Below are 41341 nucleotides of genomic sequence, written 5' to 3'. Positions count from 1 at the left end.
ATCACAAAATTGAGAAATTACCTCTTGTAGATAATCAAGGAGTACTAAAAGGTTTAATTACGATAAAAGATATTGAAAAGGTCATTGAGTTTCCTAATTCAGCAAAAGATAAACAAGGGCGTTTATTGGTAGGGGCTGCTGTCGGGGTGACAGCTGATACAATGCTTCGTGTGGAAGCATTAGTGAAGGCAAGTGTTGATGTCATTGTTGTTGATACTGCTCACGGTCATTCAATCGGGGTGTTAGATACAGTTAAGAAGATTCGTCAAACTTATCCAGAATTAGATATCATTGCTGGAAATGTTGCCACAGCTGAAGCGACAAAGGACCTAATTGAAGCAGGTGCAAATGTAGTTAAAGTAGGAATAGGACCAGGTTCTATTTGTACAACTCGTGTAGTAGCTGGAGTTGGTGTACCACAAATTACTGCAATTTATGATTGTGCCACTGAAGCTAGAAAACACGATGTTGCGATTATTGCAGATGGTGGAATAAAATATTCAGGAGATATTGTTAAAGCTTTGGCTTCTGGTGGACATGTGGTTATGTTAGGTAGTCTACTTGCAGGTGTAACTGAAAGTCCAGGGGAGACAGAGATATTCCAAGGCCGTCGATTTAAAGTTTATCGTGGTATGGGGTCTGTTGGAGCGATGGAAAAAGGTAGTAAAGATCGTTATTTCCAAGAAGATAATAAGAAGTTTGTTCCCGAGGGTATAGAAGGTCGTTTACCATACAAAGGTCCTTTAGCAGATACAGTATATCAGCTTATCGGTGGTATACGATCAGGTATGGGGTATTGTGGTGCACAAAATTTAAAAGCACTTCGAGAAAAATCTCAATTTATTCGGATGACTGGAGCAGGTTTAAGAGAAAGCCATCCGCATGATGTACAAATTACAAAAGAGTCCCCTAACTATTCAACGAGTTAACAAGGTTAGCAGTTGATAAATAAAGGCTTGTTACTTTTCGTACTAAAAACGAAACACTACACAACTAGAATTCGTGGCATCTTTTCTTCTGTACTACAACGACTAATCATGTTAAACCACCTTATTGGTTCTAATTGGCTAACAATAGCAACAAAGTTTACGAAAAGAGCCTAAATAAGTGATAAATGATCGTCAACCAAGGACAAAAAAACTATATAAAACGGCGCTTGCACGACATTCTAAGACATAAGGAATTGACGATAGAATCGGTTATAAGCATGTTCATTTGCTGACCGATTTAGCATAAAAAATAAAAATTGATGCGATGAGAAGTGAATCAGGCTTTTAATAATTATGTTTTAAGATTGTCAGGAGATAGTGTGTATAACACTATCTATTTTTTTTTAGTAGAATATGATACAATAACGTCTATGTAATGTTAATGATGGAGGGTTTTTTAGTGAAAAACAGATATCAAAAAGGCTTAATTATAAGTCTTTTATCAATGATAATATTAATGACTTTTACGAATACATCTCAACTTGCGTATGCTCAAGAAGATCCACTAAATATCGAAGCTGATGCAGCGATAGTTGTAGAAGCGTCAACAGGTAAGATTTTATATCAAAAAAATATTGATACAATATTAGGTATTGCAAGTATGACTAAAATGATGACTGAATACTTGCTACTAGAAGCTATTGATCAAAAAAAGGTGACATGGGATCAAGAATATCCCGTATCAGATTATGTCTATAAAATATCACAAGATACAGGTTTGTCGAATGTTCCTCTTGTACAAGATGGAAAATATACAGTAAAAGAACTTTACGAAGCGATGGCCATTTATTCTGCTAATGGCGCAACCATTGCTTTAGCTGAAGTGATTGCAGGTTCAGAAACAGAATTTGTCAAGATGATGAATGCTAAGGCGAAAGAGCTTGGCTTGAAGGATTACAAGTTTGTAAATTCTACGGGACTTAATAATAATAGTCTTTATGATATGCACCCTGAAGGTACAAGTAAAAGCGACGAAAATTTAATGTCTGCTAGAACAACAGCTACACTAGCTTACAAGTTATTTAATGATTTCCCGGAGATTATTAATACTGCAAGTATTTCTAAAAAAGTGTTTAGAGAAGAAGGCGATTATCCTATTCAGATGGCTAACTGGAATTGGATGCTTCCAGGATTACTCTATGAATACGAAGGAGTAGACGGAATAAAAACAGGATTTACTGATTTAGCCGGCTATTGTTTCACAAGTACTGCAGAAAGAGATGGCATGCGTTATATTACCGTTGTAATGAACGCAAAATCGAACGGGAAATCTATTCCAGAAGCTCGATTTATTGAAACAGAAAAGCTGTTAGATTATGCGTTTGCTAATTTTAAAATACAAGAGCTTTACCCTGAAGGTTATCAAATTAAAAAAGAATCTACTGTTCCTGTTGTGAAAGGTAAAGAAAAAGAGATTGAAGTATATACAGCAAATCCAATCAAGACAGTAATTAAAAATGGCGAAGCTGAACAATTCGAGCCTGTATTTAATATTAGTGAAGAAGTATTAACAGAAGACGGTGCGCTAACTGCTCCTATTAAAAAAGATGATGTAGTAGGGACGATGACTGTTTCATACGAAGGTGACAATGGTTATGGTTTTTTAACCTCAGAAGGTGAAAAAACTATGCAAACAGATATCATCACGAAAACAGCTGTAGAAAAAGCAAACTGGTTTGTTTTAATGACTAGAGGAATTGGTGGATTTTTCTCAGATGTATGGACAAGTGTATCTGAAACAGTAAAAGGTTGGTTCTAACCACATTCATAACTTGTATAAAATGATGATTGGCTCCCTTGATGGGAGCCTTCTTTAAAAGGATGAAGGGTGTAGTATATTGAATTTGAAAATAGCTTTTGAACGTCAGCTAACGACCGAAGTTAAAAGCACATTCAAATGAAATCATTCCAATGCACGCTGTGGATGAATATGGTATTTACGCTTTTCTTGATAAAAATGAAAATTTACTATTAGGATTTTCTAGTTTTTTAATGTAAAATAATACACAATGGATTAATAATGGTTCAAGGAGGACAACATTAATGGTTAATACAGGTACTGATCGCGTAAAACGTGGTATGGCAGAGATGCAAAAAGGTGGCGTTATCATGGATGTGGTAAACGCTGAACAAGCGAAGATAGCTGAAGAAGCTGGAGCTGTGGCAGTTATGGCTTTGGAGAGAGTTCCTGCTGATATAAGAGCTGCTGGTGGAGTTGCAAGAATGGCAGACCCAACAATTGTAGAAGAGGTAATGAATGCTGTTTCGATTCCAGTTATGGCGAAGGCGCGTATCGGCCACATTGTTGAAGCACGTGTACTTGAATCTTTAGGTGTAGACTATATTGATGAAAGTGAAGTTCTTACACCTGCAGATGAAGAGTATCATTTAAATAAAAGAGAATATACTGTGCCTTTTGTATGTGGATGCCGTGATTTAGGAGAAGCGACTCGACGTATTGCCGAAGGTGCATCAATGCTTCGTACAAAAGGAGAACCTGGTACAGGGAACATCGTTGAAGCTGTACGTCATATGCGTAAAGTAAATGCTCAAATTAGAAAAGTTTCTAGTATGAGTGAAGATGAATTAATGACAGAAGCAAAAAATTTAGGAGCCCCTTTTGAGCTTCTTTTACAAATAAAAAATGAAGGTAGATTACCGGTCGTTAATTTTGCTGCTGGTGGAATTGCAACACCTGCGGATGCAGCGTTAATGATGCAATTAGGTTCTGATGGAGTATTTGTTGGTTCGGGTATATTTAAATCAGAAAATCCCGCTAAGTTTGCACGTGCAATTGTAGAAGCAACAACACATTTCCAAGACTATGAGTTAATTGCTAGTCTTTCTAAAGGTTTAGGTACAGCGATGAAAGGTATTGAAATTTCATCAATTTTACCAGAGCATCGTATGCAAGAACGTGGATGGTAATTAAGGAGTAGTAGATATGGTGAAAATAGGTGTTTTAGGCCTTCAAGGAGCAGTGCGTGAGCATGTTTGGGCTATAGAAGCTGCAGGTGCAGAAGCCGTTGTGATAAAAAGGGTTGAGCAATTAAATGAAGTTGAGGGGTTAGTTTTGCCTGGGGGCGAGAGTACAACGATGCGTCGTTTGATTGATAAATATAGTTTTATGGAACCACTAAGAGAATTCGCTTCGGCAGGTAAACCTATGTTTGGGACATGTGCCGGTTTAATTTTGCTAGCTAATGATATTGTTGGCTACAAGGAAGCACACGTTGGGGTTATGGATATAACTGTAGAAAGAAACTCGTTTGGTCGCCAAAGAGAAAGCTTTGAAGCAAAGCTTTCAATATCTCACGTAGCGGATGATTTTATTGCTGTATTTATCCGCGCTCCTCATATCGTCTCAGTAGGAGAGGATGTTGAGGTATTAGCAAAGCATAAAAACAGAATTGTAGCAGCTAGGCAGGACCAGTTTCTAGGATGTTCCTTTCACCCTGAATTAACAGAGGATTATCGGTTAATGAGTTATTTTGTTAGTATGGTTGAAGAAGCGAAAGAAAAAAATTATGTATAAAACAGTTGCAAGTTCAAAATACTTATAGTAAATTATGTATACCAATCTAAAAATGAAGAAGCAACGACAGGAAATAGTAACAAGAATCTTTTTCTGAAAGAGAGTCGGTGGTTGGTGCGAACCGATGTGGAAGACTTGTGAATCCATCCTCGAGCAAAAATACTGAACAAACCTATTAAGGGTAGTAAGTATTTTCGGTAAAGTACCGTTATTTATTTGAAGTGAAAGATAATGTTGTCATTGTCTTTAACTAGGGTGGCAACGCGGGTTAACTCTCGTCCCTTCTTATAGGGATGGGAGTTTTTTGTTTGTTTAGGCCCTTTTTGTAAGCTTTGTCGCTATTGTTACTGAATGAAAACAGCTAGTTTCTCTTTGACAATTATCATTGCTTTAAAGAAAAACAGATACTACCAACACTAGTTGCCTGTTGAATTTATTTTTAGTAAGTAAAAAACAAGGGATCTTGATACGAAAACAGCTTTTACTTTAAAGGAGGGGTAACAATGTTAGATTTAAAAGTATTAAGAGGTAATTTTGAAGAAGTTAAAGAAAAACTAACATTTCGAGGAGAAGATTTAACCGATTTAGGACGCTTTGAGGAGCTTGATCAAAAGCGTCGTGAATTAATCGTAAAAACTGAGGAATTAAAAAGTAAAAGAAATGAAGCTTCTCAACAAGTCGCAATGCTTAAGCGTGAGAAAAAAGATGCAGATCATCTAATAACTGAAATGAGACAAGTCGGAGAGCATATAAAAGAGCTTGATGTTGAACTCCGTAAGGTTGAGGAGACTTTACAACAATTATTATTATCAATACCCAATATACCACATGAGAGTGTCCCTGTTGGTGAAACTGAGGATGATAATGTAGAGGTACGTCAATGGGGGCAAGTTCCTCAATTTACTTATGAGCCAAAACCCCATTGGGAGATAGCTGACGATCTAAATATTTTAGACTTTGAACGTGCTAGTAAAGTAACTGGTAGCCGGTTTGTATTTTATAAAGGTTTAGGGGCAAGGCTAGAGAGAGCTTTAATGAATTTTATGTTAGACCTACATGTTGAAGAACATGGATATGAGGAGTTATTGACGCCATATTTAGTGAATCGCGCTAGTATGACAGGAACAGGTCAGCTTCCTAAATTTGAAGAGGATGCTTTTTTAATTGATAGTGAAGACTATTTCTTAATTCCTACTGCGGAAGTACCCGTTACTAATTTATATAGAGATGAAATATTGTCTGGTGAACAACTCCCTATTAATTATGCAGCGTATAGTTCATGCTTCCGTTCTGAGGCTGGCTCAGCTGGTAGAGATACAAGAGGACTTATTCGACAGCATCAATTTAACAAGGTAGAGCTTGTGAAATTTGTTAAACCAGAGCATTCATATGAGGAATTAGAAAAAATAACCAGTCATGCTGAAAAAGTGCTACAATTACTTGGATTACCATACCGTGTGATGAGTATGTGTACAGCAGACCTTGGCTTTACAGCTGCGAAAAAGTATGATATTGAAGTATGGTTGCCGAGCTATGGAACGTTCCGTGAAATTTCATCTTGTAGTAATTTCGAGGCATTTCAAGCACGTCGTGCAAACATTAGATTCCGTCGTGATAAAAAAGGAAAACCAGAGCATGTTCATACGTTAAATGGGTCTGGATTAGCAATTGGACGTACAGTTTCTGCGATACTAGAGAATTATCAACAACAAGATGGAACAGTCATTATCCCAGAGGTATTACGTCCATATATGAGAAATAAAGATGTAATTGGCTAGTAATAACAATGGGAAAAGTAATTTATTGTAGAGAAGAAACGCTACATTTATTATAAGGTAGCAAATTGTTTATTACTCAAACTATGGTAAGTAGAATAAATGGAGGGGAGTGAAAACTCTCCTCAAAAAAGTTGTTAATTTATGTTGACAGGCTAGTCTATCATATGGTATATTAATTCTTGTCGATACGGAGGAATACCCAAGTCCGGCTGAAGGGATCGGTCTTGAAAACCGACAGGGGTGTCAAAGCCCGCGGGGGTTCGAATCCCTCTTCCTCCGCCATAATTTTGATTACAATTATCAAGCGCATAATATAATTGGAGATCTGTTGAATTCGTTACACGCGTAACGAATTTTTTAGTATAATTTTTGAATTGTGATCGTCATTACGGTTACGCCCCACATAATTCATACGATAATTGCATATAGCATATAAAAAACGAGCAATGGTTTTATTGCTCGTTTTTTATATGCTATTTAGTTAACACTCTTGAATGTTTTATAAACGTTGATATTCGTTCAATAACAGGCTCAATTGACTGCTTGTTTGAAATGATATCATAATCATTGATGTTAATGCGTAAAACTGGACACGCATTAAAATTGTTTATCCAGTTTTCATATCGTTCGTGCATTTCTTTCCAATACTCAATAGGCGTTTGTTGTTCCATTGGTCGACCACGCTCTTGTATCCGAGAAATAATATCATCTAAGCTTCCTTCAAGGTAGATTAACAAGTCAGGATGCGGGAAATAAGGTGTCATCACCATTGCTTCAAAAAGATTTGTATATGTTTCGTAGTCTACAGCAGACATTGTTCCTTTTTCGTAATGCATATTTGCAAAAATACCTGTATCTTCATAAATAGAACGGTCTTGTATAAATCCTCCACCGTATTCAAATATTTTCTTCTGTTCTTTAAAACGTTCTGCTAAAAAATAAATCTGCAAGTGAAAGCTCCACTTATTAAAATCACTATAAAATTTATCTAAATAAGGGTTTGAATCCACCTTTTCAAAGGATGTACGGAATTGTAAAGCATTAGCTAACGAATTTGTCATCGTTGATTTACCTACACCCACTGTACCAGCTATTGTAATAACAGCATCATTTGGTATTTCATATTTTTCTCGCAAATTCATTGAATTCTGCTCCTTTTAGTAAAGTCTGTTGTAGTATGTTTAGAATCATTTCTAAATCATTTTGATTTTGGACAAAGTCGAGTTGATCACCATTAAAGCGGAGAACTGGGATTGTAGGATTCTCACGTTCAAATTGTTCCATAGCTTGTTCGTAATCACTACATAATTGTTCTAAATAGCTAGGCTCAATATTTTTTTCAATGTCTCTACCACGCATGTTAATTCTATTAAGTAATGTATCTAAACTTGCATGTAGGTAAATAACTACATTTGGAGTAGGTAAATCCGCAGTTAAGATATTGTATACCTGTATATATTTAGTAAGTTGGTGATCTTTTAGCGTGCGTTCAGCAAAGATTAAGTTCTTAAAAATATGATAATCAGATACTACTGCTTTATTTTGTCTTATATATTTTTTTTCAATGTCTTCAAGTTGTTTGTACCGATTACAAAGAAAGAACATTTCCAATTGAAAACTCCACTCGTCAATATCTTCATAAAATTTTCCTAAAAAAGGATTCTCATCAACGATTTCTTTTAATAAATGGATATTAAAATGATTTTCAATTGCTTTTGCGAGTGAAGTTTTTCCGACACCGATTGGGCCCTCTACTGTTATAAAAGGTGTTTGTTTCATTATGTTGTCCCCCTCTTAAAAGGTAAAGAAAATCCTGCTTTGAATTCGAGTTATATTCATGTACGAGGTTTGAAATATTAAGCTTCTATCTATAGGGAGAAGAATAAATGCATATGCATTTTGTATAACAACCAAACGTACGATCAAAAAAACTGACAAATTGTATTTTATCACAGTGAATCATTTCACGGTGTGACAATCTGAAAGAAATTGTTGGGAAATAAAAATTAATACATTAGCTTTTGGATATTATCATTGGTAAATTATATATGAAAGGAACGAAAGAGACTACTGTATAATGTAACATATATTTATAATAGTTAATTAAGGCTCTTTTCGTAAACTATGTTGTTTTACTAAAATGGACAGTAAGAAGTGTTTTCAAGGAGCTCAATAAATGTAAAAGTAGAAAAGAGGCTACCAACGCTAAATGTATACGTGATTATATCTTAGAACGAAAAGCAACAATTATTGCGAAAAAAGCCCTAATTATAGCGGGAGTTCTCTTAAATTACTAATTGTAAGATGACTAATCTACATCACTTGTAAAATGATTTGTGTTAGTTATTTGGATTTTTTTTCTATGAGTCAGTCCCTAGATATTAAGTACAGCGCCAATCCTCTCAATTCAATTCGTTTCATAGATAACGCTCAAAGGCAAAAGGTGCATTCGAGTGAATAAATGTACCACTTTTCAGGAAGGTCCGTAGCCTTTGCCCACTATATAACAAGGAGATAAAAAATGAATACAGACGAATATTACATGCGCCTTGCTCTTAATGAAGCAAAGAAAGCTGAACAAATAAATGAGGTTCCTATTGGTGCTGTAATTGTAAAAGATAATGAAATTATTGCTTCCGCATTTAATTTACGTGAAAGAGAACAAAGATCGTTAGCCCATGCTGAATTACTTGCAATTGATGAAGCATGTAAAAGTATAGGATCTTGGAGATTAGAAAATACGACGTTATATGTTACGCTAGAACCATGTCCGATGTGTGCTGGAGCCATTGTATTGTCAAGAATTCAGAGGGTTGTTTACGGTGCCAAAGATCCAAAGGGAGGTTGTGCTGGAACAATTATGAATCTTTTAGACGAGAAAAGGTTCAATCATCAAGTAGAAGTTGAAAGTGGAATCTTGGAGAAAGAGTGTGGTTCTATCTTAACAACTTTTTTTAATAATATACGGAAAAGGAATAAAGAGAAAAATGAAAAAAAGTTAACAAAAAAATAATTTTCATATAATTTACAGTTTGTAATTCATTGCAATTTTTCGCTAAAGGCTTTATACTATTAATTGCGTTGGTAACAATGCATATAATATTTGGTTTCAATTTTGCCGTGCTAAGCGGGGAGGTAGCGGTGCCCTATACTCGCAATCCGCTCTAGCGAGGCCGAATCCCTTCTTGCGGTTAGTCCATTTTAGGGTCTGACTTAAGTAAGTGGTGTTGACGTCTGGGTCCCACGCAATGGGAATCCGTGAACCCTGTCAGGTCCGGAAGGAAGCAGCAGTAAGCGGAAGCTCTCATGTGCCGTGGGGTTGCCTAGACCGAGCTAACTGCTTAAGTAACGCCTAGGATGACTAATCAACGGAAGGTGCACGGCAGTTATTATACAAATAAAACTCACTCTTTAAGAGTGAGTTTTTTGTATAATTGAATAAAAAGATTTATCTTTCACTTTGAAAATGATTAATTAAGTAAGGTATAATGAATAAGATAAAAATGTGAAGGGGGCGTGTTTTTGAGTTACCAAGCTTTATATCGTGTTTGGAGACCACAACAATTTCATGATGTAGTTGGTCAGGACCACGTTACGAAAACACTTCAAAATGCACTGCTCCAGCAAAAGTTTTCACATGCATATCTTTTTTCTGGCCCTCGAGGTACCGGGAAAACAACTATTGCAAAAATTATAGCTAAAGCAGTAAATTGTCAAAAAGCACCTATTGCAGATCCATGTAATGAATGCAGTAGTTGTCGCGGCATATCAGATGGATCAATTTCTGATGTTATTGAAATTGATGCTGCATCTAATAACGGAGTAGATGAAATTAGAGATATAAGAGATAAGGTGAAGTATGTACCTAGTGCAGTTAGATACAAAGTGTACATTATTGATGAAGTGCATATGTTATCTATAGGTGCATTCAATGCATTATTGAAAACTTTGGAAGAACCGCCAGAGCACGTTATTTTTATTTTAGCTACAACAGAACCTCACAAAATACCTTTAACTATTATTTCGAGGTGTCAAAGGTTTGATTTAAAAAGAATATCACCACAATCAATTACCTTAAGGTTGAAAACTATTCTTCAACATCAGCAGGTGATTGTGAAAGATGATGCGTTACACGCAATAGCAAGAGTAGCTGAAGGTGGAATGCGGGATGCATTAAGTTTGTTAGATCAAGCATTATCTTTTAGCGGGGAAGAAGTTCAACTGAATGATGTGCTAACAGTTACAGGAGCTGTTTCACAGTCTTTTATTGCGGATATCGTTGCTGCCTTAAAAGATAGAGATGTTTCTAAAGGGCTTAAATCGCTAGATTCGTTAATGAATCAAGGTAAAGATCCAATGAGGTTTGTTGAAGATGTAATCATGTACTTTCGTGATATGCTACTATATAAAACAGCCCCTAACCTAGAAAATGTTCTTGAACGACTAACAATTGATGAGCAATTTAAGCAACTGGCTGACGATTTTAGATCTTCTGAAATTTACACAATGATTGATCGATTGAATAAAAGCCAACAAGACATGAAATGGACAAATCACCCTCGGATATTTTTAGAGGTAACGATTGTAAAGCTCTGCCAACTTGAAGAGCCTAAGACGATAAAGCAATTGCCGGAAATTGATTCATTAATGTTAAAAATAGAACAGCTAGAATCAGAGCTAAATCAACTAAAAGTTAGTTCTCAACATAATCAAGCACAACAAACAGATTCATCACAAGAAAAGCGATCGCAAAAGGGAACAAGAAAAAGTGGCTACAAAACACCGACTGGTCGCATTCAGGAAATTTTGAATAATGCTACTAAACAAGACCTCCAACTAATTAAAAGTCGTTGGGGCGATATGTTAGACTTGTTAAGAAAACAAAACAAAGTTTCTCATGCAGCTCTACTAAATGATAGTGAACCTGTCGCTGCCTCAAATGATGCCTTTGTGTTAAAATTCAAATACGAGATACATTGTAAAATGGTCGCGGAAAATAATAATAATATTCGTGATAATGTTGATGGTATATTAATTGAGATGGTCGGGAAGCGTTTTGAATTGGTCGGTGTTCCAGAAGAAAAATGGTCAGAAATCAGAGAAGAGTATATTCGTGGTCAAAGAGATGAAGAAGATAATGAAAATGAAGAGGACTTACTTGTTACAGAGGCTAAAAAACTAGTTGGTGATCATCTCATTGAGATGAAAGAATAGATAGAATTATATAAGGAGGAATACAATAATGCGTGGAATGGGAAATATGCAAAAAATGATGAAACAAATGCAAAAAATGCAAAAGGATATGCAAAAAGCTCAAGAAGAACTAGGTGAAAAGTCGATTGAAGGAACAGCTGGTGGAGGGATGGTAACAGTTACCGTCAATGGCCACAAAGAAGTCATCGATGTTGTAATTAAAGAAGAGGTTGTAGACCCTGAAGACATTGAAATGCTTCAAGATCTTGTACTTGCTGCTACAAATGAAGCGTTGAAAAAAGTAGAAGAGATGACTAATGATACGATGGGACAATTCACTAAGGGATTGAACTTACCAGGTGGAATGTTCTAGAGAATAATTTTCCGATTATTAAACGGTGAAAATTACCTTTTAATAATCGGATTTACTGCTTGTTGGGATAAATAGGACGCTAACATTGATCGAAATTGTCTAGCTACAATCCCGTTAACAAATTAACAGAACCACACCTTCTTGACAGCTCGTCATATGGTTATTGTATATAAACAGGCGCATTGCGCTTTTTCTTATCTGGGAGGTTATCCTATGCATTATCCTGAACCAATATCAAAACTAATCGATAGTTTTATGAAGCTGCCAGGGATAGGTCCAAAAACGGCCGTTCGTCTGGCTTTTTTTGTGTTAAATATGAAAGAAGATGTTGTGCTTGACTTTGCTAAAGCTTTAGTCAACGCCAAAAGAAATTTAACGTATTGCTCTAAATGTGGCCATATTACTGACCAAGATCCATGTTATATATGTGAAGATGAGCGCCGCGATCGGAGTGTTATTTGTGTACTTCAGGACCCAAAAGATGTAATTGCAATGGAAAAAATGAAAGAATACAATGGATTGTATCATGTTTTACATGGTGCTATATCGCCAATGGACGGTATTGGACCGGAAGATATAAAGATTCCTGAGCTGTTAAAGAGACTACAAGATGATGAGATACAAGAAATAATATTGGCAACTAATCCTAATATAGAAGGTGAAGCTACCGCCATGTATATATCTAGGTTGCTAAAGCCAGCCAATATAAAAATGACTAGAATTGCCCACGGTCTCCCTGTTGGTGGAGATTTAGAATATGCGGATGAAGTAACTCTTTCTAAAGCATTAGAGGGTAGAAGAGAGCTCTAACTATTATAATCCAAGCTAAGTGAAGACTACTTGATGAGGTGTTTAAGTATGTTTTTTCTAAGAAAAGGTAAGTTACGTAAGCAATACGATAAATCCCTTATTAAGACAATTGAAGAAGTGAAAGAAGATTGGGAACATCATAAGAAGGTTGTTGAAAGAAGTGTTGAGCCATCAAGAGAGCTTCTTAATGATCTTAAGATTATAGAGTCTACCTATTTTTTCCTTCTACGAGAAGCGAAAAATCGACAAGTATCAATGGCTAAATTCACATAAGTGTTTTGTTGTAACGCTCATATAGTAAAAATAGATGCTGTTTTTACTATTTAAGAACATATGACGTAGCGTTACGTTTTTAACACGTTTTTGAAAGACGATTGGTGCCACGTACTCTTGTTTTTTATGTATTTGATCTATGTCCAAAAACAAATAAAACCAAATATACATTACAAGTTAAGTGTATTTTCCTATCATATAGATGATTTTAAAGTTCTTTTTCCTATGCTTGTTCAATATATTGTAGTAAAAACAATAGAGGAGAGGTATAGGAATGGAACCTATTCTTGTAATATCAATTTTTATATTTATTATCGTGCTATTATTATTAGTAGGTGCTCCGATAAAACCGTTACGTATGATTGGGCAAGGGTTTATTAAACTATTAATTGGTGCTTTGTTTTTATTTTTCTTAAATGCTTTTGGGGCTAGTTTAGGATTACATATACCGATAAACTTTATTACATCGGCTATATCGGGCTTTTTAGGTATTCCAGGATTAACAGCTCTAATTATTATCCAGCTATTTGTATTACCGAGTGTATAACAATAGATGGTTGTTTATTTTTTTTGTAAAAACCAATTGACACTATTATTTAATATATGATATATTATTGCTTGTCGCTGCTTCAGACAACACATTGAATTAAAAAAAGTGTTGACACAAACTGACTGAAGTGATATGATAATTAAGTCGTTTTAATAAAGTTCTTTGAAAACTAAACAAAACAAAAGCGTCAACGTTAATTTTTTTGAACAAATGAGCAATCAAACTTTATTGGAGAGTTTGATCCTGGCTCAGGACGAACGCTGGCGGCGTGCCTAATACATGCAAGTCGAGCGAACCAAAGGGAGCTTGCTCCCGGAGGTTAGCGGCGGACGGGTGAGTAACACGTGGGCAACCTACCTGTAAGATTGGGATAACTTCGGGAAACCGGAGCTAATACCGAATAACAATAAGAACCACATGGTTCTTATTTGAAAGATGGCTTCGGCTATCACTTACGGATGGGCCCGCGGCGCATTAGCTAGTTGGTGAGGTAACGGCTCACCAAGGCGACGATGCGTAGCCGACCTGAGAGGGTGATCGGCCACACTGGGACTGAGACACGGCCCAGACTCCTACGGGAGGCAGCAGTAGGGAATCTTCCGCAATGGACGAAAGTCTGACGGAGCAACGCCGCGTGAGTGAAGAAGGTTTTCGGATCGTAAAACTCTGTTGTTAGGGAAGAACAAGTATCGTTCGAATAGGGCGGTACCTTGACGGTACCTAACCAGAAAGCCACGGCTAACTACGTGCCAGCAGCCGCGGTAATACGTAGGTGGCAAGCGTTGTCCGGAATTATTGGGCGTAAAGCGCGCGCAGGCGGTTCCTTAAGTCTGATGTGAAAGCCCACGGCTCAACCGTGGAGGGTCATTGGAAACTGGGGAACTTGAGTGCAGAAGAGGAGAGTGGAATTCCACGTGTAGCGGTGAAATGCGTAGAGATGTGGAGGAACACCAGTGGCGAAGGCGACTCTCTGGTCTGTAACTGACGCTGAGGTGCGAAAGCGTGGGGAGCGAACAGGATTAGATACCCTGGTAGTCCACGCCGTAAACGATGAGTGCTAAGTGTTAGAGGGTTTCCGCCCTTTAGTGCTGCAGCTAACGCATTAAGCACTCCGCCTGGGGAGTACGACCGCAAGGTTGAAACTCAAAGGAATTGACGGGGGCCCGCACAAGCGGTGGAGCATGTGGTTTAATTCGAAGCAACGCGAAGAACCTTACCAGGTCTTGACATCCTCTGCCAACCCTAGAGATAGGGCGTTCCCCTTCGGGGGACAGAGTGACAGGTGGTGCATGGTTGTCGTCAGCTCGTGTCGTGAGATGTTGGGTTAAGTCCCGCAACGAGCGCAACCCTTGATCTTAGTTGCCAGCATTAAGTTGGGCACTCTAAGGTGACTGCCGGTGACAAACCGGAGGAAGGTGGGGATGACGTCAAATCATCATGCCCCTTATGACCTGGGCTACACACGTGCTACAATGGATGGTACAAAGGGCAGCAAAACCGCGAGGTTAAGCGAATCCCATAAAACCATTCTCAGTTCGGATTGCAGGCTGCAACTCGCCTGCATGAAGCCGGAATCGCTAGTAATCGCGGATCAGCATGCCGCGGTGAATACGTTCCCGGGCCTTGTACACACCGCCCGTCACACCACGAGAGTTTGTAACACCCGAAGTCGGTGGGGTAACCGTAAGGAGCCAGCCGCCTAAGGTGGGACAGATGATTGGGGTGAAGTCGTAACAAGGTAGCCGTATCGGAAGGTGCGGCTGGATCACCTCCTTTCTAAGGAAATATGTGAAGCTAGACTTCATATAAAAAGACGCTTTTTGTTTTGTTTAGTTTTGAGAGATCTTTTGAATAACAACAAAGAATGATAGAAAACATAAGTACATAATAGTACTAAGATGTAGAAATCGATAAATTGGTGTATTGTTCTTTAGAATCTCCATAATCTATAAGAGGGCCTATAGCTCAGCTGGTTAGAGCGCACGCCTGATAAGCGTGAGGTCGATGGTTCGAGTCCATTTAGGCCCACCATTTTTATAAAAGCATATTCAAACTTAGGGGCCTTAGCTCAGCTGGGAGAGCGCCTGCCTTGCACGCAGGAGGTCAGCGGTTCGATCCCGCTAGGCTCCACCAAAACGATCATGTTCCTTGAAAACTAGATAATAACGACACATTCATTGAAGAAAGTGAAAATCTTTTTTCATTATTTGATGACGGTTTGACCGTTGGTCAAATAGATAAACGAATGATAAAACGCAGTAATCTGCCGCTTATCATTAATTTAAGGTTAAGTTAGAAAGGGCGCACGGTGAATGCCTTGGCACTAGGAGCCGATGAAGGACGGGACTAACACCGAAATGCTTCGGGGAGCTGTAAGTAAGCATCGATCCGGAGATATCCGAATGGGGAAACCCACTGTTCGTAATGGAGCAGTATCAATATCTGAATACATAGGGTATTGAAGGCAGACCCGGGGAACTGAAACATCTAAGTACCCGGAGGAAGAGAAAGCAAAAGCGATTTCCTGAGTAGCGGCGAGCGAAACGGAATAAGCCCAAACCAAGAGGCTTGCCTCTTGGGGTTGTAGGACACTCTATACGGAGTTACAAAGGAACGGAGTAGACGAAGCGATCTGGAAAGGTCCGTCGAAGAAGGTAACAACCCTGTAGTTGAAACTTCGTTCCCTCCAGAGTGGATCCTGAGTACGGCGGGACACGTGAAATCCCGTCGGAAGCTGGGAGGACCATCTCCCAAGGCTAAATACTCCCTAGTGACCGATAGTGAACCAGTACCGTGAGGGAAAGGTGAAAAGCACCCCGGAAGGGGAGTGAAAGAGATCCTGAAACCGTGTGCCTACAAGTAGTCAGAGCCCGTTAATGGGTGATGGCGTGCCTTTTGTAGAATGAACCGGCGAGTTACGATCCCGTGCAAGGTTAAGTTGAAGAGACGGAGCCGCAGCGAAAGCGAGTCTGAATAGGGCGAAATAGTACGTGGTCGTAGACCCGAAACCAAGTGATCTACCCATGTCCAGGGTGAAGTTCAGGTAACACTGAATGGAGGCCCGAACCCACGCACGTTGAAAAGTGCGGGGATGAGGTGTGGGTAGGGGTGAAATGCCAATCGAACTTGGAGATAGCTGGTTCTCTCCGAAATAGCTTTAGGGCTAGCCTCAAGTGAAGAGTCTTGGAGGTAGAGCACTGATTGGACTAGGGGCCCCCAACGGGTTACCGAATTCAGTCAAACTCCGAATGCCAAAGACTTATACTTGGGAGTCAGACTGCGAGTGATAAGATCCGTAGTCGAAAGGGAAACAGCCCAGACCACCAGCTAAGGTCCCAAAGTATACGTTAAGTGGAAAAGGATGTGGAGTTGCATAGACAACCAGGATGTTGGCTTAGAAGCAGCCACCATTTAAAGAGTGCGTAATAGCTCACTGGTCGAGTGACTCTGCGCCGAAAATGTACCGGGGCTAAACGTATCACCGAAGCTGTGGACTGTCCTTACGGACAGTGGTAGGAGAGCGTTCTAAGTGCAGCGAAGCTAGACCGAGAGGACTGGTGGAGCGCTTAGAAGTGAGAATGCCGGTATGAGTAGCGAAAGAGGGGTGAGAATCCCCTCCACCGAATGCCTAAGGTTTCCTGAGGAAGGCTCGTCCGCTCAGGGTAAGTCGGGACCTAAGCCGAGGCCGAAAGGCGTAGGCGATGGACAACAGGTTGAGATTCCTGTACCACCTCCTCACCATTTGAGCAATGGGGGGACGCAGAAGGATAGGGTAAGCGCACTGTTGGATATGTGCGTCCAAGCAGTTAGGCTGACAAGTAGGTAAATCCGCTTGTCATAAAGGCTGAGCTGTGATGGCGAGGGAAATATAGTACCGAAGTTCCTGATTCCACACTGCCAAGAAAAGCCTCTAGCGAGGTGAGAGGTGCCCGTACCGCAAACCGACACAGGTAGGCGAGGAGAGAATCCTAAGGTGAGCGAGAGAACTCTCGTTAAGGAACTCGGCAAAATGACCCCGTAACTTCGGGAGAAGGGGTGCTTTTTAGGGTGAATAGCCCTGAGAAGCCGCAGTGAAAAGGCCCAGGCGACTGTTTAGCAAAAACACAGGTCTCTGCGAAGCCGCAAGGCGAAGTATAGGGGCTGACACCTGCCCGGTGCTGGAAGGTTAAGAGGAGGGGTTATCCGTAAGGAGAAGCTCTGAATCGAAGCCCCAGTAAACGGCGGCCGTAACTATAACGGTCCTAAGGTAGCGAAATTCCTTGTCGGGTAAGTTCCGACCCGCACGAAAGGTGTAACGATCTGGGCACTGTCTCAACGAGAGACTCGGTGAAATTATAGTACCTGTGAAGATGCAGGTTACCCGCGACAGGACGGAAAGACCCCGTGGAGCTTTACTGTAGCCTGATATTGAATTTTGGTACAGCTTGTACAGGATAGGTAGGAGCCGTAGAAACCGGAGCGCTAGCTTCGGTGGAGGCGTCGGTGGGATACTACCCTGGCTGTATTGAAATTCTAACCTACGGAGCTAATCGCTTCGGGAGACAGTGTCAGGTGGGCAGTTTGACTGGGGCGGTCGCCTCCTAAAAAGTAACGGAGGCGCCCAAAGGTTCCCTCAGAATGGTTGGAAATCATTCGAAGAGTGCAAAGGCATAAGGGAGCTTGACTGCGAGACCTACAAGTCGAGCAGGGACGAAAGTCGGGCTTAGTGATCCGGTGGTTCCGCATGGAAGGGCCATCGCTCAACGGATAAAAGCTACCCCGGGGATAACAGGCTTATCTCCCCCAAGAGTCCACATCGACGGGGAGGTTTGGCACCTCGATGTCGGCTCATCGCATCCTGGGGCTGTAGTCGGTCCCAAGGGTTGGGCTGTTCGCCCATTAAAGCGGTACGCGAGCTGGGTTCAGAACGTCGTGAGACAGTTCGGTCCCTATCCGTCGTGGGCGTAGGAAATTTGAGAGGAGCTGTCCTTAGTACGAGAGGACCGGGATGGACACACCGCTGGTGTACCAGTTGTCCTGCCAAGGGCATAGCTGGGTAGCTATGTGTGGAAGGGATAAGTGCTGAAAGCATCTAAGCATGAAGCCCCCCTCAAGATGAGATTTCCCATAGCGTAAGCTAGTAAGATCCCTCGAAGATGACGAGGTTGATAGGTCTGAGGTGGAAGCGTGGTGACACGTGGAGCTGACAGATACTAATAGATCGAGGACTTAACCAAGTTAGAAATGCAGAGCAAGCTTTGTTCAATGAATGTCTATTATCTAGTTTTGAAGGAATATCAACTTATTCCTACATATTATGTCTGGTGGCGATAGCGAAGAGGTCACACCCGTTCCCATACCGAACACGAAAGTTAAGCTCTTCAGCGCCGATGGTAGTTGGGGGTTTCCCCCTGTGAGAGTAGGACGTTGCCAGGCAATTAAAAAACACAGAGAATTCTCTGTGTTTTTTTGTCTGCTTTTTTTGCAATGTACAAGTTTCTTTGAATGTGTTGACTTAAAAAATTTGAAAGATATGTTGTACTTATTGCGTATAGACATACACATTTATTTTAAAAAAGAAATACACTAATAGAAATAGTAAAAACAATTATTCTGTAACCAAAATTCTAAATTATGTATAAATTTTAAAAATACTGATGATAATAAGTGTATGGAGGTGGAGGTGTTGAGTTCACTTGTAGTAAAACAACTTATTGGGGAAACGTGTTTAATATGTGAACAGAGAAAGTATCAAGGAATTCATTTATATAAGACATTTATTTGTATTGAATGTGAAAAGAATATGATAACAACGGATACGAGCGATCCAAAGTATCAGTTTTATCTACAACAGTTAAAGAAGGCAACATCTTCATAGATCAATACCATATCACACTACAAATAATTATTTACTGAAATATCATAATTAATTTCAGAACACTTGTGTACATAGATACATAAGTGTTTTTATTAAGGCTCTTTTTGTAGCTATACTATGTATTATAGGGGATAGTTACATAATAATAATGTTTAGATCTTAGTCTTATAGCAAATAATTACTGTTATAATATGCCTTATTTAATAAGATTTTAAAGCTTGAAATAAGTTATAATAATGAGGTATGTAAAGTATATAATTCCGTTCTGGAAGGAGTAATAATGGATCAAAAATTAACACCTTTGTTTGATGCGTTAGTTCAACATATTAATAATAACCCGCATTCATACCATGTTCCTGGCCATAAATATGGTTCCCTCTTCCCTGAAAAAGGTATTAACTTCTTTGAAGATATATTAAGAATAGATGCGACTGAATTAACAGGGTTAGATGATTTACATGCACCTGAATCTGCTATTGCACAAGCCCAACAATTAACTGCTGAGTTATATGGTGTAGACCAGAGTTTTTTTTTAGTTAATGGCAGCACAGCTGGTAATTTAGCAATGGTACTTGCTGTATGTGAGAAAAATGACACTGTTCTTGTACAAAGGAATAGTCATAAGTCTATTTTTAATAGTATTCAATTGGCAGGGGTTAAGCCAGTTTTTTTAGCCCCTTATTATGATGATATAGTAAAAAGTGCAGCTCATGTCCCAATTGATACGATTAAACGAGCAATTAAAGAACATCCTAAGGCGAAGGCTATCATTTTAACAAATCCCAATTATTATGGGCAGTCAGTTGACTTAACAGAGGTTATTTCATATGCTCATGATTATGATATTCCAGTATTAGTTGATGAAGCACATGGTGCTCATTTTAATCTAGGTCAGCCATTCCCTATTTCTGCAATTGAGTGTGGAGCTGATATTGTTGTTCATTCCGCACACAAAACCTTACCCGCAATGACTATGGGGTCATTTATTCATGTCAAAAGTAATCTTGTTGATATAAATAATTTGGTGTATTACTTACAGCTATTTCAAACAAGTAGTCCCTCTTATCCCATAATGGCTTCTTTGGATTTAGCAAGATACTATCTTAACGATATAAAACATACTAGCATAATCAATCAACTTGTTAAGAAAATAAATCAATATACTGAGGTTTTACATTCTATACCACAAATTAAAGTAGCGAGAACAAATAATCCATCTATATTAACTGACCCATTGAAGGTTACCATTCAATCTAATTGTGTATTATCTGGATATGATCTCCAAAAATTATTTGAGGATTATGGAGTTTATACAGAATTAGCCGATCCTGATAATGTGTTGTTCATATTTCCATTATCAAATGATGAAAACTTATTTAAGCCGTTACTTTCTATAGAGAATATTTTACATTCTGTCGAAATAACTAAAACGAAGAGTTCTAACGTAAAAATGTATTCGAACGATAACATTTCTACTTTAACTATTTCATATAGCCAGTTAAAAAGCTACAATAAGAAAGTAATTCCGTTAAAAGATGCGGTAGGTCAATTATGTGCTCAAATGTTAATACCTTATCCGCCAGGAGTACCACTTTTAATAGTAGGAGAAGTAATTACAGAATCTCATATTGAAAGAATCCTTAATTTTAAGGAATTGGGTGCTAAATTTCATGGTGGACAATTATTGAAGCAAAACGAGATAGAAATTTTTGATAGATAGCAAAGGAGAATATTGAGTGTCTGGATATTTTTTTTCTTTTGAAGGCCCTGAAGGTGCTGGAAAAACAACAATCATTGATAAATTAGCAAATTATTTATATAAAAAAGGGTATGATGTCATTTCAACTCGTGAACCTGGAGGCATTGCTATTTCAGAGCAAATTAGGAATGTAATATTAGATCAACAGAACGATACAATGGATGGTCGTACAGAAGCTTTGTTATACGCAGCTGCAAGACGGCAACATCTCGTCGAAAAGGTAATCCCAGCCTTAGAAGAAGGGAAAGTAGTATTGTGTGACCGTTTTATAGATAGCTCACTTGCTTATCAAGGTTATGCTAGAGGAATTGGTATTGATGAAGTTTTTGGCATAAATAAGTTTGCCATTAACAACTTAATGCCTCATTTTACTTTATATTTTGATATAGAGCCAATTGTGGGACTACAAAGAATTCAACAAAATAATAAAAGAGAGGTTAATAGGTTAGATATGGAGAACATCTCCTTTCATGAGAGGGTGCGTGAAGGATATTTATTATTAGTTGACCGCTTTTCAGATCGTATTAGACTAGTCGAGGCAGACAGGCCGCTTGAAGAGGTATTCAATGAAGCAAAAATGCATATAGAGCATTTTATAGAAGGACATAAACGATAATAATTTAAAATTCATGATAAGTGCCTAGGTAAAGTGATGGAAAATGATGTTATAATAAACGAAACATAAACGATATTTTCCAACATCCTAAACATGATGATATAGGAATTTCGTGATAAAATGATAGGAGGCTGATGTTATGAAATTAATTTTAGCAGTCGTCCAAGATCAGGATAGTAATCGATTATCAAATGCACTAGTTGACCATAATTTTCGAGCGACAAAGCTTGCAAGTACAGGTGGTTTTTTAAAATCTGGAAATACAACATTTATAATTGGAACAGAAGATATTCGTGTTGAAAAAGCCTTACAGGTCATAAAAGAAAGTTGCCAACATCGTGATCAATTAGTTGCCCCTATTTCTCCAATGGGTGGAAATGTAGATACTTACGCATCATATCCGGTTGAAGTAGAGGTAGGAGGAGCTACAGTATTTGTTCTTCCAATCGATCAATTTCACCAATTTTAGACGGATATGAGGTATTTATAATGAAAATTAACCAAGATGTAAAGACAACCATTGAAAAGGCTCAACCAGAAATTAAGCAATCATCTAGTAATCAAATGAAGTTTAATGAGCTTGTACAGAAACAAGATTCAAAAATGCATGTTGAACAGTTAAACAAGCTTATGAAAGATATTGAAGTAGCTGGTAATTTGCTCGCTCGCTCAAGAACATTTAAGGATTTAACTAAGTATAAAGCGTTAGTGAAACGCTTCGTGGAGCAAGCTGTTGATTTCGGCATGGACTTAAAGCAATCTCATAGTTGGAATTCTAGGGGACAGGGTAGAAAGCTAAAAATTATCGAAAACATCGATCAAGAGTTGATTGATTTAGCTGATACACTGATAGATAAAGAAAGTAATTCAATTTCTCTATTAAATAAAATAGGGATTATAAAAGGATTATTAATAAATTTGTATACGTAAGAGAGTGATGTTTGTGGTAAATGATACGTGGGACAAGCTAGAAACCTATCAACCGACAATAATAAAAATGCTCACTAATAGTATACTTAAGGATAGAGTAGCCCACGCATATATATTTGAAGGTGGTCGAGGTACAGGAAAGAAACATGTTAGCCTTATGCTAGCTAAAAGCATGTTATGTAAACATTTGAATGGAAGCATGCCTTGCCAAAATTGTATCAATTGTCGTAGGGTTGATTCGAAAAATCACCCTGATGTGCATATCATTGAACCAGATGGCCAATCAATTAAAAAATCACAAATTCAAGATTTACAAAGTGAATTTTCTAAAACTGGAGTAGAGTCATCTAAAAAGTTATATATTATTGAACATGCTGATCGGATGACGACAAATGCTGCTAACAGTCTATTGAAATTTTTAGAGGAGCCTGATTCTGATACAATCGCTATTCTCCTTACAGAAAATATACAGAAAATGTTAAATACTATTATTTCTCGTTGTCAAGTGTTATCTTTTCAACCAATTTCTTCAATTGTTATGAAAGATTTCCTATTAGACAAAGGGGCTCCAAACCATTTAGCTGCAATAGTGGCTCAATTGACCAATAACTTTGAAGAAGCAACGGAATTATGTCAAGATGATTGGTTTGCGCAATCTAGGATGATAGTGATACAATTATATGAAATGCTAAATATGAATTATGCTAAAGCTTTATTATATATTCAGGAGAAGTGGCTCTCCCATTTCAATGATAAAGACAAGCTTGATAGTAGTTTAGACTTATTATTACTTTTATTAAAAGATTTACTATATATTCAGTTAGGTGAAAATGAATACGTTGTGTATACTGACCAATTAGAAAAATTAAATCAATATGCCCTTCATATTTCTCAAAATCATATTGCTGAACAAATGTCAGCAGTTTTAGAGGCCAAAAGTCGTTTACACACCAACATGAATCCACATTTATTAATGGAACAACTTGTATTGAATTTGCAGGAGGGATTTTAATTTGTATGATGTAGTTGGTGTACGTTTTAAAAAAGCTGGGAAAATTTATTATTTTGATCCAGGGGAATTTAAAATAGATGATGGAGAATTTGTTATAGTAGAAACAGTTCGTGGAATTGAATTCGGCAAGGTAGTTATAAATAAAAAACAAGTCGATGAGAGTGACATAGTTCTTCCATTAAGAAAAGTTATTAGAATTGCTGAATCAAAAGATAAACTTATTGTTGAAGAGAATAAACAAGCTGCACAAGAAGCATATGAAGTATGCATCGAAAAGGTTAATCAACATGGCTTGGAGATGAAACTAGTAGATGTAGAGTATACCTTTGACCGAAATAAGGTAATTTTCTACTTCACAGCAGATGGCCGCGTTGATTTTAGAGAACTAGTAAAAGATCTTGCAGCTATTTTTCGAACAAGAATTGAATTGCGTCAAATTGGTGTTCGTGATGAAGCCAAAATGTTAGGTGGTATAGGTCCGTGTGGAAGAATGCTCTGCTGTTCGACATTTTTAGGGGACTTTGAACCAGTCTCTATAAAAATGGCAAAAGACCAAAACCTCTCTTTAAATCCTACTAAAATATCTGGTCTATGTGGCCGGTTGATGTGTTGCTTAAAGTATGAAAATGATGAATACGAATCTGCTAAACAACTGCTACCTGATATTGGGGAGAAGATCGTAACACCTAATGGAGCAGGCCGTGTAGTTGGATTGAATATATTAGAACGTGTATTACAAGTCGAGTTAAACGATAGAGAACGAGTAATTGAATACACATTGGATGAATTAATGAACGAGGGAGCTGTATCAATTCAAGCCACAGATTAATGAGGTGGATTTTGTGGATAAAAAAGAGATTTTTCATTCAGTAAGCAGTATGGAGGAGCAAATAGGGCATTTATATCGTCAACTGGGAGAGCTAAAAGATCATCTTGCACAATTATTGGAAGAAAATCATCATTTAATAATTGAGAATGAGCATCTTAGACGTAGATTAGAGCAAACCTCAGAAGAGCCAAAAAAATTAAAGAAAAACAAATCTAATAACAAAAGGAAACAAAATAAGCAAGTCGATATTGGGGAGGGTTATGATAATTTAGCCCGCTTATATCAAGAAGGATTTCATATATGTAATGTTCACTATGGTAGTGTTCGTGCAGAAGGAGATTGCTTGTTTTGTTTATCATTTTTAAATAAAAAATAATGTATAGTCTTCCACTTTGGGAGACTATTTTTACTAGGAATTTTAATAACTATAGAAGTGACAAACTTTTAATTAGGCACTTTTCACTTAAAATTGAGTGACGGAAATGTATTGTCATAAGAAAAGGTGCCGAATGTGTTTAGTTCTTAATGCGACAACATCGTTATAAACAGAAAGGAGTGTCTATGATGGTTGAGCTTATAGGGGATGAGCGATTAGATCATTTACTTGGTGAAAATATGAGAATTATTCAGAGCCCATCGATGTTCGCCTTTTCACTAGATACAGTTTTATTAGCTAAATTTGTTTATGTACCAATTCAAAAGGGTAATTTAATTGATTTATGCTCAGGAAATGGAGTTATACCATTATTACTTAGTAAAAGGACAAAAGGGCATATTACAGGAGTCGAAATCCAAGAAAAAATTTATCAGATGGCTGAGAGAACAATTGCATTTAATAAGCTAGATAGCCGTATAAAATTTATCCATGGCGATATAAAAGATATGCCCACATTATTAGGACAAGGAAAGTATGACATTGTTACTTGTAATCCACCTTATTTTCCAACACCTAGTAATGAAGAAATTAATAAAAATGAACATTTAGCAATTGCTAGACATGAAATTTATTGTACGCTAGAGGATACAATTAGAGTAAGTAGTACGCTACTTAAACAGGGGGGAAAAGCAGCATTTGTACATCGACCAGGTCGCCTTATTGACATGATTACATTAATGAGGAAATATCGTTTAGAGCCAAAAAGATTACAATTCGTTTACCCACGACATGGAAGAGAAGCAAATACTCTATTAATTGAAGCGACGAAGGATGGAAGCCCAGATTTGAAGTTATTACCCCCGCTAGTTGTATATAATGAACACAATGAATACACTGACGATGTGAGGAACATTCTATATGGAAAGTAAACAGCATTTCTTATATGTATTAGAATGCAGTGATGGAAGCTATTATGCTGGTTATACAAATGACCTTAAGAAACGCATAAGAACACATAATGAGGGCAAAGGGGCAAAGTATACGAGAGGACGTATTCCCGTAACATTACTGTTCTCCAAATCGTATGCTACAAAAAATGAAGCACTTCGGGCAGAATGGGACTTCAAGCAACTTAAAACACGACAGAAGAAAGAGCAATTTATAGCAAAGGAGAACAAACTAAAGTATGTGGCAACAAAACAGCTTTCAAAACGATAATACCGAGGGGTGCTTATATCTTGTTCCAACACCTATTGGTAATTTAGAAGATATGACATATAGAGCCATACGTATACTTAAAGAGTCAGACATTATAGCAGCAGAAGATACAAGACAAACGAAAAAGCTATTGAATTACTTTCAAATATCAAATGCAGTCATGAGTTATCATGAGCATAATAAAGAGACGAGTGGCGAAAAAATAATAAACCTGCTTAAATCAGGAAAAAAGGTAGCATTAGTTAGTGATGCAGGGATGCCGACAATTTCTGACCCAGGTTTTGAAATTGTTGTTGCAGCATTAAAAGAGCAGTACAAGGTGATTCCATTGCCAGGTGCAAATGCAGCATTAACATCGTTAATTGCTTCTGGAATAAAAACACAACCTTTTTATTTTTACGGATTTTTACCTCGTCACAAAAAAGAAAAACGGAAACAATTGGAGCTTTGTAACCAAGTACAAGAAACGATGATATTTTATGAATCACCGCATAGGTTGCAAGAGACGTTAAAAATAATGTTAGACCAATTAGGTGATCGCCCTGCAGTCCTTTCAAGAGAGCTGACAAAAAAGTATGAAGAATTTATAAGGGGAACGATACAAGATCTATTGCAATGGTCTCAGCAATCGAATGTGCGTGGTGAGTTTTGTATTATAGTAGAAGGAAGTAGTATAGAAAGTCATATGGAAAATCAATGGTGGGAAGAATTAACTGTTGTAGAGCATATCGATTATTATATAAATAAACAATCGTACACTTCAAAGGATGCTATAAAAAAAGTAGCAAAAGATAGGGATATGGTAAAAAGAGAAGTTTATCAACAATACCATATAAAGTAGAATTCAAATTATGATCCTTTTTCCTAGGAAATAAATGGGTGTTTTCGTAGTTATTGTTGCTTTTTTTGCAATAAGAGCTAAACACGAATATTACTAATGTTCGGGATATCTTTTCTTATCTAAAAACTACAAAAGTCAATATATAATACACGACATGAGTTTCTCAAATTAAAGTAAAAACAACAACATAGTTTTCGAAAAATAGCCAAATAAAAAGAAAAAAGCGCCTTATAGACATTCCATATAACGGAAATCTCTGTAAAGCGCTTGTTTTTATAATAACTTCATTATTTTACTAGGTTTGATTTAATTTCATCTATTAGCTTTTCTGCACCTTCAGGACTTAGAATAATTTTACCCTCGGCAAGAGTCAAATTATCATCAGATACTTCCCCTGTTACTTGACAAGTCATATTAGGCTTGTACTTTTTCAAAATAATTCTATCATCATCAACGTAGATTTCTAGTGCATCCTTTTCTGCAATTCCTAGTGTACGTCTAAGTTCAATCGGGATTACTACACGACCTAACTCATCAACCTTACGAACTATACCTGTAGATTTCATAATAAAATACTCCTCTCAGTAGTACAAAAATTTTTATTATCTCTTAAATTCGTCATTATTCGACAAATAATTATTTTCTTTATAATACCAGTGTTTCCCATGCTAGTCAATAAATTTAATTGAAATATATGTAGTGTTTTTAAAAAAATGGTATTATATATTGAGATAACTATTGTTTTAATAGGATTTAAGTTAAAATGCTATAAAATAACTAAATGGTAAATATTTAGAAAATAATCCATTTATTCTTAACTTTTTCAAACAATTTACCAATAGAGTTAAGAATTATTATAAATAAAATTCGACAAATTTCAACTATAAATCGACAAAAAAATACTGGAAAATAAATACTAAAAAAATTTGAAATTTGATTCGACTATATGTTTTACAATAAAATAAACAATAAATCCTATACACTAGTTAAAGAAGCTTATCTTTATAGTAAACTAAGGTTTATAATTATTGATTTGTTATTACATAAGGAGGAAAAGATGAAACAAGGAGCTAATAACTTTTATATTACTACCCCAATATATTATCCAAGCGGCAAGTTGCATATAGGACATGCTTATACAACGGTCGCAGGTGATGCGATGGCCCGTTATAAAAGACTTAAAGGTTATAATGTGATGTATTTAACGGGTACGGATGAACACGGTCAAAAAATTCAGCAAAAGGCTGATGAAAAAGGGATTTCCCCTCAAAAGTATGTAGATGACATTGTATCAGGAATACAGGAATTGTGGAAAAAATTAGATATTTCGTATGATGATTTTATACGAACGACGCAACCAAGGCATAAAGATATTGTTGAGAAGATTTTTGATCAACTTGTTAAACAGGAAGATATTTATTTAGATGTATATGAAGGGTGGTACTGTACACCTTGTGAATCTTTCTACACTGAACGTCAATTAGTCGACGGAAAATGCCCAGATTGTGGACGTGCTGTAGAAAAAGTGAAAGAGGAATCATATTTCTTTAAAATGGGGAAATATGTTGATAGACTGCTAAAATTCTACGAAGACAATCCTCATTTTATTCAGCCAGAATCGCGAAAAAATGAAATGATAAATAATTTCATTAAACCTGGCCTAGAGGACTTAGCTGTATCAAGAACAACGTTTGATTGGGGAATAAAGGTTCCTGGCGATCCTAAGCATGTCATTTACGTGTGGATAGATGCTTTGACAAATTATATTACAGCATTGGGATATAGCTCAGAAAATGATGAAAAATTTCAAGCTTATTGGCCAGCCGATGTACATCTGGTTGGTAAAGAAATAGTACGTTTTCATACGATATATTGGCCTATAATGCTTATGGCATTGGACTTACCTCTACCAAAAAAAGTATTTGCTCACGGTTGGCTCCTCATGAAGGACGGCAAAATGTCGAAATCGAAAGGTAATGTTGTTGATCCTGTATCTTTAATTGACCGATATGGCTTAGATGCATTACGTTACTATCTACTTAGAGAAGTTCCATTTGGGGCAGATGGCGTGTTTACCCCAGAAGGGTTTGTAGAAAGGATAAATTTTGATTTGGCTAATGATTTAGGTAACTTACTCAATAGAACCATTGCTATGATTCAAAAGTACTTTGATGGGGAGATACCTAGATATAACGGTTCTAAAACAGACTTTGACAATGAACTTGTAACAATGAACGAAAAAGTTGTAGAGAAATATAGTGATGCTATGGAGAAAATGGAGTTTTCAGTTGCGCTTTCTTCCGTGTGGCAATTAATTAGTCGATCAAATAAATATATTGATGAAACTCAGCCATGGTTGTTAGCGAAAGATGAAAATAGTAGAGAACAGCTTGCTTCAGTTATGACACATTTAGTGGAATCACTACGTAGAGTGGCAATCTTATTACAGCCATTTTTAACACAGACACCGTCACTCATGTTTGAGCAAATGGGAATTACTGATGACAAATTAAAGCAATGGGATAGTTTAGCACAATTTGGGCTTATTCCACCAAATGTAACAGTGAACAAAGGGGAACCTATTTTTCCAAGGTTGGATATGGAGGAAGAGGTTGAGTATATTAAACAACAAATGCAAGGTGATGTTGTTGAAAAAACTGAGAAAACTGAGAAGAATGAGCCTGAACTAGATGAAATTACGATTGATGACTTTATGAAAATCGATTTAAGGGTTGCAGAGGTTATACATGCTGAGCCAGTGAAGAAAGCAAATAAATTGTTAAAACTTCAATTAGATTTAGGGTATGAACAACGTCAAGTTGTATCAGGAATAGCAGAGCATTATAAGCCTGAGGAGTTAGTTGGACAAAAAGTCATTTGTGTAACGAACTTAAAACCAGTTAAACTTCGTGGTGAATTATCACAAGGAATGATTCTAGCAGGTAAAAATGAGGGCATGCTGTCTTTAGCATCTGTTAATCAAAATCTACCTAATGGAACAAAAGTAAAATAGTTATAGTACACAGCATAGGTTGTCTTTGTTGTCTCATTTATAGGTGAATAACAAGGCTTTTAGGTTTTCAATTAGAGGTGTTCTGCTCATTATAGAAGTGGAACACCTTAATTTAATCTAAATTTAACATAATTGTATTGCTAGAGAACTTAAAAATTGAAAAGAGGTTTTAAGATGTTATTTGATACACATGCACACCTAAATGCTACGCAATTTGACGAGGATGTAGTAGATGTCATTAATCGTGCTAAAATGGAAGGTGTATCCCATATAGTTGTTGTTGGTTTTGATCGCCAAACAATTACTCGCGCTATGGAACTTACTGAAATGTATGACTTTATTTATGCTGCAGTTGGTTGGCACCCAGTTGATGCAATAGATATGGTTGATGAGGACCTATCATGGATTGAAGAATTGGCAAGTCATCCAAAAGTAGTTGCGATTGGGGAAATGGGGCTAGATTATTATTGGGATAAATCACCAAAAGATGTTCAGAAAGAAGTGTTCCGCAAACAAATTAAACTAGCAAAAAAGGTAAACTTACCAATTATTATTCATAATCGCGAAGCAACAGCTGATGTTTTACAAATTCTTGAGGAAGAGAATGCTGAACAAGTTGGTGGGATTATGCATTGCTTCACCGGAAGTGTAGAGGTAGCTAAAAAGTGTATGGATATGAACTTTTATATTTCACTCGGGGGTCCTGTCACATTTAAAAATGCAAAAAAGCCTAAAGAAGTTGCTAAGGATATACCGTTAGAAAATCTTCTTATAGAAACAGACTGTCCGTATTTAGCTCCACACCCTTATCGTGGGAAACGTAATGAGCCGAGCTATGTAAAGTATGTTGCTGAATCCATTGCTCATTTAAAAGGAATTACAGTTGAGGAAGTTTCTGAAAAAACAGCGTTAAATGCAAAAAAATTATTCGGCATAAAATGATAAATTTCTTTGTCTTTTGCTGAAGAGACTTGTCTAACGATATCTGACCTTGAGTAAATTCTACATCCTTTACTATTGTAGGTGATGGGAGTGTCGATAATTCTCCCTTTTCTTTTTTAGTTATTTTTTGCATAATGTTGTATATCGAAAGTGAAAAGGAGGTCAGGGTTGACAGATAGTAACTAACTATATATAATCTCTCCGAGGAGAAGGAGGCGTTTTTCATCGAGTTATCAAGATTGAAAAATCTGTTTTTTAAGCCCTTCAAGAAAGAGAGATTAGCTATAATTATTAGTAGTTTCATAGCTATCTCAGCTGGATTAGTCTTTATCATTTTCCAAGCTACGAAGGAAAGAGTTACACTAACTCTTGATGGTTATACGCAGGTAGTTAATACACATGCGGATACAGTTAATGAGCTGTTAGACGAATATGATGTCAATGTAAAACCTGCAGACAAAGTAAATCCATCGGTGGATACACCAATAAGTAATAATATTGAAGTGGTGTGGGAGCCAGCACAGCTTGTTCTCTTTGTAAAAGAGAGGGAAGAGCAAGCGTATTGGACAACTGCAAAAACAGTAAAAGAATTTCTGGCAGAAAATGAAATTGAATTAACAAGTCATGACCGAATTCGACCAGAATTAAGTACAGATATAAGTAATGAAATTGTAGTAACATTTGAAAAGGCATTTCAAATTACACTAAATGTCGGCGGAGAAGATAAACAAGTATGGTCTACTTCGACTACTGTCGCTGACTTTTTAAAGCAGCAAGAGATCACTCTCAATTTACTTGATCGCGTTGAACCCAACTTAACAGAACGAGTGAAAAAGGATTCGGTTATTACTGTGACGAGAGTTGAAAAAGTCACCGATGTAGTGGAAGAGCCAGTCGACTATGCAGTTGTTACTAAAAATGATAGTAAATTATCTAAAGGTGCTTCAAAAGTTCTTTCTGAAGGTAAAGAAGGTTTAGTTGAAAAACAATATGAAGTTATCTTAGAAAATGGCAAAGAAATTTCAAGAACATTAGTAAATACATCGACATTAAAAGAAAGTCTTGACCGTGTTGTAGCTGTGGGTACTAAAGAAGACATTCAAGTATCCCGTGGTACTGAAGGTGGGGAAGAATTTTATGTATCTTCTACCGCATATACTGCAAGTTGTAATGGCTGTAGTGGAATAACCTCTACTGGCATAAATTTAAAAGCAAACCCTCAAGCAAAAGTAATTGCCGTAGACCCTAGTGTTATACCTTTAGGAACTAAAGTATATGTAGAAGGCTATGGTTACGCTGTAGCAGGAGATGTTGGTTCTGCTATTAAAGGCTATAAAATTGATGTGTTTTTCCCGACGAAAGATGAAGCTTATCGATGGGGCAACAAAAAAGTAAAAATAAGAATAATTAATTAACACTTTGTTCATGCGGAGGATTTTTCTATCCTCTGCATTTTTACGTTATAATTGTTTAAGCTAACTTTTTTTAGTATAGATTGTGTAAAAAAGCAGTCATAATAAGGCAAAGAAAATTACTTTCTACATGTTAGACGATTGAACGGGTAAAAAAGTTTCAACTTTTGGAGGAAAAAATAAAAATGATTATAAAAGAAATAATTGTTGTTGAAGGTCGGGATGATACAGTAGCTATTAAACGTGCTGTGCAAGCCGATACGATAGAGACAAATGGATCAGCGATAAATAGTATTGTAATTGAACAAATTCGCTTAGCACAACGTAAGAGAGGTGTTATTATATTTACTGATCCAGACTTCCCAGGTGAGCGCATAAGAAAAATAATATCTGAGCAAGTATCAGGTTGTAAGCATGCATTTCTGCAAAAGTCTGAAGCTATTGGGAAAAATGGAAAAGGTATAGGGGTTGAGCATGCTTCGCCAACTGCGATAAAACAAGCCCTCAAGGATGTAAAGCAAGAAATTGAGGATATACAGGAAGCTATACCTTTTCAAGATCTTGTAGATGCCGGTTTAATTGGTGGTCAGCAGGCAAAATTAAGACGTGAACGATTAGGCAAATATCTCAAAATTGGTTATACAAATGGTAAACAACTACACAAACGTCTAATCATGTTTCAAATATCTAGAGATTCATTTGTAGCTGCATTACGTAAAGTGCTACAGGAGGAGCAAATTCATGAATAAAGATATAGCAACACCTAATCGTACGAGAGCAATTCTTGAGAAGTATGGTTTTTCTTTCAAAAAAAGTTTAGGACAGAATTTTTTAATTGATACGAACGTGTTACGTCGTATTGTAGACCATGCTGAGTTAACTGAAGAGAGTGGAGTAATAGAAATAGGGCCTGGTATTGGAGCGCTTACTGAACATTTGGCTAAAAGTGCTAACAAGGTAGTTTCTTTTGAGATAGATCAACGATTATTACCAGTATTACAAGAAACGTTAAGTATTTACGATAATGTTAAAATAATTCACTCAGATTTTCTTAAAGCAAATGTAGAGCTTGTTATACAAGAAGAGTTTGGCGAAATGAAAGATTTGATGGTAGTTGCGAATTTACCATATTATGTTACAACGCCGATTATTATGAAATTACTAACTGAACAAATCCCAATCAGGGGTATTGTTGTTATGCTGCAGAAAGAGGTTGCTGATCGGATGACAGCTGCTGCGGGAACGAAAGATTATGGATCCTTGTCAATTGCTGTTCAATATTATACAAAGGCTGAGAAGGTAATGACAGTACCTAAAACAGTTTTTGTCCCTCAGCCAAATGTTGACTCTGCTGTTATCCGTTTAACAAGACGAGATGATCCAGTAGTCAATGTAGAGAATGAAGATCACTTATTTACAATTGTTCGCGCGTCATTTGCACAACGGAGAAAAACGATATTAAACAATTTAGTTAATCAATTACCAAATGGAAAGCAGAAGAAAGAAGTAATAGAAGAAGCGCTAAAAAGTGCGAATATTGACCCAAAACGTCGAGGGGAAACATTAGCTATTGAAGAGTTTGCACTGCTCAGTAATATTCTGTTAGAGATCTTTTAGTAAACTAGTCATTGTTGTAAAGAAGAAAAGGTGCCACGAACTCTAGTTTTATACACGTTTAGCTCTTATAACGAAAAGCAACAATTCATGTGAAAACTGCCTTCGTTTAATACATATGAAATATAAAATTACAATTAGCTTTTCAAGCCTCCCTTAATACATGATGTCTTCATGAATTAAGGGTCTTTATTTTTTGGGGGATAGGTACTTCGGCATTTCTTATCACAACAGACATAGATGTTGCATAGCCTAAGTAAAGGAAAACATTTGGATTTAAAGAGCCGCCTCAAATTGTTGCTGGAGTGAAGAGTATGGATGCATGTATTGGCGATATTGTTGCTCGCAAGTCGTATAAATGTGATTTGTTATTTCGTGTGATCAACATTAACAATGATAAGCATGGAAATAAAATTGTGATTTTGTATGGAGAAGATGTCAGACTTGTCGCAGATGCTCCTTATGAAGATATTGTTGTTATCAATGAAAGGGAACAAAAGAAAAGAAAAAAGGTCGATGAAGAGAAGATTGAGCAATCTTATAAGCTATTCCGTCAAGAGTATCAACTCATTAGGCAAAAGAGTGAATATTATGCAACAGAAGGTTATGCTAACACATTTGATTTTTTCCAATTGCCTGGTAAAGTGTTGCATTTAGATGGTGACCCGTTATATTTAAAGAAATGCTTGGCTTTATATGAGAAGATTGGTGTTCCTGTTTTTGGAATACATTGTAATGAGAAAGAGATGCCTCAAAAAGTAACTGGTTATATTGAGAAATTCAGGCCGGATATTCTTGTTGTAACAGGTCATGATGCATATACAAAGGCCAAAGGTGATAAATCCGATTTGAAAGCATATCGACACTCAAAGTATTTTGTCCAAACCGTTCGCCAAGCACGAAATAAAATACCCCACTTGGATCAGTTAGTCATCTTTGCTGGTGCGTGTCAATCTCATTTTGAATCACTAATAAGAGCAGGAGCTAATTTTGCTAGCTCACCTTCAAGAATTAATATTCATGCTTTAGATCCTGTGTATATTGTATCAAAAATAAGTTTTACTCCATTTGTTGATAGAATAAATGTTTGGGAAGTACTTCGTAATACACTTACAGGAGAAAAGGGATTAGGAGGGATTGAAACAAGGGGCGTGTTACGAACTGGGATGCCATATAAACTACAACAAGAAGAAGAGTAAATACTGACTGGGTTGTCATTTGTGGCGACTCAGTTTTTAGTTGTGTACGCCTTTTTTCTTTAATACAAAAAACAACAATTAATGCGAAAACGATCTTTTATTTATACGATCAATAAGGTAGGGTTTTATCCAAGCCTCATAAATAAAAAGTAAAAAAGATGTCAAGAATGATAGATGGATATAGGTTTATATTCTTTGTGCGAAAACAACCATCTATAAGAAAATAGCCGATATAAAAATAATTGGATTATATAACTTTTTAAGCAAAAATCTAACATAAAAAAACAATTTACATATCTAATTAATAATTGGTAAAAATATTTGTAGAGGAAAGTGGAATTTTGTTGTATTATTTTCATTGACAAACAAAATAGATCGTTGATATAATGAAATTTTTATTTGACTATTTTTTGTTAATTTGCTATAATTGATATCGTGAGGTGGAGCGATTATGGGAAAAACATTGTCAGATATAAAAAAGGCATTAGATGGGAATCTAGGCAAACGACTTACCTTGAAAGCAAACGGTGGTCGTAGAAAAACGATTGAACGTTCGGGTGTTCTGGCAGAAACATATCCATCCGTTTTTGTAGTTGAGTTAGATCAAGCTGAAAATGCATTTGAACGTGTTTCATACAGTTATGCAGATGTCCTAACTGAAACAGTTCAATTAACATTTTCTGAAGACGCATCAGGGAATATAGCTGTTAACGGGCAGTAAACCTTAGTTTGCTGCTTTTAATTTTGACTGTTTTCGCATAGAGGTATTCGTATTTTTAAAAAATAAACACGAATTTAGATTTCATGGTGGAATCTTTTCCTCTATAAAACGATGTCTGTTACGTAATTCGACAATATCTTAATCTTCTAGTTGAAGAGCAATAGCAACAAAGTTACGGAAAGAGCCTTTAATTTGGCTGTTTTTTTACGTTAAAAGTTGTTTTTATATAAAAAAATGAATACGAATTAGTTATATGTCTTCATTTTTAATGATGACAAGCTGACGAGGGTATAAAACTTTTTCTAGTTTTTCTACTTTAGCAAAAGCCGACGAAAAGGGCCGATGTTTTATATAGATAGTATGTATAACATTTTACATATGGAGAGTGTTGGTGTATTAAGGAAATATATTAATTGCATCTCTTAAGCTCCAGTTTTTAGCCTAAAACTATGTTAAAAGGAATATTTAGGGTTTCATATTATTAGTAATTTTGTCCTTATACTAAGAGTGTCGTAGTTATTTTGAAAGGAGTTGCTTTTGTTGGGTAGACGCCGCGGAATAATGTCGGATCGATTTAAGGAAGAACTAGCAAAAGAACTTGGTTTTTATGACACCGTTCGTAATGAAGGCTGGGGAGCGATTCGTGCAAGAGACGCTGGTAACATGGTGAAGCGCGCAATTGAACTTGCTGAAGCAAACCTTGTAAATAATGATAAACAAAAGTAATAAATAAACGATTAATAACTGCGATAACCGAAGCCTAGTAGCTTCGGTTTTCTTGCATTACAATTGATTGAAGTCATTATTCAATTTCTGCAATGAATATTATGTGTATAATTTATGGTAAAATGACGTTATAACAATGGAAGAACGAAAAGTAGGTGAAGATTTTGAGACTTTTGGTTAAGGCGCCAGCTAAAATTAATTTATCCTTAGATGTATTACATAAGCGTCCAGATGGATACCATGAAGTGAAAATGATTATGACTACGATAGATTTAGCCGATCGAATTGAGTTAACTGATTTAGCAGAAGATACCATTTCTATCGTATCACATAGTCGCTTCGTTCCAGATGATAGTAGAAATTTAGCATATCAAGCCGCACAGTTATTAAAAAAGAAGTTTGGAGTGCAAAAGGGAGTGTCGATAGGTATTACAAAGACGATCCCGGTTGCGGCTGGTCTAGCAGGAGGTAGTAGTGATGCAGCAGCCACATTACGGGGCTTGAATAAATTGTGGAACCTTGGATTAACAATTGATGAACTGGCGTCATTAGGTGCTGAAATAGGTTCGGATGTATCATTTTGTGTTTATGGAGGAACCGCACTTGCGATGGGACGTGGAGAAAAGATCATTCACATTGATCCACCACCGCATTGTTGGGTTGTGTTAGCAAAACCATCAATAGGTGTTTCTACTGCAGAAGTATATAGAAGACTAGATCTTAATAATGTTGAACACCCAAGAGTAGATGAAATGGTAGATGCTATTCGAGCGCATGATTATCCTTTGATATGCTCACTCTTAGGTAATGTTTTGGAAGATGTTACATTTCAGATGCAGCCTGAGGTTGCACAAATTAAAGAGCAGATGAAACGTTTTGGTGCAGATGCTGTATTGATGAGCGGAAGTGGACCAACGGTGTTTGGTTTAGTTCAACACGATTCTAGAATGCAGAGAGTATACAATGGGCTAAGAGGATTTTGTGATCAAGTATTTGCGGTAAGAATGCTAGGTGAAAGAATCACTCTTGATTAAATACGTATGTTAATGATATATTTACATAAAATATTCGTATTTTGGAGGAATCGAGAATGAAAATACGAAGAAGCGGTCGATTAGTCGATATGACAAATTATTTATTGCAGCACCCCAATCAACTTTTACCTTTAACGATTTTTTCAGAAAGGTATGATTCAGCGAAATCATCTATAAGTGAAGATTTGGCGATAGTTAAACAAACTTTTGAACAGCAAGGTATAGGGACTTTACTAACAGTGCCAGGTGCAGCTGGTGGTGTTAAATATATTCCTGGCGTATCTTCTGAAGAAGCTACGTTAACAATTAATGACTTATGTCATTTAATTGCGAAGCCGGACCGGTTGTTACCGGGAGGATATTTATATATGACAGATATATTAGGTCATCCCCAACTTGTAAACCAAGTGGGTCGATTATTTGCAGCTGTATATGCTGATCGTCCGATAGATGTGGTTATGACAGTTGCTACTAAAGGAATCCCTTTAGCTTACGCAGTTGCATCATATTTAAACGTTCCTGTAGTAATTGTTCGGCGTGATAGCAAAGTGACTGAAGGATCAACAGTAAGTATTAACTATGTTTCTGGATCTTCAAAAAGAATACAAACGATGGTTCTTTCAAAAAGAAGCTTAGATGAGGGAGCTAACGTTCTGATTATCGATGATTTTATGAAAGCTGGAGGAACGATAAACGGCATGATTAGCATGCTCGAAGAATTCAAAGCAAATGTAGCAGGGATTGGTGTACTTGTGGAATCAGAGGGCCTTGAAGAGAGGCTTGTTGATGAATATATTTCGTTAGTAAAACTGACTGAGGTAGACGTTAAGGCTAAGAAAATAGAAGTTAATATAGGTAATTATTTTAATTTCTTAAAGTAACTAGAGGATGGAGGAACTGCTATGAAAAAAATCCAAACAAATCTGGCTCCTCAAGCCATTGGTCCGTACTCTCAAGGGATGGTTGTAAATAATTTGTTTTTTAGTTCTGGACAGATCCCGTTAAAACCTAACGGTGAACTTGTACAAGGGAATGTGGATGAACAGACACACCAAGTTTTTGCTAATTTGAAAGCTGTATTAAAAGAGGCAGGTGCTTCTTTCGATACAGTTATTAAAACTACAGTTTTTATAAAAAATATGGATGACTTTGCTGAGATAAATGAAGTTTATAGTGAATATTTTCCCAACCATCAACCAGCAAGATCATGTGTTGAAGTTGCAAGACTACCGAAAGATGTTCTAGTAGAGATTGAAGTAATCGCATTGATTAAATAATTAGTTTAAAATTCCTATGTTTACTATACCGACCTAATATTTTCAAAAAAATTTACATAATTTGCAGGAAAACTCAAAAATTGTGTTGAATAACATACTAAGTCTTTTAAATTGGGAAAAGGTGGTGAACAGAATGGAAGTAACAGATGTAAGATTACGCCGCGTGAATACCGATGGTCGTATGAGAGCGATTGCATCAATTACTTTAGATCATGAATTCGTTGTACATGATATTCGTGTAATTGATGGGAATAACGGCTTGTTTGTTGCGATGCCAAGTAAACGTACTCCAGATGGGGATTTTCGTGACATAGCTCACCCGATTAACTCAACAACTCGTGGGAAGATTCAAGACGCAGTTTTAGCAGAATATCACCGACTTGGTGAGATAGAAGAATATGAAGAAGCGGGTGCTTCATAAGAAACATTAATATTTTTTACACCAAGAGAGCCTTCACAGATGAAAGGCTCTTTTTCACGTAAGTGTATGGTACAGTTAGACTTATATAAATGGATGTTACCGCACTTTCTACAAGGCATTTTGGTTGTCTAAGCTATTTACATACTAATCATAGCTTTTCATATTAGGATCAAACACAAATACAACTACATTGCGTGGTATCATTTCTTCGAAGAAATGATGACAGCCTCATAAAAATTTATCTCCCTATGCTCATATTAGTAACATGAGCAACAAATTTACGAAAGAGACTTAGGTTGAACTTTCCCCCTCATATAAATCTTCTAATAATTAAAAAATGACCATATGCTCATTCTTTAATGTTTATTCTGACAATATAATGTACTTACGGATGTTTCCTTGAAATTGAAGGCTATTTGAGATAATATTCATAGTGGATAAAAAGGTTACATTGGAGGCCTGTAGATGAAAAACCGATTTGCGGTAATATTGGCCGCTGGGCAAGGTACAAGAATGAAGTCAAAATTATATAAAGTTTTACACCCTGTTTGTGGCAAACCGATGGTTCAACATGTTGTCGAAGAAGTTACAAAAATAGGTGTATCGCAGTTGATAACTGTAGTAGGACACGGTGCTGAACAAGTGAAAGAGCAGCTTGGTAACACTAGTGATTTCGTGTTACAAAAGGAGCAACTAGGTACAGGGCATGCTGTATTACAAGCAGCTCCGCAATTAGAACAGCAAGACGGTATTACTATTGTTTTATATGGAGATACCCCACTTATTACTGAAGCTACCATGAAATCTTTGTTAGAGCACCATGACCATACAAAAGCAAAAGTGACTATTTTAACAGCTATTGCAAATGATCCGACAGGCTATGGAAGAATTGTTAGAGACGATCTAGGCAAAGTCGAAAAGATTGTTGAGCATAAGGATGCCAACGATCAAGAGCTTAGTATTCAAGAGATTAACACAGGAATTTATTGTTTTGATAACAAAGCTTTATTTCATGCATTAAAGCAAGTATCAAATGATAATTCACAAGGTGAGTATTATTTACCCGATGTAGTAGGAATCTTGAAAAATGAAGGTGAAACAGTCTCTGTTTACCAAACCCCGTCTTTTTCAGAAACGTTAGGAGTAAATAACCGAATTCAACTTGCAGAAGCTGAACAAATAATGAAAGAGCGAATAAATAACTACCATATGTTAAATGGAGTGACAATCATTGATCCGCATTCAACATATATATCATCAAATGCTCAAATTGGTCAGGATACAACTATACACCCGGGAACTATCATAGAGGGTGAAACAGTTATTGGAACTGATTGTACAATAGGTCCTCATACAGAGCTGAAAAATTGTCAAATAGGAAGCCAGTCAGTTATTCGTCATTCAGTGGTACACCAAAGTGAGATTGGTAATGAAGTTAATATTGGTCCTTTTGCACATATTCGACCTGATTCTTTAATAAAAGATGAAGTGAAAATTGGTAACTTTGTAGAAGTGAAAAAGTCTATCATTGGAGATGGCAGCAAAGCTTCGCATTTAAGTTATATTGGAGATGCTGAGGTAGGTAAAGGTGTCAATATTGGTTGCGGCTCAATAACAGTGAACTATGATGGTCAAAATAAATATTTAACTAAAATAGAGGATGGCGCTTTTATCGGATGTAATTCTAATTTAGTGGCGCCAGTTACAGTTGGAGAAAGAGCATATGTGGCTGCAGGCTCTACAATTACAAAAGATGTTCCTGGAAGTGCACTATCTATTGCCCGTGCGCAACAAGTAAATAAAGAACAATATGTTAACCGTTTGCGAAAAAAGAAATAATTTATTCTGATATGTTTTAACAACGTCTGGATTTGTTACAATAACTAAGATAATGATTATCGGAGGTTAGTAGGAGAATGCAATCAATCGATCCAAAATTAAAAGTATTTACACTTAGCTCAAATCAAGGTGTAGCTGAAGAAATTGCTAAAGTTATAGGAGTCGAATTAGGAAAAATTGCTGTTGCTCGCTTTAGTGATGGTG

The 41341-nt window shown here is 36.8% G+C and carries 39 protein-coding genes, 3 tRNA genes, 3 rRNA genes, 1 other RNA gene and 1 other annotated feature (2 of these 47 only partly in view); of the genes, 43 read left to right on the top strand and 3 right to left on the bottom strand.

Annotated elements, in window-relative coordinates; genetic code table 11:
- From guaB to V1503_RS10330, 6 genes are all read left to right on the top strand, one after another.
- A protein-coding gene (guaB, locus tag V1503_RS10355; RefSeq protein ID WP_214484760.1) for an IMP dehydrogenase crosses the window boundary here: on the top strand, window positions 1–929 show its 3' portion. The gene continues 538 nt to the left of window position 1, outside the view; only the last 929 of its 1467 coding nucleotides appear in the window; its start codon lies off the left edge, out of view; it ends in the stop codon at window positions 927–929.
- A gap of 445 nt (window positions 930–1374) precedes the next feature.
- Entirely contained in the window at window positions 1375–2748 is a 1374-nt protein-coding gene (locus V1503_RS10350) for a serine hydrolase (RefSeq protein ID WP_410626690.1), read from the top strand.
- A 284-nt stretch (window positions 2749–3032) separates the two neighbouring features.
- Complete coding sequence (gene pdxS / locus V1503_RS10345) at window positions 3033–3917, top strand: pyridoxal 5'-phosphate synthase lyase subunit PdxS (protein ID WP_214484757.1); 885 nt, start codon at window positions 3033–3035, stop codon at window positions 3915–3917.
- A gap of 16 nt (window positions 3918–3933) precedes the next feature.
- Window positions 3934–4524 (top strand): pyridoxal 5'-phosphate synthase glutaminase subunit PdxT, encoded by a 591-nt coding sequence (gene pdxT / locus V1503_RS10340; protein ID WP_410626688.1) that lies wholly within the window; start codon window positions 3934–3936, stop codon window positions 4522–4524.
- Between the two features lie 54 nt (window positions 4525–4578).
- Window positions 4579–4810 (top strand) — a binding site (T-box leader).
- Window positions 4811–5027: 217 nt separating this feature from the next.
- Window positions 5028–6302 (top strand): serine--tRNA ligase, encoded by a 1275-nt coding sequence (gene serS / locus V1503_RS10335; protein WP_214484755.1) that lies wholly within the window; start codon window positions 5028–5030, stop codon window positions 6300–6302.
- Between the two features lie 189 nt (window positions 6303–6491).
- A tRNA-Ser gene (locus V1503_RS10330) sits at window positions 6492–6584 on the top strand.
- A gap of 191 nt (window positions 6585–6775) precedes the next feature.
- On the opposite strand, the gene V1503_RS10325 is transcribed toward V1503_RS10330, so the two are convergent.
- Window positions 6776–7444 (bottom strand): deoxynucleoside kinase, encoded by a 669-nt coding sequence (locus V1503_RS10325; protein ID WP_214484754.1) that lies wholly within the window; start codon window positions 7442–7444, stop codon window positions 6776–6778.
- Complete coding sequence (locus V1503_RS10320; RefSeq protein WP_410626685.1) at window positions 7422–8081, bottom strand: deoxynucleoside kinase; 660 nt, start codon at window positions 8079–8081, stop codon at window positions 7422–7424. Before V1503_RS10320 ends, V1503_RS10325 begins: the two co-directional genes overlap by 23 nt.
- A 742-nt stretch (window positions 8082–8823) precedes the next feature.
- On the opposite strand from V1503_RS10320, the gene tadA reads away from it, so the two are divergent.
- From tadA to rsmI, 23 genes are all read left to right on the top strand, one after another.
- The gene (tadA, locus tag V1503_RS10315) at window positions 8824–9315 is read left to right on the top strand and encodes a tRNA adenosine(34) deaminase TadA (protein WP_410626683.1); all 492 of its coding nucleotides are present in this window, start codon (window positions 8824–8826) and stop codon (window positions 9313–9315) included.
- 105 nt (window positions 9316–9420) lie between these two features.
- Window positions 9421–9685: signal recognition particle sRNA large type (gene ffs, locus V1503_RS10310), an RNA gene on the top strand.
- A gap of 139 nt (window positions 9686–9824) precedes the next feature.
- On the top strand, window positions 9825–11516 hold the full coding sequence (gene dnaX, locus V1503_RS10305; protein ID WP_410626681.1) for a DNA polymerase III subunit gamma/tau: 1692 nt from the start codon (window positions 9825–9827) through the stop codon (window positions 11514–11516).
- Between the two features lie 28 nt (window positions 11517–11544).
- Entirely contained in the window at window positions 11545–11868 is a 324-nt protein-coding gene (locus V1503_RS10300) for a YbaB/EbfC family nucleoid-associated protein (RefSeq protein WP_214484750.1), read from the top strand.
- 213 nt (window positions 11869–12081) lie between these two features.
- Window positions 12082–12678, top strand: coding sequence for a recombination mediator RecR (gene recR, locus V1503_RS10295; RefSeq protein WP_214484749.1), 597 nt, complete (start codon window positions 12082–12084; stop codon window positions 12676–12678).
- 48 nt (window positions 12679–12726) lie between these two features.
- The gene (locus tag V1503_RS10290; RefSeq protein WP_410626677.1) at window positions 12727–12951 is read left to right on the top strand and encodes a YaaL family protein; all 225 of its coding nucleotides are present in this window, start codon (window positions 12727–12729) and stop codon (window positions 12949–12951) included.
- A gap of 274 nt (window positions 12952–13225) precedes the next feature.
- Entirely contained in the window at window positions 13226–13498 is a 273-nt protein-coding gene (locus tag V1503_RS10285) for a pro-sigmaK processing inhibitor BofA family protein (RefSeq protein WP_214484747.1), read from the top strand.
- Window positions 13499–13726: 228 nt separating this feature from the next.
- A 16S ribosomal RNA gene (locus tag V1503_RS10280) occupies window positions 13727–15277 on the top strand.
- A 178-nt stretch (window positions 15278–15455) separates the two neighbouring features.
- Window positions 15456–15532, top strand: a tRNA-Ile gene (locus V1503_RS10275).
- 26 nt (window positions 15533–15558) lie between these two features.
- A tRNA-Ala gene (locus V1503_RS10270) sits at window positions 15559–15634 on the top strand.
- 152 nt (window positions 15635–15786) lie between these two features.
- Window positions 15787–18717, top strand: a 23S ribosomal RNA gene (locus V1503_RS10265).
- 83 nt (window positions 18718–18800) lie between these two features.
- Window positions 18801–18916 (top strand): 5S ribosomal RNA (gene rrf, locus V1503_RS10260).
- The 16S, 23S and 5S rRNA genes sit together here with 2 tRNA genes alongside, the layout of an rRNA operon.
- 250 nt (window positions 18917–19166) lie before the next feature.
- Window positions 19167–19358, top strand: coding sequence for a sigma factor G inhibitor Gin (locus V1503_RS10255; RefSeq protein WP_284730486.1), 192 nt, complete (start codon window positions 19167–19169; stop codon window positions 19356–19358).
- A gap of 280 nt (window positions 19359–19638) precedes the next feature.
- Entirely contained in the window at window positions 19639–21078 is a 1440-nt protein-coding gene (locus V1503_RS10250) for an aminotransferase class I/II-fold pyridoxal phosphate-dependent enzyme (protein WP_410626675.1), read from the top strand.
- Window positions 21079–21094: 16 nt separating this feature from the next.
- Window positions 21095–21733, top strand: coding sequence for a dTMP kinase (tmk, locus tag V1503_RS10245; protein WP_320259580.1), 639 nt, complete (start codon window positions 21095–21097; stop codon window positions 21731–21733).
- A gap of 139 nt (window positions 21734–21872) precedes the next feature.
- Window positions 21873–22202 carry a cyclic di-AMP receptor DarA gene (gene darA / locus V1503_RS10240; protein ID WP_214484105.1) on the top strand — a complete coding sequence of 110 codons (330 nt, stop codon included), beginning with the start codon at window positions 21873–21875 and terminating at the stop codon, window positions 22200–22202.
- A gap of 20 nt (window positions 22203–22222) precedes the next feature.
- Entirely contained in the window at window positions 22223–22663 is a 441-nt protein-coding gene (locus tag V1503_RS10235) for a YaaR family protein (protein ID WP_214484104.1), read from the top strand.
- Window positions 22664–22670: 7 nt separating this feature from the next.
- On the top strand, window positions 22671–23675 hold the full coding sequence (gene holB / locus V1503_RS10230; protein WP_320259581.1) for a DNA polymerase III subunit delta': 1005 nt from the start codon (window positions 22671–22673) through the stop codon (window positions 23673–23675).
- 1 nt (window position 23676) lies between these two features.
- Window positions 23677–24504 carry a competence/sporulation regulator complex protein RicT gene (gene ricT, locus V1503_RS10225; RefSeq protein ID WP_214484102.1) on the top strand — a complete coding sequence of 276 codons (828 nt, stop codon included), beginning with the start codon at window positions 23677–23679 and terminating at the stop codon, window positions 24502–24504.
- A 13-nt stretch (window positions 24505–24517) separates the two neighbouring features.
- Entirely contained in the window at window positions 24518–24880 is a 363-nt protein-coding gene (gene yabA / locus V1503_RS10220; protein ID WP_214484101.1) for a DNA replication initiation control protein YabA, read from the top strand.
- Window positions 24881–25068: 188 nt separating this feature from the next.
- Entirely contained in the window at window positions 25069–25809 is a 741-nt protein-coding gene (locus V1503_RS10215; protein ID WP_410626670.1) for a tRNA1(Val) (adenine(37)-N6)-methyltransferase, read from the top strand.
- Complete coding sequence (locus V1503_RS10210; protein ID WP_320259583.1) at window positions 25799–26098, top strand: GIY-YIG nuclease family protein; 300 nt, start codon at window positions 25799–25801, stop codon at window positions 26096–26098. The genes V1503_RS10215 and V1503_RS10210 overlap by 11 nt, the downstream gene beginning before the upstream one ends.
- Window positions 26067–26939: a 16S rRNA (cytidine(1402)-2'-O)-methyltransferase gene (rsmI, locus tag V1503_RS10205; RefSeq protein WP_320259584.1), complete on the top strand. Its 873-nt coding sequence runs from the start codon at window positions 26067–26069 to the stop codon at window positions 26937–26939. The genes V1503_RS10210 and rsmI overlap by 32 nt, the downstream gene beginning before the upstream one ends.
- Before the next feature lie 287 nt (window positions 26940–27226).
- On the opposite strand, the gene abrB is transcribed toward rsmI, so the two are convergent.
- Window positions 27227–27505: a transition state genes transcriptional regulator AbrB gene (gene abrB, locus V1503_RS10200; RefSeq protein WP_410626667.1), complete on the bottom strand. Its 279-nt coding sequence runs from the start codon at window positions 27503–27505 to the stop codon at window positions 27227–27229.
- Window positions 27506–27885: 380 nt separating this feature from the next.
- Between abrB and metG the strand changes: the two genes are divergently transcribed.
- The 14 genes from metG to V1503_RS10130 form a co-directional block, all read left to right on the top strand.
- Entirely contained in the window at window positions 27886–29952 is a 2067-nt protein-coding gene (gene metG / locus V1503_RS10195) for a methionine--tRNA ligase (protein ID WP_410626665.1), read from the top strand.
- Between the two features lie 174 nt (window positions 29953–30126).
- Window positions 30127–30894, top strand: coding sequence for a TatD family hydrolase (locus V1503_RS10190; protein ID WP_410626663.1), 768 nt, complete (start codon window positions 30127–30129; stop codon window positions 30892–30894).
- A gap of 239 nt (window positions 30895–31133) precedes the next feature.
- Window positions 31134–32309: a ubiquitin-like domain-containing protein gene (locus tag V1503_RS10185; RefSeq protein WP_410626661.1), complete on the top strand. Its 1176-nt coding sequence runs from the start codon at window positions 31134–31136 to the stop codon at window positions 32307–32309.
- Between the two features lie 182 nt (window positions 32310–32491).
- Window positions 32492–33055: a ribonuclease M5 gene (gene rnmV, locus V1503_RS10180; RefSeq protein ID WP_320259588.1), complete on the top strand. Its 564-nt coding sequence runs from the start codon at window positions 32492–32494 to the stop codon at window positions 33053–33055.
- A complete protein-coding gene (gene rsmA / locus V1503_RS10175; protein WP_410626658.1) occupies window positions 33048–33923 on the top strand; it encodes a 16S rRNA (adenine(1518)-N(6)/adenine(1519)-N(6))-dimethyltransferase RsmA in 876 nt (291 codons plus the stop codon). Before rnmV ends, rsmA begins: the two co-directional genes overlap by 8 nt.
- A gap of 311 nt (window positions 33924–34234) precedes the next feature.
- Entirely contained in the window at window positions 34235–35119 is an 885-nt protein-coding gene (yabG, locus tag V1503_RS10170; protein WP_214484091.1) for a sporulation peptidase YabG, read from the top strand.
- 451 nt (window positions 35120–35570) lie between these two features.
- Window positions 35571–35840 (top strand): biofilm formation stimulator Veg, encoded by a 270-nt coding sequence (gene veg / locus V1503_RS10165; RefSeq protein ID WP_214484090.1) that lies wholly within the window; start codon window positions 35571–35573, stop codon window positions 35838–35840.
- Window positions 35841–36380: 540 nt separating this feature from the next.
- Window positions 36381–36566, top strand: coding sequence for a small, acid-soluble spore protein, alpha/beta type (locus V1503_RS10160; RefSeq protein ID WP_214484089.1), 186 nt, complete (start codon window positions 36381–36383; stop codon window positions 36564–36566).
- A gap of 164 nt (window positions 36567–36730) precedes the next feature.
- A complete protein-coding gene (gene ispE / locus V1503_RS10155; protein ID WP_214484088.1) occupies window positions 36731–37600 on the top strand; it encodes a 4-(cytidine 5'-diphospho)-2-C-methyl-D-erythritol kinase in 870 nt (289 codons plus the stop codon).
- A gap of 56 nt (window positions 37601–37656) precedes the next feature.
- Window positions 37657–38481 (top strand): pur operon repressor, encoded by an 825-nt coding sequence (gene purR / locus V1503_RS10150; protein ID WP_214484087.1) that lies wholly within the window; start codon window positions 37657–37659, stop codon window positions 38479–38481.
- A 21-nt stretch (window positions 38482–38502) separates the two neighbouring features.
- Window positions 38503–38877, top strand: coding sequence for a RidA family protein (locus V1503_RS10145; RefSeq protein ID WP_320259592.1), 375 nt, complete (start codon window positions 38503–38505; stop codon window positions 38875–38877).
- A 133-nt stretch (window positions 38878–39010) separates the two neighbouring features.
- Window positions 39011–39298, top strand: a complete 288-nt coding sequence (spoVG, locus tag V1503_RS10140) for a septation regulator SpoVG (protein WP_214484085.1) — start codon at window positions 39011–39013, stop codon at window positions 39296–39298.
- Between the two features lie 465 nt (window positions 39299–39763).
- Complete coding sequence (gene glmU, locus V1503_RS10135; RefSeq protein WP_410626651.1) at window positions 39764–41137, top strand: bifunctional UDP-N-acetylglucosamine diphosphorylase/glucosamine-1-phosphate N-acetyltransferase GlmU; 1374 nt, start codon at window positions 39764–39766, stop codon at window positions 41135–41137.
- 77 nt (window positions 41138–41214) lie between these two features.
- Window positions 41215–41341, top strand: partial view of a ribose-phosphate diphosphokinase gene (locus V1503_RS10130; protein ID WP_320259594.1) — the 5' portion only. The gene runs 821 nt beyond the window's last position; only the first 127 of its 948 coding nucleotides appear in the window; its start codon is at window positions 41215–41217; the stop codon falls past the right edge of the window.

It is taken from the genome of Nanhaiella sioensis, from assembly GCF_046557775.1.
Taxonomy (GTDB): domain Bacteria; phylum Bacillota; class Bacilli; order Bacillales; family SM2101; genus Nanhaiella; species Nanhaiella sioensis.
The sequence above is the reverse complement of the archived record's forward strand: the minus strand, read 5'-3'. Positions and strand labels throughout refer to the sequence as shown.

What these genes read in the sequence shown, in the direction of transcription:
- V1503_RS10300 (WP_214484750.1), top strand. Translation starts at nt 11,545, where the DNA reads ATGCGTGGAATGGGAAATATGCAAAAAATGATGAAACAAATGCAAAAA.
- purR (WP_214484087.1), top strand. Translation starts at nt 37,657, where the DNA reads ATGAAAATACGAAGAAGCGGTCGATTAGTCGATATGACAAATTATTTA.
- rnmV (WP_320259588.1), top strand. Translation starts at nt 32,492, where the DNA reads ATGATTATAAAAGAAATAATTGTTGTTGAAGGTCGGGATGATACAGTA.
- V1503_RS10325 (WP_214484754.1), bottom strand. Translation starts at nt 7,444, where the DNA reads ATGAATTTGCGAGAAAAATATGAAATACCAAATGATGCTGTTATTACA.
- recR (WP_214484749.1), top strand. Translation starts at nt 12,082, where the DNA reads ATGCATTATCCTGAACCAATATCAAAACTAATCGATAGTTTTATGAAG.
- V1503_RS10190 (WP_410626663.1), top strand. Translation starts at nt 30,127, where the DNA reads ATGTTATTTGATACACATGCACACCTAAATGCTACGCAATTTGACGAG.
- V1503_RS10145 (WP_320259592.1), top strand. Translation starts at nt 38,503, where the DNA reads ATGAAAAAAATCCAAACAAATCTGGCTCCTCAAGCCATTGGTCCGTAC.
- V1503_RS10290 (WP_410626677.1), top strand. Translation starts at nt 12,727, where the DNA reads ATGTTTTTTCTAAGAAAAGGTAAGTTACGTAAGCAATACGATAAATCC.
- glmU (WP_410626651.1), top strand. Translation starts at nt 39,764, where the DNA reads ATGAAAAACCGATTTGCGGTAATATTGGCCGCTGGGCAAGGTACAAGA.
- holB (WP_320259581.1), top strand. Translation starts at nt 22,671, where the DNA reads ATGTTTGTGGTAAATGATACGTGGGACAAGCTAGAAACCTATCAACCG.
- veg (WP_214484090.1), top strand. Translation starts at nt 35,571, where the DNA reads ATGGGAAAAACATTGTCAGATATAAAAAAGGCATTAGATGGGAATCTA.
- abrB (WP_410626667.1), bottom strand. Translation starts at nt 27,505, where the DNA reads ATGAAATCTACAGGTATAGTTCGTAAGGTTGATGAGTTAGGTCGTGTA.
- rsmA (WP_410626658.1), top strand. Translation starts at nt 33,048, where the DNA reads ATGAATAAAGATATAGCAACACCTAATCGTACGAGAGCAATTCTTGAG.
- V1503_RS10285 (WP_214484747.1), top strand. Translation starts at nt 13,226, where the DNA reads ATGGAACCTATTCTTGTAATATCAATTTTTATATTTATTATCGTGCTA.
- V1503_RS10210 (WP_320259583.1), top strand. Translation starts at nt 25,799, where the DNA reads ATGGAAAGTAAACAGCATTTCTTATATGTATTAGAATGCAGTGATGGA.
- metG (WP_410626665.1), top strand. Translation starts at nt 27,886, where the DNA reads ATGTTTTACAATAAAATAAACAATAAATCCTATACACTAGTTAAAGAA.
- spoVG (WP_214484085.1), top strand. Translation starts at nt 39,011, where the DNA reads ATGGAAGTAACAGATGTAAGATTACGCCGCGTGAATACCGATGGTCGT.
- pdxT (WP_410626688.1), top strand. Translation starts at nt 3,934, where the DNA reads ATGGTGAAAATAGGTGTTTTAGGCCTTCAAGGAGCAGTGCGTGAGCAT.
- V1503_RS10250 (WP_410626675.1), top strand. Translation starts at nt 19,639, where the DNA reads ATGGATCAAAAATTAACACCTTTGTTTGATGCGTTAGTTCAACATATT.
- rsmI (WP_320259584.1), top strand. Translation starts at nt 26,067, where the DNA reads ATGTGGCAACAAAACAGCTTTCAAAACGATAATACCGAGGGGTGCTTA.
- V1503_RS10235 (WP_214484104.1), top strand. Translation starts at nt 22,223, where the DNA reads ATGAAAATTAACCAAGATGTAAAGACAACCATTGAAAAGGCTCAACCA.
- serS (WP_214484755.1), top strand. Translation starts at nt 5,028, where the DNA reads ATGTTAGATTTAAAAGTATTAAGAGGTAATTTTGAAGAAGTTAAAGAA.
- yabG (WP_214484091.1), top strand. Translation starts at nt 34,235, where the DNA reads ATGGATGCATGTATTGGCGATATTGTTGCTCGCAAGTCGTATAAATGT.
- darA (WP_214484105.1), top strand. Translation starts at nt 21,873, where the DNA reads ATGAAATTAATTTTAGCAGTCGTCCAAGATCAGGATAGTAATCGATTA.
- V1503_RS10320 (WP_410626685.1), bottom strand. Translation starts at nt 8,081, where the DNA reads ATGAAACAAACACCTTTTATAACAGTAGAGGGCCCAATCGGTGTCGGA.
- tadA (WP_410626683.1), top strand. Translation starts at nt 8,824, where the DNA reads ATGAATACAGACGAATATTACATGCGCCTTGCTCTTAATGAAGCAAAG.
- pdxS (WP_214484757.1), top strand. Translation starts at nt 3,033, where the DNA reads ATGGTTAATACAGGTACTGATCGCGTAAAACGTGGTATGGCAGAGATG.
- V1503_RS10350 (WP_410626690.1), top strand. Translation starts at nt 1,375, where the DNA reads ATGGAGGGTTTTTTAGTGAAAAACAGATATCAAAAAGGCTTAATTATA.
- V1503_RS10215 (WP_410626670.1), top strand. Translation starts at nt 25,069, where the DNA reads ATGGTTGAGCTTATAGGGGATGAGCGATTAGATCATTTACTTGGTGAA.